General features: G+C 47.3%; 62 protein-coding genes and 1 tRNA gene (2 of these 63 cut by a window edge). 39 read left to right on the top strand and 24 right to left on the bottom strand.

Annotation, left to right across the window (positions count from 1 at the left end):
• From ACI2NF_RS02640 to ACI2NF_RS02630, 3 genes are all read right to left on the bottom strand, one after another.
• A protein-coding gene (locus tag ACI2NF_RS02640) for a V-type ATP synthase subunit I (protein WP_400211035.1) crosses the window boundary here: on the bottom strand, positions 1–1,927 show its 5' portion. 224 nt of this gene lie to the left of the window's left edge; the window shows 1,927 of its 2,151 coding nt (coding positions 1–1,927); its start codon is at positions 1,925–1,927; its stop codon lies off the left edge, out of view.
• Positions 1,914–2,246 (bottom strand): hypothetical protein, encoded by a 333-nt coding sequence (locus ACI2NF_RS02635; protein ID WP_177971992.1) that lies wholly within the window; start codon positions 2,244–2,246, stop codon positions 1,914–1,916. Before ACI2NF_RS02635 ends, ACI2NF_RS02640 begins: the two co-directional genes overlap by 14 nt.
• Before the next feature lie 77 nt (positions 2,247–2,323).
• Entirely contained in the window at positions 2,324–2,785 is a 462-nt protein-coding gene (locus ACI2NF_RS02630) for a deoxycytidylate deaminase (RefSeq protein ID WP_177971993.1), read from the bottom strand.
• Positions 2,786–2,837: 52 nt separating this feature from the next.
• Here ACI2NF_RS02630 and ACI2NF_RS02625 point away from each other — a divergent pair, with 52 nt between their 5' ends.
• A complete protein-coding gene (locus ACI2NF_RS02625) occupies positions 2,838–3,641 on the top strand; it encodes a S26 family signal peptidase (protein WP_400211034.1) in 804 nt (267 codons plus the stop codon).
• A gap of 33 nt (positions 3,642–3,674) precedes the next feature.
• Here the strand turns inward: ACI2NF_RS02625 and ACI2NF_RS02620 are convergent, their stop codons facing one another.
• Positions 3,675–4,931, bottom strand: coding sequence for a Cdc6/Cdc18 family protein (locus tag ACI2NF_RS02620; RefSeq protein WP_400149208.1), 1,257 nt, complete (start codon positions 4,929–4,931; stop codon positions 3,675–3,677).
• A gap of 356 nt (positions 4,932–5,287) precedes the next feature.
• On the opposite strand from ACI2NF_RS02620, the gene ACI2NF_RS02615 reads away from it, so the two are divergent.
• Positions 5,288–5,554, top strand: coding sequence for a hypothetical protein (locus tag ACI2NF_RS02615; RefSeq protein WP_400211033.1), 267 nt, complete (start codon positions 5,288–5,290; stop codon positions 5,552–5,554).
• Positions 5,555–5,584: 30 nt separating this feature from the next.
• Here the strand turns inward: ACI2NF_RS02615 and ACI2NF_RS02610 are convergent, their stop codons facing one another.
• Genes ACI2NF_RS02610 through rpl18a form a run of 5 tightly spaced genes read right to left on the bottom strand, consistent with a single transcriptional unit; the run spans position 5,585 to position 9,972 of the window.
• Positions 5,585–6,763 (bottom strand): thiolase family protein, encoded by a 1,179-nt coding sequence (locus ACI2NF_RS02610; RefSeq protein ID WP_400150387.1) that lies wholly within the window; start codon positions 6,761–6,763, stop codon positions 5,585–5,587.
• A 49-nt stretch (positions 6,764–6,812) separates the two neighbouring features.
• On the bottom strand, positions 6,813–8,135 hold the full coding sequence (locus ACI2NF_RS02605; RefSeq protein WP_400201671.1) for a tRNA(Ile)(2)-agmatinylcytidine synthase: 1,323 nt from the start codon (positions 8,133–8,135) through the stop codon (positions 6,813–6,815).
• 27 nt (positions 8,136–8,162) lie between these two features.
• Complete coding sequence (gene ftsY / locus ACI2NF_RS02600) at positions 8,163–9,314, bottom strand: signal recognition particle-docking protein FtsY (protein ID WP_400211032.1); 1,152 nt, start codon at positions 9,312–9,314, stop codon at positions 8,163–8,165.
• A gap of 8 nt (positions 9,315–9,322) precedes the next feature.
• Positions 9,323–9,739: a prefoldin subunit alpha gene (gene pfdA / locus ACI2NF_RS02595; RefSeq protein WP_177972000.1), complete on the bottom strand. Its 417-nt coding sequence runs from the start codon at positions 9,737–9,739 to the stop codon at positions 9,323–9,325.
• A gap of 2 nt (positions 9,740–9,741) precedes the next feature.
• Positions 9,742–9,972, bottom strand: coding sequence for a 50S ribosomal protein L18Ae (gene rpl18a / locus ACI2NF_RS02590; RefSeq protein ID WP_177972001.1), 231 nt, complete (start codon positions 9,970–9,972; stop codon positions 9,742–9,744).
• A 370-nt stretch (positions 9,973–10,342) separates the two neighbouring features.
• Between rpl18a and ACI2NF_RS02585 the strand changes: the two genes are divergently transcribed.
• Complete coding sequence (locus tag ACI2NF_RS02585; RefSeq protein WP_400211031.1) at positions 10,343–11,692, top strand: ATP-binding protein; 1,350 nt, start codon at positions 10,343–10,345, stop codon at positions 11,690–11,692.
• 20 nt (positions 11,693–11,712) lie between these two features.
• Here ACI2NF_RS02585 and priS read toward each other — a convergent pair whose 3' ends face one another.
• Positions 11,713–12,936: a DNA primase catalytic subunit PriS gene (gene priS / locus ACI2NF_RS02580; RefSeq protein ID WP_400211030.1), complete on the bottom strand. Its 1,224-nt coding sequence runs from the start codon at positions 12,934–12,936 to the stop codon at positions 11,713–11,715.
• Positions 12,937–12,988: 52 nt separating this feature from the next.
• Between priS and ACI2NF_RS02575 the strand changes: the two genes are divergently transcribed.
• The 3 genes from ACI2NF_RS02575 to ACI2NF_RS02565 are packed head-to-tail and all read left to right on the top strand — an operon-like array spanning position 12,989 to position 15,554.
• Positions 12,989–13,825: a TatD family hydrolase gene (locus tag ACI2NF_RS02575; RefSeq protein WP_400150064.1), complete on the top strand. Its 837-nt coding sequence runs from the start codon at positions 12,989–12,991 to the stop codon at positions 13,823–13,825.
• Positions 13,826–13,861: 36 nt separating this feature from the next.
• The gene (locus tag ACI2NF_RS02570) at positions 13,862–14,602 is read left to right on the top strand and encodes an MBL fold metallo-hydrolase (RefSeq protein WP_400150062.1); all 741 of its coding nucleotides are present in this window, start codon (positions 13,862–13,864) and stop codon (positions 14,600–14,602) included.
• A gap of 10 nt (positions 14,603–14,612) precedes the next feature.
• Positions 14,613–15,554 (top strand): M48 family metalloprotease, encoded by a 942-nt coding sequence (locus tag ACI2NF_RS02565; RefSeq protein ID WP_400150060.1) that lies wholly within the window; start codon positions 14,613–14,615, stop codon positions 15,552–15,554.
• A 9-nt stretch (positions 15,555–15,563) separates the two neighbouring features.
• On the opposite strand, the gene hxlA is transcribed toward ACI2NF_RS02565, so the two are convergent.
• Positions 15,564–16,856 (bottom strand): 3-hexulose-6-phosphate synthase, encoded by a 1,293-nt coding sequence (hxlA, locus tag ACI2NF_RS02560; RefSeq protein WP_177972007.1) that lies wholly within the window; start codon positions 16,854–16,856, stop codon positions 15,564–15,566.
• A 198-nt stretch (positions 16,857–17,054) separates the two neighbouring features.
• Between hxlA and ACI2NF_RS02555 the strand changes: the two genes are divergently transcribed.
• The 16 genes from ACI2NF_RS02555 (at position 17,055) to ACI2NF_RS02480 (ending at position 30,960) form a co-directional block, all read left to right on the top strand.
• Entirely contained in the window at positions 17,055–17,525 is a 471-nt protein-coding gene (locus ACI2NF_RS02555) for a low molecular weight phosphatase family protein (RefSeq protein WP_400211029.1), read from the top strand.
• Positions 17,522–18,037, top strand: a complete 516-nt coding sequence (locus ACI2NF_RS02550; protein ID WP_400152847.1) for a DUF367 family protein — start codon at positions 17,522–17,524, stop codon at positions 18,035–18,037. The genes ACI2NF_RS02555 and ACI2NF_RS02550 overlap by 4 nt, the downstream gene beginning before the upstream one ends.
• A gap of 126 nt (positions 18,038–18,163) precedes the next feature.
• Positions 18,164–18,415 carry a hypothetical protein gene (locus tag ACI2NF_RS02545; RefSeq protein ID WP_400150059.1) on the top strand — a complete coding sequence of 84 codons (252 nt, stop codon included), beginning with the start codon at positions 18,164–18,166 and terminating at the stop codon, positions 18,413–18,415.
• Positions 18,412–20,985, top strand: coding sequence for an ATP-binding protein (locus tag ACI2NF_RS02540; protein ID WP_400211028.1), 2,574 nt, complete (start codon positions 18,412–18,414; stop codon positions 20,983–20,985). The genes ACI2NF_RS02545 and ACI2NF_RS02540 overlap by 4 nt, the downstream gene beginning before the upstream one ends.
• Positions 20,982–21,275: a DUF424 domain-containing protein gene (locus ACI2NF_RS02535; protein WP_400150055.1), complete on the top strand. Its 294-nt coding sequence runs from the start codon at positions 20,982–20,984 to the stop codon at positions 21,273–21,275. The genes ACI2NF_RS02540 and ACI2NF_RS02535 overlap by 4 nt, the downstream gene beginning before the upstream one ends.
• Positions 21,272–22,300: a 60S ribosomal export protein NMD3 gene (locus ACI2NF_RS02530; RefSeq protein WP_400151126.1), complete on the top strand. Its 1,029-nt coding sequence runs from the start codon at positions 21,272–21,274 to the stop codon at positions 22,298–22,300. Before ACI2NF_RS02535 ends, ACI2NF_RS02530 begins: the two co-directional genes overlap by 4 nt.
• A gap of 27 nt (positions 22,301–22,327) precedes the next feature.
• Positions 22,328–23,482 (top strand): glycosyltransferase, encoded by a 1,155-nt coding sequence (locus ACI2NF_RS02525; protein ID WP_400211027.1) that lies wholly within the window; start codon positions 22,328–22,330, stop codon positions 23,480–23,482.
• Entirely contained in the window at positions 23,472–24,050 is a 579-nt protein-coding gene (locus ACI2NF_RS02520) for a hypothetical protein (RefSeq protein ID WP_177972013.1), read from the top strand. Before ACI2NF_RS02525 ends, ACI2NF_RS02520 begins: the two co-directional genes overlap by 11 nt.
• The gene (locus tag ACI2NF_RS02515; protein WP_400211026.1) at positions 24,047–25,123 is read left to right on the top strand and encodes a glycosyltransferase family 4 protein; all 1,077 of its coding nucleotides are present in this window, start codon (positions 24,047–24,049) and stop codon (positions 25,121–25,123) included. Before ACI2NF_RS02520 ends, ACI2NF_RS02515 begins: the two co-directional genes overlap by 4 nt.
• A gap of 88 nt (positions 25,124–25,211) precedes the next feature.
• The gene (locus tag ACI2NF_RS02510; RefSeq protein ID WP_400211025.1) at positions 25,212–26,435 is read left to right on the top strand and encodes an ATP-binding protein; all 1,224 of its coding nucleotides are present in this window, start codon (positions 25,212–25,214) and stop codon (positions 26,433–26,435) included.
• 219 nt (positions 26,436–26,654) lie between these two features.
• The gene (gene rpl7ae, locus ACI2NF_RS02505; protein ID WP_177972016.1) at positions 26,655–27,020 is read left to right on the top strand and encodes a 50S ribosomal protein L7Ae; all 366 of its coding nucleotides are present in this window, start codon (positions 26,655–26,657) and stop codon (positions 27,018–27,020) included.
• An 11-nt stretch (positions 27,021–27,031) separates the two neighbouring features.
• Positions 27,032–27,244, top strand: coding sequence for a 30S ribosomal protein S28e (locus ACI2NF_RS02500; protein WP_160686598.1), 213 nt, complete (start codon positions 27,032–27,034; stop codon positions 27,242–27,244).
• Positions 27,245–27,249: 5 nt separating this feature from the next.
• Entirely contained in the window at positions 27,250–27,477 is a 228-nt protein-coding gene (locus ACI2NF_RS02495) for a 50S ribosomal protein L24e (protein ID WP_177972017.1), read from the top strand.
• An 11-nt stretch (positions 27,478–27,488) separates the two neighbouring features.
• Positions 27,489–27,938 (top strand): nucleoside-diphosphate kinase, encoded by a 450-nt coding sequence (gene ndk / locus ACI2NF_RS02490; protein ID WP_400148612.1) that lies wholly within the window; start codon positions 27,489–27,491, stop codon positions 27,936–27,938.
• A 125-nt stretch (positions 27,939–28,063) separates the two neighbouring features.
• Positions 28,064–29,815, top strand: a complete 1,752-nt coding sequence (gene infB / locus ACI2NF_RS02485; RefSeq protein ID WP_400201663.1) for a translation initiation factor IF-2 — start codon at positions 28,064–28,066, stop codon at positions 29,813–29,815.
• A 119-nt stretch (positions 29,816–29,934) separates the two neighbouring features.
• Entirely contained in the window at positions 29,935–30,960 is a 1,026-nt protein-coding gene (locus ACI2NF_RS02480; protein ID WP_400148607.1) for an MtaA/CmuA family methyltransferase, read from the top strand.
• 22 nt (positions 30,961–30,982) lie between these two features.
• On the opposite strand, the gene ACI2NF_RS02475 is transcribed toward ACI2NF_RS02480, so the two are convergent.
• Positions 30,983–31,648 carry a helix-turn-helix domain-containing protein gene (locus tag ACI2NF_RS02475; RefSeq protein WP_400205083.1) on the bottom strand — a complete coding sequence of 222 codons (666 nt, stop codon included), beginning with the start codon at positions 31,646–31,648 and terminating at the stop codon, positions 30,983–30,985.
• A 142-nt stretch (positions 31,649–31,790) separates the two neighbouring features.
• Between ACI2NF_RS02475 and ACI2NF_RS02470 the strand changes: the two genes are divergently transcribed.
• The 4 genes from ACI2NF_RS02470 (at position 31,791) to ACI2NF_RS02455 (ending at position 35,272) form a co-directional block, all read left to right on the top strand.
• Entirely contained in the window at positions 31,791–33,092 is a 1,302-nt protein-coding gene (locus ACI2NF_RS02470; protein WP_400148610.1) for an MFS transporter, read from the top strand.
• A 178-nt stretch (positions 33,093–33,270) separates the two neighbouring features.
• Positions 33,271–33,675, top strand: coding sequence for a 30S ribosomal protein S6e (locus ACI2NF_RS02465; protein WP_177972099.1), 405 nt, complete (start codon positions 33,271–33,273; stop codon positions 33,673–33,675).
• Complete coding sequence (locus tag ACI2NF_RS02460; RefSeq protein WP_400211024.1) at positions 33,675–34,913, top strand: translation initiation factor IF-2 subunit gamma; 1,239 nt, start codon at positions 33,675–33,677, stop codon at positions 34,911–34,913. The genes ACI2NF_RS02465 and ACI2NF_RS02460 overlap by 1 nt, the downstream gene beginning before the upstream one ends.
• A gap of 2 nt (positions 34,914–34,915) precedes the next feature.
• Positions 34,916–35,272 (top strand): PIN domain-containing protein, encoded by a 357-nt coding sequence (locus tag ACI2NF_RS02455; RefSeq protein ID WP_400152836.1) that lies wholly within the window; start codon positions 34,916–34,918, stop codon positions 35,270–35,272.
• Here the strand turns inward: ACI2NF_RS02455 and ACI2NF_RS02450 are convergent.
• The 5 genes from ACI2NF_RS02450 to ACI2NF_RS02430 form a co-directional block, all read right to left on the bottom strand.
• Complete coding sequence (locus ACI2NF_RS02450) at positions 35,269–36,087, bottom strand: methanogenesis marker 8 protein (RefSeq protein WP_400211023.1); 819 nt, start codon at positions 36,085–36,087, stop codon at positions 35,269–35,271. The two genes, ACI2NF_RS02455 and ACI2NF_RS02450, sit on opposite strands and share 4 nt — an antisense overlap.
• 9 nt (positions 36,088–36,096) lie before the next feature.
• On the bottom strand, positions 36,097–36,582 hold the full coding sequence (locus ACI2NF_RS02445) for a peptidylprolyl isomerase (RefSeq protein ID WP_177972133.1): 486 nt from the start codon (positions 36,580–36,582) through the stop codon (positions 36,097–36,099).
• Positions 36,583–36,623: 41 nt separating this feature from the next.
• Complete coding sequence (locus tag ACI2NF_RS02440) at positions 36,624–37,109, bottom strand: hypothetical protein (protein WP_177972134.1); 486 nt, start codon at positions 37,107–37,109, stop codon at positions 36,624–36,626.
• 101 nt (positions 37,110–37,210) lie between these two features.
• Positions 37,211–37,753, bottom strand: a complete 543-nt coding sequence (locus ACI2NF_RS02435; protein ID WP_177972135.1) for an HdeD family acid-resistance protein — start codon at positions 37,751–37,753, stop codon at positions 37,211–37,213.
• Positions 37,754–37,895: 142 nt separating this feature from the next.
• Complete coding sequence (locus tag ACI2NF_RS02430) at positions 37,896–39,038, bottom strand: Fic family protein (protein ID WP_400148836.1); 1,143 nt, start codon at positions 39,036–39,038, stop codon at positions 37,896–37,898.
• 444 nt (positions 39,039–39,482) lie between these two features.
• Here ACI2NF_RS02430 and ACI2NF_RS02425 point away from each other — a divergent pair, with 444 nt between their 5' ends.
• Complete coding sequence (locus ACI2NF_RS02425; protein WP_400211022.1) at positions 39,483–39,605, top strand: hypothetical protein; 123 nt, start codon at positions 39,483–39,485, stop codon at positions 39,603–39,605.
• A gap of 124 nt (positions 39,606–39,729) precedes the next feature.
• Here ACI2NF_RS02425 and ACI2NF_RS02420 read toward each other — a convergent pair whose 3' ends face one another.
• Entirely contained in the window at positions 39,730–41,076 is a 1,347-nt protein-coding gene (locus ACI2NF_RS02420) for an ATP-binding protein (protein WP_400151680.1), read from the bottom strand.
• Between the two features lie 242 nt (positions 41,077–41,318).
• Here ACI2NF_RS02420 and ACI2NF_RS02415 point away from each other — a divergent pair, with 242 nt between their 5' ends.
• Complete coding sequence (locus ACI2NF_RS02415) at positions 41,319–41,456, top strand: hypothetical protein (protein ID WP_400148114.1); 138 nt, start codon at positions 41,319–41,321, stop codon at positions 41,454–41,456.
• A gap of 119 nt (positions 41,457–41,575) precedes the next feature.
• Here ACI2NF_RS02415 and ACI2NF_RS02410 read toward each other — a convergent pair.
• Positions 41,576–41,652: transfer RNA gene (locus tag ACI2NF_RS02410), tRNA-Lys, on the bottom strand.
• A gap of 153 nt (positions 41,653–41,805) precedes the next feature.
• Here ACI2NF_RS02410 and ACI2NF_RS02405 point away from each other — a divergent pair.
• Complete coding sequence (locus ACI2NF_RS02405; RefSeq protein WP_177971524.1) at positions 41,806–42,297, top strand: CBS domain-containing protein; 492 nt, start codon at positions 41,806–41,808, stop codon at positions 42,295–42,297.
• 18 nt (positions 42,298–42,315) lie between these two features.
• Entirely contained in the window at positions 42,316–43,077 is a 762-nt protein-coding gene (locus ACI2NF_RS02400; protein ID WP_177971525.1) for an MBL fold metallo-hydrolase, read from the top strand.
• Here the strand turns inward: ACI2NF_RS02400 and ACI2NF_RS02395 are convergent.
• Complete coding sequence (locus tag ACI2NF_RS02395; RefSeq protein ID WP_400211021.1) at positions 43,064–43,939, bottom strand: hypothetical protein; 876 nt, start codon at positions 43,937–43,939, stop codon at positions 43,064–43,066. The two genes, ACI2NF_RS02400 and ACI2NF_RS02395, sit on opposite strands and share 14 nt — an antisense overlap.
• 132 nt (positions 43,940–44,071) lie before the next feature.
• On the opposite strand from ACI2NF_RS02395, the gene ACI2NF_RS02390 reads away from it, so the two are divergent.
• From ACI2NF_RS02390 to ACI2NF_RS02370, 5 genes are all read left to right on the top strand, one after another.
• Positions 44,072–44,371, top strand: a complete 300-nt coding sequence (locus ACI2NF_RS02390) for a DUF167 family protein (protein WP_400148828.1) — start codon at positions 44,072–44,074, stop codon at positions 44,369–44,371.
• The gene (locus ACI2NF_RS02385) at positions 44,364–44,759 is read left to right on the top strand and encodes a Toprim subdomain protein (RefSeq protein ID WP_400211020.1); all 396 of its coding nucleotides are present in this window, start codon (positions 44,364–44,366) and stop codon (positions 44,757–44,759) included. The genes ACI2NF_RS02390 and ACI2NF_RS02385 overlap by 8 nt, the downstream gene beginning before the upstream one ends.
• 71 nt (positions 44,760–44,830) lie before the next feature.
• Positions 44,831–45,415: a dTMP kinase gene (gene tmk, locus ACI2NF_RS02380; RefSeq protein ID WP_400148825.1), complete on the top strand. Its 585-nt coding sequence runs from the start codon at positions 44,831–44,833 to the stop codon at positions 45,413–45,415.
• A 2-nt stretch (positions 45,416–45,417) separates the two neighbouring features.
• The gene (gene coaBC, locus ACI2NF_RS02375) at positions 45,418–46,602 is read left to right on the top strand and encodes a bifunctional phosphopantothenoylcysteine decarboxylase/phosphopantothenate--cysteine ligase CoaBC (protein ID WP_400211019.1); all 1,185 of its coding nucleotides are present in this window, start codon (positions 45,418–45,420) and stop codon (positions 46,600–46,602) included.
• Positions 46,584–47,435: a pantoate kinase gene (locus ACI2NF_RS02370; RefSeq protein WP_400152832.1), complete on the top strand. Its 852-nt coding sequence runs from the start codon at positions 46,584–46,586 to the stop codon at positions 47,433–47,435. Before coaBC ends, ACI2NF_RS02370 begins: the two co-directional genes overlap by 19 nt.
• Here ACI2NF_RS02370 and ACI2NF_RS02365 read toward each other — a convergent pair.
• Both ACI2NF_RS02365 and ACI2NF_RS02360 read right to left on the bottom strand, forming a co-directional pair.
• On the bottom strand, positions 47,419–47,712 hold the full coding sequence (locus tag ACI2NF_RS02365) for a DUF357 domain-containing protein (protein ID WP_177971532.1): 294 nt from the start codon (positions 47,710–47,712) through the stop codon (positions 47,419–47,421). The two genes, ACI2NF_RS02370 and ACI2NF_RS02365, sit on opposite strands and share 17 nt — an antisense overlap.
• Positions 47,712–49,361 (bottom strand): ATP-binding protein, encoded by a 1,650-nt coding sequence (locus ACI2NF_RS02360; protein WP_400148819.1) that lies wholly within the window; start codon positions 49,359–49,361, stop codon positions 47,712–47,714. Before ACI2NF_RS02360 ends, ACI2NF_RS02365 begins: the two co-directional genes overlap by 1 nt.
• Before the next feature lie 187 nt (positions 49,362–49,548).
• Here ACI2NF_RS02360 and ACI2NF_RS02355 point away from each other — a divergent pair, with 187 nt between their 5' ends.
• Complete coding sequence (locus ACI2NF_RS02355) at positions 49,549–50,409, top strand: ribose-phosphate diphosphokinase (protein WP_400211018.1); 861 nt, start codon at positions 49,549–49,551, stop codon at positions 50,407–50,409.
• A 1-nt stretch (position 50,410) separates the two neighbouring features.
• Positions 50,411–51,829, top strand: a complete 1,419-nt coding sequence (proS, locus tag ACI2NF_RS02350) for a proline--tRNA ligase (RefSeq protein ID WP_400148095.1) — start codon at positions 50,411–50,413, stop codon at positions 51,827–51,829.
• A gap of 21 nt (positions 51,830–51,850) precedes the next feature.
• Here the strand turns inward: proS and ACI2NF_RS02345 are convergent, their stop codons facing one another.
• Positions 51,851–52,666, bottom strand: coding sequence for a DUF1638 domain-containing protein (locus tag ACI2NF_RS02345; protein WP_400211017.1), 816 nt, complete (start codon positions 52,664–52,666; stop codon positions 51,851–51,853).
• Between the two features lie 56 nt (positions 52,667–52,722).
• Positions 52,723–52,986, bottom strand: a complete 264-nt coding sequence (locus ACI2NF_RS02340) for a hypothetical protein (protein ID WP_177971536.1) — start codon at positions 52,984–52,986, stop codon at positions 52,723–52,725.
• A 331-nt stretch (positions 52,987–53,317) separates the two neighbouring features.
• Here ACI2NF_RS02340 and ACI2NF_RS02335 point away from each other — a divergent pair, with 331 nt between their 5' ends.
• The gene (locus ACI2NF_RS02335; protein WP_400211016.1) at positions 53,318–54,202 is read left to right on the top strand and encodes a TRM11 family SAM-dependent methyltransferase; all 885 of its coding nucleotides are present in this window, start codon (positions 53,318–53,320) and stop codon (positions 54,200–54,202) included.
• Positions 54,203–54,222: 20 nt separating this feature from the next.
• Positions 54,223–55,994, top strand: partial view of a DEAD/DEAH box helicase family protein gene (locus tag ACI2NF_RS02330; protein WP_400211015.1) — the 5' portion only. 535 nt of this gene lie beyond the right edge of the window; the window shows 1,772 of its 2,307 coding nt (coding positions 1–1,772); the start codon lies at positions 54,223–54,225; its stop codon lies off the right edge, out of view.

Genomic DNA, 55,994 nt, shown 5'->3' with positions numbered 1-55,994 from the left:
TGAATGCCAACGCCATACCTGCTTTCGACATACCGATAGCGGCAAGACGAGTGTACGAAAGGATGTTTCCAACGATTCCGGGAAGTTCTAGGATCGCCTGCATCTTCTCCTTGGGGAAACATGATGCTACTCCGATCACAAGGATCAGGGCTCCGACTCCAAGGATAGGCAGTGTGGATGAAGGCCATGTTGAAGGCTTCATCATCTCGATTCCATCTCCGCCGAACATGACAGTCGTCAATGCGTAACAGAAGACTGTCATACCGATGAAGGTGAATATCCAACCACCCTTCTCGAGATATCCCTCTTTGAATCCGTGCATCCTTGATGCGTTAAGGAATCCGATAAGATATGCGATGAAGAGGTGCACTATTCCCATGTATACGCTGAGTTTGAGTAAGAACGTTGCTTTGCCGAGTTTACTGATTCCGTGTCCCTCGAAGAAGATATCTGTGAACCACTCTGGCATGAGAACGATGTTACCGCTGTATTTCATAAACAGCTGTTCCCAGGAGACCTCATGTGTGAGCTCCATCAATGCCATGTATTCCGCTGTACCCCAGTTGTGCACATCCGCCATCATAGTACCGGCAAAACCCAATTCAGTGATCTGTTCAGCAGTTGGATGCGGTGTGACAAAGTGCATTCCCAGCATCTCTCCGAAGAAGAAGAATCCGAAGATTGCTGCCCAGATACCTCCATAGAACAGGACAGTTCCGATTGCTTGGAACTCCCTTGTCTTGGAGTGCCTCAATCCCAATGCTCCCAGACAGATGAAGGGTATGGCGTAACCAAGGTCCCCCACCATGAATCCGAAGAAGAATGGGAAGAAGATAGCGATGATCGTTGACGGGTCGATCTCTTGGTACTTAGGTACTGAGATCAACTTCGTCGGGAACTCGAAACGTTTTCCGACGGCTCCGTTCTTCATCTTGGTAGGTGCCTTCTGGAAGCGAGGTTCATTCTCCTCTTCCTCGTGAAGTGACCTTCCTCTGGATCTCTCTTCAACTTCGATATAAACGTTGTTGTCCATTGCATCGTTGATCTTTGCAATGACGTCATCCACATCTTTTGCGGGTACCCATCCGTCGATAACGAACGAATAATCGCTCGTTGCGATCCTCATGGGCAATTCTCCCTTCCTGACCGTCAAGGTCAGTTGTTCATCGGATGCGACGATGAACGATTTGTTCTTCTCTGAGAGTTCTGCCAACCTTGCTTCCACGTTGACCAATTCAGCCTCTGCAGCTGTGATCGCTGCTTGTGTGGTAGCTAGTGCGTCGACGGGTGAACCGGATATATCCGGAACCTGAATCTCAGAGTATCCGTACTCGGATAGGACCGATGTGGCCTTATCCTTCTCGGATTTCTTGATGAATACAGCGACGATACCTCCTTCCTTGCTGTATGAGACGAAACTCTCAGCATCTGGAAGTGCATCCAATGCCTTACTCGGATCGGCTTTGATCGAACCGACCAACACTGCGATGGATTCGTATCCGTTGTACAATTCTAAGTTAATTGGAAGCTTTGAAAGCTTTTGGAGACTGAGTTCCTGAGCCTTCAAATCTGCGACATTCTGAACGATCCTGTTCTTCTCGTCAATGGCCGCCATGACCTCTGACATAACAGATTCGACACCGTTCGATGAGATCTCTGCCTCGATATCCTTCACGGAGATGGGTTCCATCTCGACACCTTTCAATTTGATGCCCAGATCCTTCTCCGTTGTCCTCAACGCCAACAACCTTTCGGATGCCTTCGACGAATACGGACGCGGTTTACCAATTGAGAATCCCTCATCCTGGCCGGTGGTATGATCGATCAGGTGGACTGCATCAATGCTGTACAATACGTCAATCATATCGTCCAGACGTGATTTATTGCCCACAATCACAATCCTACTCATCGACTCAGGAAGTAACATTCAATGTCCTCTCAAATTCTTCGTTCAAGAAGTTCTTGACTTTCTCTAACTTAGCATCGATGTTTTCATCAATGTCTGCTGCTGCTTTCTTACCGCCAGATAGGAGTTCATCACGCTTTCCAACGAGAGCGTCCTTCTCCTTCGCAATTGCGGATTCATAATTGCTGCGAGCTTGTGCTTCAGCATCTTGAATCTTCTGCACGGACTCTTTACGTGCTGCGGCTATTGCAGCTTTCTTGTCTGCCTCGGCCTGTTCGACCTTGGCATTGGCTGCTACCTCCGCATTCTTAATTTCCTCAAGTATGTCAGTACGGCCCATATACCTCCCCGACCTTAATTGTGGTGGGGTATGTGAAGACATTACTTAAAGGATATGGCCCCTTTATAGGGTAAAAATTAGACATCAGCTTTGTCTAGCTTGTACTCCCTCACTTTGATATTGGTCTCAGCGAAGAGCTTCTTCGATAGGTCATCGACATATCCATCGGCGTAGACAACTTCGGTTATGCCGGCATTGATCAATATCTTGGCGCACATGGAACAAGGGAACGTTGTTGTGTAGATCGTTGCGTTAGCAACGGACGTGCCGAAATACGCAGCTTGTGTTATGGCGTTCTGTTCAGCATGGACGCCTCTGCATAATTCATGCCTAGTGCCAGATGGTATATTCATCTGTTGTCTTATACATCCAAGTTCCTCACAGTGTTTGGTCCCCCTGGGAGAACCGTTGTATCCTGTGGATATGACATGCTTATCCCGGACTATGACAGCTCCCACCCTTCTTCTAAGACAAGTGGATCTCTTGGAGACAAGGAAAGCCATCTCCATAAAATATTCATCATTATCCGGTCTATTCATGGAACGAAGAATGCACAATTATGCTATATATCTTTAGTACCATGCACCGACAATGGACGAGGATATCACAGACATCATGAAAATCGTGGTGGCATTATTCATCACATTCATGTTGGTCTTCGGTGCATTGTTCTTGTATTCAGGGATGAACAAACCCTTAACAGTGGTTGAATCCGGAAGTATGCAACATTCTGATAATGAATCGAAGATCGGTGTCATCGATACAGGTGATATCGTCGTAATGGTCAAACCCGATAAGAAAAAGATAACATCATACGTCGAAGGATATCATAATGGATATAGTAAATTCGGAGACTATGGTGACGTCATCATCTATTATCGCGATCAAGGCAATCCTGTGATACATCGTGCGATCCTATGGTTGGATTGGGATCCCATTTCTGAAAGATGGTCCGCACCTTCATTGAAATATTTTGACAATGGAAGATGGAAAGATGATAATGGCATTAATAAGGATTATAACGATCTGAAAGGGACGTTGATCATCGAAGGTCTAGGTTGGAAAGGATATACAGCGTCGATCAATCTCGATGGTTTGGAGAAACATAGCGGATATCTTACAAGCGGAGATAATAATTATTACTTTGATCAAGACAAAGGGATCTCGACTTCTGGATTGATCGATCAATCACATATCAAAGCGATCGCAGGAATAGAAATCCCTTGGTTCGGTTGTATCAAATTATATCTCAATGATAAGAATACCAGCAAGATACCTGATAACAGTCTGCCTTGTCTCATCGTTGCGATAATCGATGTGATATTTTTCTTCTTGATGACGATGACCATAACCAATTGTTATTACATATGGAAGAAAGAAAAGAATAAGGGATGAGTCCCCCACCCCTATATTTCCACTGGAAACGATTTACATCAATTTGGTTTGATTTGGAGGTCTGTAATCATCCAATTTTTTGAATATTGAATCCTTCTTGAAACGTTCTACAACCTCTTTCTGAATATCCAATTTGATCTCTTTAGTCCTTCCAGCCCTACCTAATGATTTGATACTTGCATTGATAAGACCCATCATATCCAATTCTTGGATGAGATCTCCAATCCTTCTTTGAGTCAAAATAGGTACATTGATTATACTCGCGATGTCCCTATATTCATTATAGACATCACCAGTAGTAATAATTTCATTACTCTTTTCACTTATCTTTATGATACTTAGAAGAAGAATCTTCGTTTGAGTAGCTAAGGATTTGATACTTTCTTCAACGACATCGATCTCAATACTGCTCTTTGCTGATTTCACATGAGCTGTTGTGATCTCAGAATCTCCATTTCTTTCAGCGATATCTGTTGCAGTTCTTAAAAGATCGATAGCCATCCTTGCATCACCATCATTCCTTGAAGCAAGTGCGGCACAATATTCAACAACAGAATCGTCAAGAACATTCGGTTCAAAGACATCCTTTATCCTATCGAATAGGATATCTTCCAATTCCTTCTTCGTATATGGAGGGAATATTATACTCTCTCCTCCGAATCTACTCTTTGCCTTAGGTTCAAGCATCTCTTGAAATTTTGAATTATTAGATATTCCTATGATGGATACTTTCGATCTTGAAAGATGTTCATTTATCTTTGCAAGATAATAGAATATATCGTCACCTTTCTTGGAGATCATATGATCTATCTCATCCAAGATGATGATGAACACACGGCTTCTCGATTCAATCTCCTCATAGAATTCTTTGTATAATTTTTCAAAACTCCAACCAGTGAAAGGAATCTTCTGATTAATATCATCAATGAATTGTTTTGCGATATCATACAGGATACCATATGCAGTATCGATTATCTCACAATTCACATAGAGATAGAAACAATGATCTTTGTCCGGATCTATCTTATTCAATTCTTTTCCGATGTAATTGATGACAGCAGTCTTTCCTGTTCCTGTCATTCCATATATCATTATATTCGATGGTTTCTCACCATTCAAAGCAGTTGAGATGATTGATGCTATCTTATCGATCTGATCCTTCCTATGAGGCAATTCATCTGGAAGGTATGTTGTCTGAAGAACCTTTTTATCTTTGATCAATTCTTTTCTTTTCTTAACATATTGAACAAAAATCGATTCTTCTTTGTTAATACTTTTTTCATCATTCATCTTATTCCACCGGAAATTTACCAGTAAAACCTGTATTTCCGATAAAAGGAAATTCAATATATAATGACTATTATGTGACTCATATATTCATTTCTTAGAATCCTGTTTCAATACTTTTTAATTAGAGTAGTATATTATCATTTCATCTCAATGGAGTAATTCAAATGAAACATCCTGGTTGGGCAACAGTCGGATTGAGTCTTGCACTCATCGCAGCATGTGTCGTAGCATTGTATGTTATCGGCCTTAGCTGAAAATCATTTCCAGTGGAAATATAGGGGTGTCCCCCTATCATTTCATGTAGATGATTAATTGTAATGATTTTTATTAATCATCTGGATTTTTTTCATAGATCTATGGATAAATACTCTGTATTGTCGATATCGATCATCGGATTGATCTTGATATTCACATTATTCAATGTAGGTGAGGATGAGGAGGTCGTAACTGGTTTTGCTGATGATATCAAGAATAATGATTCTGGATTCATATTCTTCATAAATGATGGAGATGGTTGTAAGATCAAATCATTCTCATCTGTAAGACCTGATGAGACGTTACATGAATTCATCGGAACATTCTCCGATGATGGGAATATCTTCTTTGTAAGTAAAATAAGATGAAGATTGAGGATGAACCTCAATCCTCTTTGTTTAGCAACGACGGATGATCATCGAAACGGCGTTTCCGCCACCGAGGCACAATGTACCAAGACCAACGTCCTTGTTGCGGTTCTTCAATGCATAGAGGAGTGTTGTGATCACACGTGCACCGGAACATCCGATCGGGTGTCCAAGGGCGATCGCTCCACCATTGACGTTGAAGATCTCATCAGGAACATTCAGTTCTTTCTTTACTGCACATGATGCTGTTGCGAAGGCCTCATTGTGCTCGAAGAGATCGATATCATCGATCGTCATACCTGCTTTCTTGAGAACATGTCTTGTCGTTGGGATCGGTGCTTCCATGATGTACTCAGGAAGGACACCGCGTTCTCCATAGGCCTCTATGGTCGCAAGGGGTTTGATACCATGTTCCTTGGCCCAGGACATCGATGATATAACAAGTGCGGATGCACCATCACTGAGCTGGGATGAGTTTCCTGCTGTGACCCTTCCATTCTCTTTGAATACTGGTCTGAGTTTAGCGAGAGCTTCCACCGTCGTATCATCTCTGATACCTTCATCATTGTCAAAGATGATCTCCTGTTTCTTCTGTTTGACAGTAATTGGGAGAATCTCATTCTTGAATGCACCGGATTTCATCGCGGCTGCAGCTTTCATATGACTCTCATATGAGAGTTGATCTGCATCTTCCCTCGAGACATTGAATCTCTCAGCAACGATCTCTCCTGTCATTCCCATGTGTTGATTATTGAATACATCCCAAAGACCATCGTTGACCATCGAATCTTTGACCACTTGATCGTTCATTGTGTAACCGAATCTTGCACCAGGCATGAGGTAGGGTGCACGTGACATGCTCTCCATTCCTCCGGCAACGATACAGCCATACTCACCTGCTTTTATGGCATCTGCCGCAAGCATGACGGATTTCATTCCTGAACCGCAGACCGCGTTCACTGTGAATGAACCGATTTCAACGGGAAGTCCAGCACCGATAGCGGCCTGTCTTGCAGGGTTCTGTCCAAGTCCTGCGGATATGACATTTCCCATGATGCATTCATCTACATCTTTCGATTCTATGCCTGCTCTTCTCACAGCTTCTTTGACAACGAGTGCACCAAGATCAGTTGCTTTGATTCCAGACAAGGTCTTACCGAATTTACCGATAGGAGTCCTATTCGCACTAAGAATAACGATCTCATCCATGATAATCTGAGATGGTTTTAGGTATGTGAATATATAATATTGTCGATTATCAATTACGACGATTAACGAATTCGACAGGTGTGATCAATCCCATCCTCTTCAAAGGTTTAGAGAGATGTCTGCGGGCACAAGTAGGAGGTTCGTACCAACCCGGAACGATCCATCTGATGTTCTTTCTCATTATAGGATTCTTTTCTTTGGTGTGACATCTCTTGCAACGATATCCACTATCCTTCCCTATGGAATCCATCTTCCTTCCACATGAGGGGCAGATAGGGTTTGATATCTTCTCATAATCGTCTACGACCGATATCACATGTAATTTCTCGACATTCAATGTCCTAGGCGATTCCCTATATTCGCCCATGACCTCTATAACATCTCCTGGGATCAATTGATCGAAAGCGAGTCTGAATTCCTTGGATGGTTCATATGCTCCGCATGTGATCCTTCCGTATTTCGTATCGATATCGATGAACACATGTCCACCCTCGATATGTTCGGCCTTCGTAACGACCGTTCCATCGATGACGTATGATTGATTAGGTATCAATTCATCATATTCTCTTAGGAGATGATCATCCGTTCCTTGATTGGTGAGGAATACGAACCATCTGTAACGTTTCTCCGTTCTCAATGTGTTCGCAGCTGCGATGACATCATCGAGATCATCACCTCTCAGACCGTAGAGTACAGGACATGGTGTCGCGGGAACCATCGCTACTTTCTCCTTCCTATCCTCCCAACTGTTGAATGTAGTTGGGAAATTATGTTCCATATCCCTTATCGAGATGGGATCGAACACTCTAGCTGTGCCCCATCTGTCCCTTTCTCTGTATGCCAAGAGTTCGAATGTCGTATCCTTGGGTATCCATGCCAATCCGCATGTACTGCCGATCAATCCTCTCCCATTACCGATGGTGAATGTCAAAGCACCGATCCTTCTCAACTCATCATCGATCTCTTTGCGATCCATTATGGTGGTCACACCGCGTTCATAGAATGATGGATCCGGTCTAACGGATGATATGAACAACCCTGGGTTGGCATCATCCTCGTGATATCTTTTCACGAGAGGGATAAGTCTGTCCATGATGCTTTGATGATCTGGCTCGTAATCATCACATTCATCATAACAATAGAAATCCTTGCCATCTAACTCACCGATCAATCTCTTCTCACCAATACCATGACCGAATTGCATGACAAGTGATCCATTCCCTCTTGTCTTCCATGGTACTGCAGGATTGAGACGGACCAAACGAGGATGACCAATGAGGTCGAGATCGGATAGTTCTTTGATGATCTCTGTCGCTAAGAATGTTGTACAATTGCCTTTTACAGAATCCGTATCATCAACAGCTACGAACATGATATCCTCTTGACAGGATGATCTGTATCATTCGAAAAGACGGCTGATCATCCATTCTGTGTTGAATTTGACGATATCGTCATATTCTTGTCCGTTACAGACGAACGCGATCGGTTTTCCGATCGTATGAGCGATGGACAATGCCGCTCCGCCCTTAGAATCGGCATCGATCTTTGTGAGTATTATGGCATCCACGCCTATGGCTTGATCGAATGCTTTCGCCTGTTCTACTGCGTCATTACCGGCGAGGGAATCTCCAACGAAGATCTTCAAGGAAGGTTTCGAGACCCTAACGATCTTCTTCATCTCATCGACGAGGTTGTTGTTGGTCTGCATACGTCCCGCTGTATCGATAAGGACAGCATCCTTCTTCTTTGCTTTCGCATGTTCTATGGCATCGAACGCAACAGCAGCTGGATCGGCATCCTGTGAATGTTTCACTATCTTACAACCGAGTTTATCGGCATGGATGGATAACTGTTCGATTGCACCTGCCCTGAAAGTGTCCCCTGCAGCAAGCACTACTGTATATCCGTCCTTCATCAGACGGTTAGCGATCTTCGCGATCGCGGTGGTCTTTCCGGTACCGTTGATACCGACGAACATTATCGAAGTCGGTCTTTCCTGTCCCTTGAACCATGCATCGAAGTCGAACTCATTGAGTTTCAGGACATTTCTTACCGCATCTTTGATCGAGAGTTCGACGATCTCTTCCAATGTATGGTCGCGGGTGAATTTCTTTCCAATGAGGTTCTCTCTGACGCCTTCTTTGATCTCTTCGACCACGGGAAGTGCGACATCCGCCTCAAGGAGTGCGATCTCCAATTCCCAAAGGAAATCGTCCAATGATTCGTCCTTGATCTTCTTACCGAGAAGACTGTCGGTGAGCATCTCATCGACGACACCCTTCTTTTTGGACTCCTTCTCGAGTTTCATCTGCTCTTTTCTCGAAAGAGTCTTTGGAGGTGCCTGTTCTACGACAGGCTTAGAAGCTTTTACGATGGGTTCTTCATCCTTCTTCGTAGGTTGAGGGACCTCGGTCGGTGGGACCGATGGTGTTGTCTCTTCCCTCTTCTCTTCGATAGGTACGGATGAAGGTTCCTCTGTAGGCACATCTGCAATCTCTGCTGGTGCCTTCTTGAAAATACCTTTGAGTTTGCTTTTCAAGGAGTCGAACATGAGAACACTCACTGCTGTCTTCTCTGATATTCCTGTTGGATGCTCATTGAGAGAGATCTAGCTTGAGAATCCATCTGCCTCATGTTCTCATTGAGTTTTTGGATGGCATCTTTGACCTCGTTAGCGCTGTCAGCCATGTATTTGGCTGCTTCATCGAGGTCCATGTCGATGGAGACCTTGTTACCGATCCCGACGACTGCCTTCCTTTTGGATGTGACTGTTGCGATGACGAATGATGACGCTCCTGCAGGTACGAGAACCTCGTCCCCTTCTTTGGCTTTGGCGAAAGCATCCAGTGTATCGTGTGCTCTCATCGTTTCTTCGAGCGATAGCTGGAAGAATCTAGCCTGCTGCGCCATTGCGTCGAGTTGGACTTTCATCGTCTCGAGAGTTGCGAGTGCCTGGCGGAGCTCATCATCATTCATGTTCACTCACCAGTCACTTTGTATTTGACGACGTGGTTGACGATTTCGTCATTCGAGAGTTCTTTGACATCATCGATTCTGATCTGCCATCTCTTCACTTTGTGCTTACTACCGAATGTGGAGACGACTTGCTCTCTTGCTGCAGCTTCATCCTCTGCTGCAATCTCAACACTGTAAGGCTGTTTGCCCTGCCTTACATCATCGAAGGAACCTGTTACGCGGAAACCTTTCATTTTAATTACCTAATTGGGGAACTGCAACTATATAATAAGACTTTTGGTAAGGGGATTCGTCAGAATGCGATATTCCAACAGCGAATATGTCAGGACCTGTGAGCATATCATGGCCTCTTGGATTTTGGTCTTGTTCTGTGATCTTTTCGAATCTGATGAAGTATTCGATCCTCTCTTGAATAGATCGAGGTCCATTCATTGTTACTGGAACTTATGAAAATGCCTTAAGTCTGAGTTTATTCGTACATGTCGTTGACCTGCAAAAGTGGCAAAATAACGAAATTCTATGTTTGCAAAAGTGGCATTTTAGCAGAAAATTATGTTTGCAAAATTGTCATCTTTATATAGTGAAGAGGTATTGTTCATTACGATGGAATTCAGAAGGAAGATCTATGGTGAACTGTTGGATTGGAAGAATATATCCAAAGGTCGTTCCGCTCTTATGTTGCAGGGAGCTAGAAGGGTTGGTAAGAGTACCATAGTCGAGAGGTTCGCTAAGGATCAATACAAGAGTTACATTCTGATAGATTTCGTCGAAACGGATGATGAGATGCGTCGTATATTCACTGAATATAGGACGGATCTGAACATGCTATTCAATCGTCTTCAGCTGAAGACTGGGATAAAACTCTACGAGAGGGAGAGTGTGATCATATTCGATGAGGTCCAAGCATTTCCTCTTGCAAGAGAGATGATCAAAATCCTTGTCAAGGATGGGAGATATGATTACATCGAGACCGGTTCTTTGATAAGTGTGAGATCTAAAGTGGTCGGGATAAGAGTACCGTCAGAGGAACATAAGATCGACATGTATCCCATGGATTTCGAGGAATGGCTTTGGGCCAATGGTGACGATGTCACCGCCAATATGTTAAGATCATTCATGGATAGGTCAGAGCCTTTGGGCGATGATACTCATAGATCGATGTTGAGGAGATATACTGAATATATGATAATCGGCGGGATGCCACAAGTGGTCTCGGCATATTTGGAAAGACATGATCTGACGGAAGCGGAATACATCAAGAGGGACATCCTCGATCTCTATCGTGATGATATCCATAAGATGCCAGGTGCTTCTATGAAGAGGGCATTGAGTCTATTCAATAGAATTCCAGCAATATTGTCATCACCACATAAGGTGCTGTCACCGACAAAGGTCAAAAAAGGATCGAGGAGAAGAGATTATGATGGTGCTGTCGAATGGCTTTGCGATGCGATGATATTCAACAGATGTCGTTGCAGTTCCGATCCTAGTGTTGCTATAGGCTTGAGTGAGGATATAGGAAGGGTCAAATATTATCTTCTGGACACTGGATTGCTTATAAGTCTTGCATTTCAGAACAGTAAAGAAGGTTTGGCAGAGACCTATGGGCTTCTATTGGATGGCAAATTATCAATGAACAAGGGAATGTTCTTCGAGAATATGGTAGCACAAGAGTTGGTATGCAGAGGATATGATCTGTGGTTCACCGAATTCGAGAAGAAAGGGAGTAAGAGGAAGTATGAAGTGGATTTCATCCTCCCTGGGAGATCCGGTATCATCCCTATGGAAGTCAAATCAGGGAAATCGACCCCTCATTCTTCTTTGGACAGATTGATGGAAAGATATGAAGAACGTATCGAGAAGTCTTTCGTAATCCATTCCAAGGATATCAGAATGGACGGGGATGTGACGTACGTACCGATCTACATGATGCCATTCATCACATGGAATTGATTCTGAAGTTTATTTTGAATTCAGAAGAATGAATCGTTTTTCTCACCGTCACCGATGTCCGCGATCCTTCTTCCTACAAGGAATACTGCGGCGTATTCGGGTACCTCGGTAACGCCGATGTCGAGATCGAATCTCTCACCATTGATCTTGATGTCGGTCTTTCTCTTCACATTCACAGTTATGGGGTCGGATGTGTATGATTCGGGTAATGCATCCATGAGAGGATCGAATCCGTTCAACTCATCCCTTGTGATGGGCATGACCTTGAGTCCTGTCTTTCCATGCAACGAGCCAGGAAGACGAATGAGTCTTTTGATATCGGCTGTGACAGGTTCATCGACCTCACCCGAGAGACGGTATGCGACATCCTCCTTCATGATCTTGATGAGCATATCCTGCGTACCTTTCTTCAAGGTAGCCATCCTGTTATTTACGAATATGACATCTCTGGATTTAATGAGGTCATCTCTATAGGACTCTATAGTTTTGGGAGACATCGATTTGATCGACGGATAGGTTCTCTTCAGATCCTTCGTATCTTGGTCACACACATCATTCACGACATCCTTCAGGCCATTCCTCATGCGTAACCACCATCCTCCCGAATCCTCAGGGGGTATCGTACGGAATGTAGAGATGTTGTTCCTCTCCTGTCCTTTGACGTTGACAACGGATCTCACCACATTCTCCTGACGGAACACCCTGTCGATATCCAATCCATTGGATGTGACGAAATCCACGATCTCCCTCCTCTCGTGGGAACCCAATCCTGTCACGTCATTCAATTCGATATGTGCGTGATATCCTCTTCCTCCAGAGAAATAGATGCCAACATCCTTCTCATCGAATCCAAGGTCGTTGTAAAGGAAGGAATCGAGAAGATTGATCATCTCCTTCTTGATCTGATCCATCATCTGACTGTATGACATGTCCTCCGCGCCTTCCAAGTGGTCGGCATCGAGATCGAATATCAGATCCGCACCCATCCATCCCTTCTCTTCCATTGTGGGTGCGTTAGGTCTGCGATAGTATGCGGTGGAATAGTAACTGTGCTTAGGGACCTGTGCGATCATGAATTTGCGCATCTCCGTCGGGTTGGAGAAGGACATGTGTCTTTGCATGAAGTCCCTGTCGAAATACATGAATCCGAACTCTCTTCTGCCGAATCTGCTAGGCATCGGCATCTCGTTCTCCTTGTAGTACCTTCTGAACATCTTCAGGAGGAAACGCGAGTTCTGGTCCATGGGTACCAATCACTACATAGTTATAACTAGATTTTGAACGATGCGGTCCTTGATGATCCCGATATACGATGACCACCTGCATCTGTCCCCATCAGGACTCAATGTGGAGGCTGCAAAGCAATTCCAGAAAGCTGGGGGCAAAGGTATGACCCTCGTGACATTACCGTTCACTGAGTTCGTGGAGATATCCGAGGGTTCCGATTTCCTCAGGACGTATGAGATCACCCTCTCCATGGCGGAGAAGGTGAGGGAATCCACAGATCTGAAGGTCAATGTCGCTGTCGGACCGTATCCCGTATCATTGTTATGGCTGAAGGAACGCTTCGGTCTAGAGAGGGCGGAGGATATGATGATCGAGGGCATAGAACTCGCAGCGAGATTGGTATCCGAAGGGAAGGCCAATGCATTGGGAGAGATCGGGAGGCCTCATTTCCCTGTGGATGATCAGAGCATCATCGAATCATCCAACAGGATATTGCTGAGAGGCATGGAACTCGCCAGGGAATTGGATTGTCCGGTGATGATACATTGCGAATCGGAAGCTGGGACATTCCAGAGTCTGGCTCAGATAGCTGATGAGGCTGGGTTGGATAGAGGGATGGTCATAAAGCACTCATCACCACCGATGGTCACCGACGATGAGAATCTGGGGATAATGCCGTCGATACCCGCATCCAGGACATCGATAAAGGAAGCGATCATGAAGAATGATAGATTCATGTTGGAGACCGATTATATCGATGACCCTCAGAGACCAGGTTCATTCATGTCCATAACCACCGTTCCGAAGAGGATCAATGGATATCTTCAATCCGGAGAACTCACGGAGGAGAATGTGTACAGGATATGTGAGGACATCCCTCGTTCACTCTATGAGAGGCGGCACTAGGGAATATTTAATTCACATGGGGTGATTCACCTCCCCATGAAAGCTAAGATCATCTGCGTTTATGACAACGGTGCTAAGGTGAACACCTCGTTCATCGGAGCTCACGGTCTGTCCATGTTGATCGACGTGGATGGTCAGAAGACCCTTTTCGATACAGGTATGCGTGGTAGGTATCTCCTGCATAATCTCAGTTTCATGAAGGTGAAACCTGATGACATCGATAGAGTGGTGATTTCACACAACCATAGATCGAATGTCGGAGGCCTGAAATCCCTTATCGAAGCCAGGGATGGAACGCTCGACGTCTATGTCAACGGATATTTCGAAGGTATCAAAGGATTCCTCGGAAGGTCCGTCGGTCAGGAGGTGGAGTCGAAGATGAACCTGATCCATATGGATGGCGATATCTCATTGAGCGATCATCTTGATGTCATCGGTCCATTCGGGGATGTACAGGAGTTCTTCCCCATATTGAGGTCGAGGAACGGTCCCGTGATATTATCGTCCTGTTATCATTGCGGGGTCGATGCACCCCTCGATGCCGTGAAGGAGAGATACGGTAGGCAGGCCTATTCCATGGTGGGAGGGGTCCATCTCCCGAAGGCGAAACAGAAGACCGTGGATCCAGTATCCGAAGCGATATCCGCACATGGGGTATCAGAACTCCATATCAATCACTGTGCTACACCTAAGGGCATAGTGTACATGAGGACACACTTCGGACTCAACAACGTTCACGATCTCTTCGTCGGCGATTCCATAAGTTATGATTTATGAGGTATGAAAAATGAAAGCCGTTTGGTGGTTCAGGACAATAATGATGTTCGTTTACCTCTCGCTCCTCCTCATGGCGGTGGGAGCATTGGTAGGGTTCATCTTCAACTCCAATTTCATCTATTGGAGTCTTGCGTTCCTTGCGATATCGCTCTTCATCTGTTTCTTCTCCTATTATAATTCGAAACAGATGGCGTTGAAGGCTAACAAGGTCAGGATAATAAGAAGAGAGGACAACCCTCGTCTCTACGACATGGTGGCGGAGCTCGCACAGAAATCTGGACTACCGATGCCGGAGGTAGGTATATCATACACCCCGGTCGCCAATGCATTCGCTACAGGTAGGAATCCTGAGAATGCCGCGGTCGTGGCAACGAGCGGTATACTCGATCTCCTTCCAGATGATGAGTTGAGAGGCGTACTCGCACACGAGATGTCACACGTGAGGAACAGGGATATCCTTGTCATGGGGATCGCATCAGCCATCTCCATCGTGATATCATACGTCTCGCAGATGGCATGGTATGCTGCGATATTCAGCAGGGACAGCGAGAACCGCGGGATGATAATGTTGGCAGCCTTAGCTGCACAGATAGTCGTTCCCTTCGCTGCGTTGTTGATCCAATTGGGAATCTCAAGGAACCGTGAATTTCTTGCCGATGAATCCGGTGCGAGGTTGATCAATGACCCGATGGCATTGGCAAGGGCACTCCAGCATCTCGAGAGGCAGAACGATGCCACGGTTCAGAGCTATACCCTCGAGGATATGGCTAGGAAGGACAGGAACACGCCTGATGCCACATTGAACATCTGCACCAACCGCAACTATGCGCACATGTGGATATCCAACCCCCTCAAGAAGAAGGGCATATTGGAATCGATGTTCAGCACGCACCCTTCCACTGAGAGCAGGGTAGCAAGGCTCACTGAGCTTGCAAAAAAGATGGGACAGTGAAGTGATATCTCACTTCACAGGTTCCCATTTACATAATTCATTTACTTTAGAGAGGGTGGATCCTCTGCGGATCTCCTCTCTCGTCCTATTCTCATTCTCGTGTACCGCCAATGCTCTGTTGGCGACCTCCACGGCCTTCTCCTTAGGTACGACTATGAGTCCGTTCTCATCACCGATGATCCAATCGCCTGTCCTCACGACCTGACCGCCGATCTTGATCTCGATGCCTATGCCCCCGTATCCTTTGGGTTCACCGGCGTTCGGTACGCATGATCTCGCGAAAGCGGGGAATCCGAGATCCAATATGTCGTCGATATCCCTGATCGCTCCGTCGATGACGATACCGTTCGCTCCCATGATCATCGCGGAATTGGATGCGAGCTCTCCCCATACGGCAACGGGTGCACCGCCTACATCCACTACGATGACATCCCCTTTCTTCACATGGTCGATCGCTTCCACAGGTTTGGCCCAATCGCCGTTCGTAGTTTGTACGGTCAATGCACGACCGATCATCTTCTGCTTGTGCTTGATGTAAGGTGTGAGACCTAACACTATGCCCTGTTTGTGGAATGCATCGGAGATGTTGCATGTGGAGACTCTTGAGAACGCCTCGAAGAGATTATCCTCACTGTATTTCTTCGCGAGATCGGTCTTGACGTCCACACCGTTCATGGCATCCTTCAATGCCTTCGCGGATGCCCTGATGTCCGTGGCTTTGGTTATGCCTCCGCCGACGATGACAATGGATGCACCTGCTTTGACGTAATCGCCTGCATTCTCGGCTGTGATGCCGCCTGCCACTGCTATAGGTATGTTCGTGCTCTCGACCACTTTCTTCAAAGTATCGATCGGGGGTTCATCACCCTTCATCTGCTGATCGATGCCCATGTGGAGACATATGTATGATACGCCGAGTTTCTCGACCTCGATGGATCTCTTCACCTTGTCGGCGACATTGATCATATCGATCTCCACCTCAGCACCATACTTCCTTGCGGCCATGACCGCTTCGGATATGGTGGAATCATCTGCCAATCCAAGGATGGTGATGATGTCCGCACCTGATTTGGCGGCTATCTCAACTTCGAAACCGCCTGTATCCATGGTCTTGGTGTCCGCTATTATCTTCTTCCCAGGGTAGAGCTTCCTGAATGTACGGATCGCTTCAGTACCTTCACTCTTCAGAAGGGGGGTTCCGACCTCTATCCAATCCGCACCGCCTTCGACGGCTTCTTGACAGATGCCTGTGCTCCTCTTCAATTGCATGAAATCCAATGCAACTTGCAATACGGGCCACATGCTGTCGCGATTGAATCGATTATGTAAGTACGTTTGCTACGTCGTATGACGAATCACAAGTGATATCATAATGAGGATCGCCGCTCAGCTCGCCCGTCTCTCATCATCCTCAGCTCGAAAAACGATCATCATCGCGGTATCTCAGAGAGCGGGTCGAACATTTATTAAAGTATCCTGTTCATCGTCCGACTCGATCATATGTTCAAGAGGAAGTCCGCACCGAAGATAAGATTGCTATTCGTAGATGAGAACAACGATCTCCAATCCAATATCGCAGAATATTTCGTCAAGGAGATGTACGGTGATCTTTACGAGGTAAGTAGTGCAGGCCCCAAATCCGATTGTGTGGACTGTGAGCTCATATCCGTCATGTATCAGTTGGGGTATGATATCAGATCCTACACATCGATGGATTTCGGTCATGAGGATCTTCCTAAGGGATTCGATTATGTCATATTCCTGGAGAAGTCGACATATGACAGGGTCAAGGACGATATCCCATTCAAGGCACCTCAGATCCTTCACGATTTCGGCAGGAAGGAGAATTTTGAGAAGGCTACCGACGATGTGGAGCTGTATGAGTGCATAAAGCAACTCGTGGAGGATGTCGGCGAATGGTGTAAGAGTACATTCGCAGACCCTGAAGCACTCAAGACGATGGTCGTATGATACCTGTCTTCGTATACGATAAGAATCAATGCGATCCCAAGAAGTGTACGGCCAAGCGTATGCTGAAGTTCGGACTTGCCAAGGAGGCTAAGACGCTCCATGCGATACCTAAGGGTTCGATAGTGCTTTCACCCTTCGCCGAGAAGGCGTTATCCCCTGATGACATCAAATATGCCAGGCATGGATTGGTCGTCATGGACCTCACATGGACCAATATAGATGAGTTCCCAAGGCCCAAAGGTACGAATGATCGTGCACTTCCCTATATGCTCGCATCCAATCCGATCAATTGGGGCAGACCGATGGAGCTCAATTCGGCAGAGGCGGTCATGGCATCATTGTTCATTCTTGGCGAGAGGGAACAGGCGGAGACCTTCCTTGGGAGATTCAATTGGGCACCCGAGTTCATGAGGCTCAACGGAGAGCTTTTGGAGGAGTACTCATCAGCAAAGGACAGCACAGAGGTGGTCCGCATCCAGAACGAGTACATCGATTCTATAAGGAACGGGTGATGTATCCCACGGAACCGCTTCAGAATCCTGTGATTCACATGCGATCCCCATGTTCGTATACATGTGATCCATGGCAGGGACTGTGCGGTACTTTATTTTATGATAATACGGATAGGAGTTAGGCATATGATGATAGAAGAGGTGGTCCGTTATATCTGGGCGGTCTTCGGAGATGAGAGATTGTCCACAAGAGATGTCGAAACGAGATTGGCGGATATCTTCGATTATCACTGTCCTGATGATTTTGCAAAGACGATGACCAAATTGAAACAATCGGGTCTGGTCAAGGGCGAGGTATCGATGGAGAAAGGGGGATGGATCTGGTGGGTCGATGACGAATGCAGATCCAAGGACCCTATGAAGGTGAATGTAAGATGACGGTTACGACATTCCAAGATGAGGATATACTGAAATTCTGGGACGATATACTGAGCAGTGATACGTATCGTCTCAAATTGGCTGAGATACAGGACAATTACCAGGACAAGAAGAGTCTGTACGTCCCGTATACGGATATCGATTATTACAACTCGGATTTTGCGATATATCTGCTCAACAAACCCGACAGATGCATAAGATTGGGTGAGAAGGCCATAAGGTCCAGGTTACCAGCGACATGGGATCCTGCCAACGATATCAACCTCAGGATAGATACGCTTCCGAAGGATGCGCACGTGGAGGTACGTGAGCTCAGGTCCAAACATCTCAACAGACTCGTTGCCGTCGACGGTCTCGTAAGGAAAGCCACATTGCCCAAGCTCAAGATGACCAATGCCCTCTACAGATGCGCCAAATGTAACGCGGAGATATGGACGCCTCAGAAGGGGATGTATGCAACAGAACCGTTGATGTGTCCGAATGAGGGATGCAACAAGAGCGCATTGAGATTCATATTGGATGAGGAAGCATCCGTGTTCTCCGATACGCAGAAGATCGAGATACAGGAGAATCCGGAGGGATTGAGGGGCGGTGCACAACCCGAGAGGATGTCCGGTTACATCGAGGATGATATCTCCGGCAAGGTCACCCCTGGTAACAGGGTCACATTGAACGGAATCATCAGACCAGTAGAGAAAAGCGACCGTGATAAATCAACGGTCTTCGACACATACATGGAGATAATCTCCGTGGAATTCTCCCAAGAGGAGTATGATGAGATCGAGATCACCGATGAGGATGAGGAGAGGATCCTTGAGATGGCGAGGGATCCGGAGTTCTTCAACAATCTCGTCAAATCCATCGCACCGTCGATCTTCGGATTGGAGGAGGTCAAACAGGCCGTCGCATTGCAACTGTTCGGCGGTACGCACAAGGAGATGGATGACGGGACGACGACAAGAGGGGATATCCACATCCTGATGATGGGTGACCCCGGTGTCGCAAAATCGCAGATCCTATCGTACATGTCACGTTTGGCCCCAAGAGGGATATATGCTTCAGGAAAGTCCGCATCCGCGGCCGGTCTATGCGTCGGAGCGGATACGATATTGATCAATGACAAGGGTGAGAGATCCACCATAGGCGACTATGTGAACGCCAGGATGGATGCCCCCGAGGAATACCGCCCAGGGATATGGAGGCAGGCAGTCGATGATTGGTCGATACAATCCATAGGCGATCTAGGGTCTGTCAGATACCTTCCGATAGAGTACATCTGGAGGATCAAGACCCCTGAGAGGTTGTATAGGATCTCAGCGGGGGGCATGTCCCTCATACTCACGGCGGAGACGAAGATACAGGCCATGAGGGGTCCGACATTCGATTGGGTCGCCGCTTCCGAACTCAATGTCGGGGATATGGCCTCCATGGTCATGGAGAATATGCGCTTCTTCCCAATAACGGAGATAGAGATCCTGACAGATGATCTTCCAGAGTATGTGTACGATCTCACCGTAACACCATCGCACTCATTCGTCGGTAACGGATTCGTCATCCACAACACCGCAGCGGCGGTCAAGGATGATTTCGGGGACGGGAGATGGACACTGGAGGCAGGTGCACTGGTCCTTGCGGATAAAGGATTGGCTTGTATCGATGAGTTGGATAAGATGACGCCTCAAGATAGGTCATCATTGCACGAGGCGATGGAATCGCAGAGGATATCCATCGCGAAGGCAGGTATCACCGCGACACTTCAGAGCAGATGCTCATTGCTCGCAGCGGCCAACCCCAAATACGGAAGATTCGACATGACCGAGAAGATCGTGGGTCAGATCGATCTGCCACCAGCATTGATGTCACGTTTCGATCTCATATTCGTGCTCACCGACAAGCCCAGAGAGGAATACGATAAGAAATTATCCACATTCGTTCTGAAAGGACACAGGAGAGGTCAGGCTAGGGCGATGAAGGAAGAGGAGGTCGGCGGTGTCAACAAGGAAGCCGTGCTCAAGGATACGGAGGACCATAAGCCGATCTATGACATGGAGATAATAAGGAAATACGTCTCATACGCCAAACAGATCTGTTTCCCGATAATGACGGATGAGGCCATGGAACTCATCGAAGGCGAGTACCTGAGCATACGTAAGACGGGAGAGGGAGATAACGCATCCGTCCCAATCACCGCAAGGCAATTGGAGGCCTATGTCCGTCTCTCGGAAGCATCCGCGAAGACAAGATTGAGCCCTATTGTGGATGAGAGGGATGTCACCAGAGCGATCAATCTTGTGAAATACTACATGGACGGAGTCGCAAAGACCGATGACGGTTCATGGGACTTCGACAGGATGGGTTCCAGTTTCAGCAAGCGCGATAGGGATACGAAGCGCGGATTGTACGATCAGATCCTGAAGGCATTGGATGACGCCGGCGATAGCGGTCTATCCAGGGATGACATAATCATCATGTTCAACAAGGAGAGCATGTTCGACATAGATCACGTGATCGAGGAGATGCATGACAACAATTTCATCATCGAGAGTAAAGGAAGGTGGATGAGGGTATGATATACGTACGTATGCACAAAGGCCGTGACGACATCATCCTAGCAGCATGTGATGAAGAGGTCATCGGCAAGACATTCAAGGGCGACGGGATGAGGATCACCGTATCGGAAGATTTCTACAATGGAGAGTTGGTCCCCGAGGAAGTGTTCATCGAGAGAATGAGATCGGTCACCATAATGAATCTCGTCGGAGAGAGGACGATCGCATTGGCAGTAGAGAACGGCCATGTGGATGAGAACTGTGTCCTCCAGATAGGCGAGACAAAACATGCACAGGTAGTGAAGGGATGAGTTTCTGCGTGAAATGCGGTGAGGAGGGCGTGGAGACCGTGGACGGTCTCTGCATCAGATGTTTCCTCGACGGAAGGAAACTGGTCGTCATGCCCCATCACGTCGATCTGATAAGATGCGCGAACTGCAATGAGTTCATGGTAGCCGATCAGTGGGTGAGGAAGAATCAGGATGATGCCATAATCGATATCGCATTGTCTACAGCGAAACTTATCCCAGAAGCGAAACTGATCTCGATCGGACCCATGGTGGAGAGACAGGATGAGAGGACGTTCGTCGTACATGCACAGTTCGATCTCGATGTCGGAGGGATAAGGGTCTCGGATGAGAGCAGTGTCATCGTCCGTCTGAAGAACGGCGTATGCAAGAGATGCTCAAGGCAGTTAGGTAGCTATTATGAATCGATATTGCAGCTGCGCAGCGGTGACAAGAATCTACCAGACGATCTGAGGGACGAGGTGGTGAGATGGGTCAGCAGAACCGTCGATGACTATGCGAAGAACAACCGCGACCTCTTCATAACCAAGATACAGAAAGCTATCGGAGGGATAGACTTCTATCTGTCATCCACATCCATGGGGAAATCCCTTACGAAGGACCTTGCGGATAGATATGGCGCGGAGGTGAAGGAATCGTCCTCCCTGGTTGGTCAGACATCCGACGGACAGGAGATGTACCGTGTGACATTCCTCGTCAGGTTGCCGGCATATCACGTCGGGGATATACTGCATTATAATGATAAACCATACAAATTGATCTCAGTGAACAAATCCGGTGGAAGGATAATGGACCTATCCACATTCCGCGACATGCCTATAAAGAGGTCGGAACTCTCGGACATAAGGATAATGTTCAAAGGATCGGAACTCTCGGATGCTGTGGTCGTCTCGAGGTCAGGCGATGAGATACAGGTACTGCATCCAAGGACCTATTCTACCGTGGATCTCCGTATACCGAAGGGCGCGGAGATAGGCGAATCCGTGAAGGTCATTGAGGTCGAGGAGGAATTGCTCTTCGTTCCTTGAATCGATGTTATGTGAACGGGATCCCAAATGAAGATAGCTATTGTTACCGACAGTTACCATCCGACCCGTGACGGTGTCGTGGCTAGCATAGATACTGTGAACGGGATACTCAGGGATCACGGCGTCGAGACGGATATCGTCGCACCCGATCCCGGGAATGATGACGAACGTATCGAGGGAGTCCATTACTTCAGATCGGTATCGTTCAAGAGCTATCCGGGTTATTTCATCCCGATATATCCATCACATGCTAAACGTGTCCTCAGGGACATATCCCCTGATGTCGTGCACATACAGGGCGTTGCCGTGATGGCCTTGAAGGGCATCGTAGCGGCACATAAGCTTGGGATACCGGTGGTGATGACATTCCATACGATGGTCGGTGATACGGTCAAGTACTATTCGCCGATCAGGATCCCGCCGAGATTGGCAGATAAGTTGGTGTGGAAGTACATCGGTTATCTCACCAGGTGGGTGGATGCCATCGTAGCGCCATCCGAATCCACCAAGAGGGAATTGATCGAGAGGGGCGTGAAGGTATCCGATATCAGGGTGATACCAACGCCTATCGACGGTAATAGATTCAGGCCGGATGTTGACGGTTCTGTGATAAGGGAGAGGTTCGGTCTTCAGGATAAGAGGATAGTATTGAGTCTCTGTCGCGTATCATTCGAGAAGAACATCGACATGTTGGTCCGTGCGATGAAGGGATTGGATGACGATGTCGTCCTTCTGATCGTCGGCAAGGGTCCTGCGACCGATTCGCTGAGGGCATTATCCGAGGAATTGAACATCTCTGACAGGGTGATATTCGCCGGATTCGCTCCTGATGAGGAGGTCGTGATGTACTATACGGCATCGGACGTCTTCGCCGTGGCCTCGAGATTCGAGACACAGTGTCTATCGGCAATCGAAGCGATGTCCTGCGGCCTTCCTGTCGTATGCGCAAGGGCAAGGGCGTTGGAGGATTATGTCGTCGATGGTCAGAATGGTTACCTTTTCGATGACGATGTCGATGATTGCATCGAGAAATTGAGATTGGGATTGAAGGCTGATGATGTCATGAGATCCAAGGCCATGGAGACCGCTTCGGATTTCTCGGTCCCGAGATTCATGGAGAGGATGTCATCGCTCTATGATGATGTAATAGCAGCGAAGAAGGGGGAGAAGGATGATAGGTGACTGGTTGTATGGTGTGTTCGGACCATACGGATACATCGGCATCCTGGTGTTCATCTTCCTATTGTTCTACATAGATTCGCTCATATTCCCCACTCTGCCAGAGGTATTCTTCATCCTGAGTTTCATGTACGATCCTACCCCGTACTGGGGGATGATACTGTTATTGGTGGGTGCTGTGGCGGAATTCGCCGGTGTGACATCTCTATACCTGGTGGTGGAACGCATACGTGTGCCTGAGAGGATAAGGTCCGTCGCAGATAAATATTCCAAATTCCTGATATTGAACGATGAACGGATGATATTGGTCAATCGTGTAGCACCTGTGATGCCATTCACAGGGGCATTCATAAGCCTGATAGAATCATGGGAGATCAAGAGGGCATGGTTCTATCTCATCTTGGGATATGTGTTGAAGTATGGTGCGATCCTGTTGTTCGCCAACTTCTTCTTCGCATTCTTCTCGGGTCCGCAGGCTGAAGTATTATCCATAGTGATGATAATAATCGTCATGGCGGTGAGCCTTTTCATGGCCTACCGCAAGAAGAAAAGAGAGGGTCTGTCGCAATGAAAGTAGTGGACGTCAATCCGTTCTTCTATCCTTTCGTCGGAGGGATAGAGCACAGGATGCATCTGATAGCTAAGGAGATGGTCTCCAGAGGACACGATGTCACCATAGTGACGGGTCAGCTGGAAGGCACGGAATTGAATGAGGTGTCGGAATATGGATACAAGATAGTCAGATTACCATCCAAATTCATCAATCTGTACAATCCTCCGTACATATCGTCCACAGGTCTCCTCGAGACCCTGAACGAGATAGATGCCGACATAGTCAATTTCAATTACAGATGGGCTCCGTCATACAGTAAGGATATGAGGAGATACGCTGGAAAGAAGGTGTTCACCTTCCACAACATGTGGGGCGAGGGTGTAGGATTGCAACATTACGCATCGGTGATATCTGATAGGCTGTTCAAGAGGACGTTGGATACATTCGATCACATAATCTCCGTGAGCGACTATGTGCGCAGTGACCTCATCGGAAGGGGGTTCCCCAGTGATAAGGTCACAACCGCGACACCATGTCTGGATAGATATCCAGAGATCACAGGCGAGGAGGATGATTTCATCCTGTACGTGGGGAGATTGGTCCGTACCAAAGGATTGGACTATCTTGTCAAGGCCATGCAGGATGTGGATACGAAACTGATCATCTGCGGAAAAGGACCGGATATGGAACGTTTGAAGAAGAAAATAGAACGTTACGGCGTGTCCGACAAGGTGGAGTTGAAAGGATGGGTCAGCGAAGAGGAGAAGGATCATTACATGAGTCGTTGCAAACTCTTCGTGATGCCTTCATTGTATGAATCCTATGGTCTTGCGGCGTTGGAGATCCTGTCGTACGGTAAACCGGTCATATGTACGAATGTCGACGGTCTTCCGATGACTGTGCAGGATGGAGGATTGTATGTCAAGCCAAAGGATTCCTTCGATCTTGCGGATGCGATTAACAGTGCACTGTCGAATGACCCTCTTCGTCACAAACTGGGCAGGAACGCGCGTGCCATCGCCATGAAACAGAATGTCACTGCAACTGTTGATGTCATCGAGGAAGTCTACAGGAAAGTCCTGGACCAATGATCTGAAGTATGTGTCCATTCAACTTTGACATTTCAGGAATTTTTCCTGTTTTGTCAAAGTATATTTAGTAGCAATCCGATTTGAATTCATGAGATCGGACAACACGATCCCGAGGGAGAGATATCTCGAGAGGATACGCCCGTTGTATGATGTGGACATAATCAAGGTGATAATGGGGCCAAGGCGTTCTGGTAAATCGGTCATACTCTCGATGATATGCGATGAGATCGATGCAGACGATGACCACAAGATTCAGATCAATTTCGAGGACCTGAGGTTCGATTTCATAAAAGATGCCAAGGATCTCGATGAGTATGTACGCAAACAGATGGCGATGGATGGAAAGTACTACCTCTTCCTCGATGAGATACAATACGTGAAGGATTTCGCCAAGGCCCTTGCCTCGATCAAGGCGACTACAGATTGTTCCATATTCGTCACCGGAAGTAACAGCAGGATGCTCTCTGGAGAATTGGCGTCAATGATCACAGGGAGGACAATGCAGTTCGAGGTCCTTCCATTCTCATACTCCGAATCGAAGGAATATGTTACAATGATCGATGGTTCCATCCCAGACGATTTCATCACAGATTACATTAAATTAGGCGGATATCCGCAAAGATTCCAGATGGGCAACGAATCCACGGCACATAGATTCCTAGATGAGCTCTATCAGTCGGTCGTTGAGAAGGACATAAGGGGACGTCATCCAGATATTGATATTGACAAGTTCAAGAGGATAGCTTCCTTCGTCCTTGCGAACTGCGGTAACGATTTCTCCGCAAGGACCATCTCATCATACCTGAAGAAGAATGAGGGGATCGAGATATCGATACAATCCATCCACAATTATCTGAACTATATGGAGGAAGCATATCTTCTGAAAAGGGTCAGCATCTACGACATCTCGGGAAAGGCGGTCCTGTCATCGAAACCTAAGAATTACGCTCTTGATAACGGTCTGAGATACATCATGACCAATACCGTCGACATCCAGAATGGATATTTCCTTGAGAATCTGGTCTATCTGGAATTGATCGGCAGAGGATACGATGTGTACGTTGGCAAGAAGTACAATGGTGAGATCGATTTCGTTGTTGTTTCAGGAGGTAGGAAATGTTTCATCCAGGTCGCATATCTGATAGTGGATGAAGCGACCTCCAAGAGAGAGTTCGGAGCATTCGATTCGGTCCGTGACGCATCTCCGAAATATGTCATCTCCCTGGATAGATTGGACATGTCCCGCGATGGGATCACGCACATCAACCTGATCGATTTCCTCGAAGGGAGGAAGGATATCTTTTTGACGTAGACATACTTTGACATTTCAGGAATTTTTCCTGTTTTGTCAAAGTCATTCATCAAAGTAGGATGATGATCTTGTTTAGGAATACCGCAGAATAGGAAGAATAGTAACTTCGTTGCAAATGTTCGACACCTCTATCTTTAAATAAGGTAAGAGAATAGTCCGTCTGCTCTTTAGAGCCGATGAATAATGAGGGCGTCACGGCGCCTGAAAGAGGTAATTGAAATGTCTGTATTTGTTAAGTTTGAGACACCGAAAGAGCTGTCGGACAAAGCCTACAACCTCGCCGAGATGGCAAGGGATGGCGGAAAGATCAAGAAGGGAACCAACGAGGTCACCAAAGCAGTCGAGAGAGGAGAGGCCGCTGTTGTCATCATGGCAGTCGATGTCGAGCCCCCAGAGATTCTCGCACACATGCCCGCACTCTGTGAAGAGAGGGGCGTACCTTACGTCTACGTTCCTGCAAAAGTCGAGCTCGGAAACGCAATCGGACTCGAGAAACCCACGGCATCAATCGCAATCGTCGATGTCGGAAAGGGAAAAGCACTTTGTGATGAGATCGCAGAAGCAGTCAAAGCACTGAAGAACTGATGGTGATTTGAATGGTCGACACAGACAGCATCCCGTCAGAGGTCGTCGAGATAATCGGACGTACCGGAATGACAGGTGAGGCAACCCAGGTCAAGGTCCGTGTACTTGATGGACGTGACAAGGGAAGGATCATCACCAGGAACATCATGGGCCCCGTAAGGATGGGCGACATCTTGATGCTCAGAGAGACATCGAGAGAGGCAAGAAAGCTCGGAATGAGGTGATTTGAATGGCAGAGATCAGAAAATGTTCATTCTGTTACAGAGAGATCGAGCCTGGAACGGGTAAGATGTTCGTGAAGAAGGACGGAACCGTTCTCAACTTCTGCACAAACAAGTGCTACAAGAACATGATCGAACTCAAGAGAGTGCCCAGGACCACACAGTGGACTGACAAGGCCATCTCAGAGAAGAAGATCCGTTTGAAATCAGCCGAGAAGGCCGAGAACAAGGAGTGAATCCCATGGCAATGGAACAGACCTACCTTATGATCAAACCCGACGCGGTCCAGAGAGGACTCTGCGGAGAGATCGTGACACGTTTCGAGAAGAAAGGTCTCAAGCTCATCGCCATGAAGCTCATGGTGATCCCCAAGGAGACAGCCGAGACACACTACGGTGAGCACAAGGGAAAGAAATTCTACGATTCCCTCATCACATACATCACGTCCGGACCTGTCCTCGCTATGGTCTGGGAAGGCGACAACGCAGTCCAGGTCTGCAGGAACATCATGGGTAAGACGAACCCTCAGGAGTCCGCACCCGGAACCATCCGTGGAGACTACGGAATGGTCACAGGCGTGAACATCATCCACGGTTCAGATTCACCCGAGTCTGCAAAGAGGGAGATCGGTATCTTCTTCAAACCCGAGGAACTCTGTTCCTACGACAGGACACTTGATAAGTGGACCTACGAATAAACGCATTGTGTATCGGGGGACATCCCCCGTACATCATTTTCTTTTACATCTTCCATATCATCCAGGATACATTCCCAAACGCCTATATCATGTGACCACATAACCCTCGGATGCTAGGTGATTCTATGGCAATCAGGCAACCTGTTGTGAGTGTATTGGGACATGTCGATCATGGTAAGACGAAACTATTGGATGCGATAAGAGGGACTACCGTTCAGTCCAGGGAGGCAGGTGCGATCACACAGCACATCGGCGCTACCGAGGTACCCATCGATCACATCTACAAGGTCTGCGGTCCGCTCATCGGGAAGAAGAAATTCGATGTTCCCGGATTGTTGTTCATCGATACGCCAGGACACCATTCGTTCATCACACTCAGGGCGAGGGGTGGCTCTTTGGCCGATATCGCCGTTCTTGTCATAGACATAAGGGAAGGGATAATGCCTCAGACGATAGAATCGATAAAGATCCTGAGGCAGTACAAGACGCCATTCATCATAGCACTCAACAAGGTCGATACAATCCAAGGATGGATCGTCGAGAAGGATGCACCATTCGTCCTCAGTGAGAAGAAACAACAGGCACACACCATAGCAGCATTCGAGGAGAGGCTCTATTCGATCATGGGGGATCTCTCCATCCACGGGATAAGCGCGGACAGGTACGACAGGATTGACGATTTCACGAAGACGGTGGCATTGGTGCCGATCAGTGCTAAGGAGGGTGTCGGTGTACCCGATCTCCTTCTGATGTTGATAGGTCTCGCACAGCGTTTCCTGGAATCACAGCTCGCTAAGGCGGAAGGACCCGGAAGGGGGACTATCCTGGAGATAAAGGAAGAGAAGGGGCTCGGTAAGACCTTGGATATGATCCTCTATGATGGTGTACTCAAGAAGGGAGACACTGTTGCTCTCGGTACGAGGGGCGCACCAGTGGTCACCAGAGTCAAAGCGATCCTCAAACCGAAACCATTGGATGAGATAAGGGATCCGAGGGACCGTTTCGATTCCGTCAACGAACTGCATGCGGCAGCCGGTGTGAAATTATCATGTCAGAACATGGATGGCGTCATCGCAGGTGCTCCGATCAGGGTCGTCAAGAACGACAGGGATCCATCCATAAAAGAGATGACTGAGGAGGCTTCGGTCAAGATCGAGATACAAGATCAGGGAATAACGATCAAGGCCGATGCGATAGGTTCATTGGAGGCACTCGCTTTCGAAGCGAAGGCCGCAGGTATCCCTATAAGGAAGTACGGTGTCGGTGAGGTATCGAGGAGGGATGTGGTGGAGACTGCTGCATTCACAGACCCTATTAACAGGGTGATGTTGGTCTTCAACGCCAATGTGTCTAAGGAAGCCGAATCCGAGATATTGAACACTGGAGTGAAGCTCTTCTCCAATCAGGTCGTATATCGTCTTATAGAAGAATATCAAGAATGGGTGGATGAGGCCAAGAGGGCCAAGGATGCGGATCAAAGATTGGAGATGCCGTTCCCTGCCAAGTTCATGGTCATGCCCAACTGCGTATTCCATGCAACGAAACCCGCAATAGTCGGTGTACGTGTGCTCGCCGGCAAGGTGAGAGCGAATCTCAGGCTGATCAAGAAGGATGGTTCCGATGCAGGTAAGGTCAGGAGTCTCCGTGACGGCGAGGAGGTCCTGAAGGACGCATCACAGGGTGACGAGGTCGCTATGGCGATCGATGGTGTCACCGTCGGAAGGCAGATCGATGTCGAGGATGTCATTTACGTAGAATTGATGGAGTCTACGATCAAGGAATTGCAGACCAAGGCCGATCTCAACGAGGATGAGAAGATGACTCTCGAGGAATACCTGGAGATCAAGAGGAAGTCCGATCCATTCTGGGGTATGTGATATCTCAAAAACCCCTTCAAACGGTTCATTCCGAACATGTTCGTACATTGCATTATAATTGCTTCAATCGTATTGTTCTACGGGCAAAAACTTTAGAACAGTTGATTGAGGTGAGTTAGTTGGGAATAACGCCAAGAGAGAGATTCTTCAAAGCAATGAACTGCGAAGAGACTGACAGGCCCCCGGTCTGCGGTATGACGACCACAGCAACTGTCGAACTTATGGATCACGTCGGTGCATGGTGGCCTGAGGCACACCACGACGGGAAACAGATGGCAAAGATCGCACTAGGTGCGTACGAGTTCCTCGGTTTGGAGTCAGTGAGAGTACCTTATTGTCTCACATATGAGGCTGAGGCACTTGGATGCAGGATCGATTTCGGTAAGAGGAATTCGACGCCGATGGTCAAGACAAATCCGTACAAAGAGAATTTCGATGTGGACCTTGAATTGATGAGCCCCGAGGAGATGCTGAAGATCCCGAGGAACCAGGCCATCATCGAGGCAACGGAGACGATAATCAAGGACAGGAAAGAGGATCTGCCCACATTGCTCGGTGTAACCGGTCCATTCACGATCGCGGGACACCTTGTAGGAACAGAGAACCTCGTCCTTTGGACGATAACCGAACCGGATATGGCAAAGAAATTCTCGAACTATGCGGGCGACTATGAGAAGATGTGGCTCGAGTTCGTGGAGGGTCTTGGAGTGGACAGTATCCAGATGTCCGAACCTACCGCGTCATGGGATATGATCCCTCCAGAGATGTTCGATGAGTTCGCACTTCCGAATCTCAAGAAGGTATATGCACCACTGAAGAAGACCATGAAGGTCCTTCACATCTGCGGTAACATGTTGCCTATGTTGAACAACATGATAGCTTCTGGTGCTACAGCATGTTCGCTTGAGGAGAAGACGGATCCAGTCGAGGCTGTCAAGCTTGCTGACAAGAGAGCGGCACTCGTCGGAAACGTCGGTGTCGTCAAACCATTGCTCATGGGAACACCAGAGGAAGTGAAGGCATCGGCGATCAGGAGTGCGAATGCTGGATTCAACATCATATCCGCCGGATGCGGAATGTCCGCGTTGATCAAGCAGGAGAACGTACGCGCGATGGTGGATGCCATCGTAAACTACAAGAAATGAAACCGATGGGGGAATTCCCCCATCATTCCTTTTTTATCCTTCCCTGACCCAGGTCGAGGAAGTACTTTATCACATTCTTCTCAGCATCACGGATTATAACGGACATCGTGGATTTGGAGCAATTGAACTTCTCACACAATCCTTCGGTGGTGAGTTTCTTCGGGATATCATAATATCCGTTCTCGAATGCATATCTCAACACCTCCTCCTGTTTCGGGGTCAGGGTGTAATCGAGATTGATCTCGACCGAGGAGATGATCTGTACGCCATATCCTTCATCCAACATCCTCTTCACTAATGCCTTCACGAGCATCTTGTTGGGAGCGAGGACCACCCATTTTATCACATGATCATTCAATGGGACTGCCGATGTGATGAAACAACCGGATTCCGAACCGATCTTTGCCAATCTGCAATTCACATTCATTATCGTAGCGAGATATTGGCAGTTGCCTGTTTTTATTATAGAATACTCTCCCATCAGATCCAAGGTATGTGTCGAACCACAGTATTTGTCCAATTCCCTGGTAGGATCATAGATTTTGATCATGGAATGGCCTGCACCATCATTCAAGAACGAACATTGGATTATCTCCACAGTTCTGTCGTTGTTAAAACATGATATGGGCAACAGCATATGACATGGATTTCCATCAGGGTTTATCCCACCGATTCTTCTGTCGACCAATAATTTGGCCTGATGCATATATTAGAATACGTTTGTGCAGTAAATAAAATTATTCGAACATGTTCGTACAACCCATTATAAAACGTCTTCCCAATTCTATTACGTATTGTTCCAAAGTTTTTTGCCCCAACAGAGGAATAACATGGCAATTGATGCAGAGAAAAAAGCAAAGGTCCTGAAGTACCGCTGGGTGGTGTTCGTTACACTGGCAATAGCGTACTTCTTCGTGTATTTCCACAGGACCACAGGAGGTGCCATCTCCGGTGAGATGCAGGATTGGTTCAGCATAACCAAGTCTGAGGTCGGGATGTTGGCATCTGCCTACCTATGGGCGTACACGCTGATGCAGATCCCGAGCGGAATTCTTACCGATAAGATGGGACCGAGGAAGGCTGCTACTATATTCATCCTTCTCCTCGCAGCTGGTTCAGTGTTGTGCGCAGTATCGTCATTGGAATCAATCAAGAGTTACCCGTTGATGTGGGTCGGTAAATTCGTCATCGGTATCGGTGCAGCTGTCATCTATATCCCGATCATGAAGGTGTTGGCTGTTTGGTTCAGGAAGAATGAATTCGCTTCTATGAGCGGTATCCTTCTTCTCGTAGGTAACGTCGGAGGTATCGCAGCAGCGACGCCGATGGTCATGCTCATCCAGAACCTTGGATTCGCTGACACATACTTCATCCTTACAGGAATCACCGTTGTTATCGGTATCCTTACATGGTTGTTCGTAAGGAACCACCCGAACGAGATGGATCTGCCCGGAATCGAGGAGATCGTCTCCGAGGAGACGGGAGAGCCTATCAAAGAGTCCACATCTGCGAAGATGGGAACGAAAGAGGCACTCAAGCTCACATTCACAAGCGGAAGGAAGTTCTGGCCGCTGGCCATATGGTTCTTCTTCATGTATGGAACCATCATGCTCTGGCAGGCCTCTCAGGCAGGTTCGTTCTACAAGGATATCGGTGGCCTTCCCAGCGACACATATGCGATGTTCATCACAATGGTCGGTGTCGGTATGGTCGTCGGATGTCCGTTGGCAGGAAGGCTGTCCGATAAGGTACTCAAGTCCAGGAAGAAGGTCATCATCATCGGTACGATCGTGTACACGCTCGTATGGGCGGTCATCTGGCTCACAGGAGACAATGCCGACTTCGTCAGCAACACGACGTATCAGTACATCCTCAACTTCTGCTTTGGATTCTTCGGAGGATTTTTCGTTGTATCGTATGCTCAGATCAAGGAGTTGTACCCCATCGCCATGGCAGGTACATCCACTGCAGCATTGAACCTCTTCCCGTTCGCGGGAGGTGCACTGCTCGCATTAATCTCCGGTCCGATCGTCGAGGCAACGTCGTTCAAGACATTATGGATGGCCGCATTCATCATGATGGTCGTCGCTTCTGTCTGTGCGATTCTCAGTGTCGAGAAACAGAGAGATTGAAAACCATAACAAGGCCGGCGCATCGCCGGCCACCTTTACCACTCATTTTGATAGTCGGATATCGGTTCCGAATCTTTTGAAAGGACCAGAATATCCACATTCGTTGTTCTATCTGATGCGTTCCTTCTAGATACCTTTATAAATAATATAATAATAGACGCCATCTACAGGTGTTCAAATGGTAGATTTTAAAACAATCATCAATGACGCAAAGACAGGCAAATCATACAACGTTGCCGTGTCAGGCCACCACGCGAACTCTCTGATTGGTAAGAACATCGGAGAGATCGTAGACGGAATTTTCGTGGGTCTCCCCGGTTACAAACTCAAGATCACCGGTGGAAGCGACAACACAGGCGTTCCCATGAGGAGCGACATGCCCGGTAACAAGAGGAGAATGCTCCTTATGGCAGACGGACAGTCATTCCACGAGAAATACCCTGGACAGAGGAAGAGAGTCGCAGTACGTGGTGCTACGATCTCACAGTCGATCGTCCAGATCAACATGGTAGTCGCAGAGTACGGACCCAAGTCCATCGAGGATTGTCTCGCAGAGCCTGCTGAGGCATCCGCGGAGAACTGATGAAAGTGCAAAAGCAGCCCGAGATCAACATCGGAATGATCGGGCATGTCGACCACGGTAAGACAACACTTACCAAAGCTCTCAGCGGAGAGTGGGCCGACCGTCACTCTGAGGAGGTCAAAAGAGGTATCTCCATCAGGCTCGGGTATGCGGACGTAGCTTTCTACAAGTGTCCTAAATGTGAAGGACCATCAGCATATGGAACGAAACCCAAGTGCCCCAACTGTGGTTCCGATACAGAATATCTGCAGTCGGTATCATTCGTCGATGCACCGGGACACGAGACCCTCATGGCGACGATGCTCTCCGGAGCAGCCTTGATGGATGGTGCGATATTACTCGTCGCAGCCAATGAGAAGTGCCCTCAACCTCAGACGAAGGAGCACTTGATGGCATTGTCCATCATGGGTATCGAGAGGATCATCATCGTTCAGAACAAGATCGATATCGTCACACGTGAACAGGCAGTCGAGAACTTCAAGCAGATCAAGGAGTTCGTGAAGGGAACGATAGCTGAGAACGCACCCGTCATCCCTATCTCTGCCAACAGAGGCGTCAACATCGATATGCTCGTCGAGGCCATCGAAGAGCACATCGTGGCGCATGTCGAGAGGGATCTCGATTCGACACCGTTGATGCACGTCGCACGTTCATTCGATATCAACTCACCGGGTACTACTCCTGATAACCTCAAGGGCGGTGTGCTCGGAGGTTCATTGATCCAAGGTACCATCAAGATAGGTGACGAGATCGAGATAGTTCCCGGAATAAAGACGGAAGTCAGCGGAAAGGATGTGTACCAAAGGATAACCACGAAGGTCACATCACTCGTAGCCGGCGGAAAGTCCGTCAAATCCGTGAATCCTGGTGGATTGATCTCTATAGGTACTTCGCTCGATCCCTCGATCACCAAATCGGATGGTCTCACGGGAAGGATGATCGGTGTCCCCGGTCACTTGCCTGCCGTCGTACACGACTTCAACATGAAGACGACATTGCTCGACCGTGTGGTAGGATTCGCTTCGGACCTCAAGGTCGACGAGATCAAGAGCAACGAGCCGTTGATGCTCTCGATCGGTACAGCGACCACCGTCGGAATCGTCAAGAGCGGTAAGGGCGGAGCGATACAGGTCGTTCTGAAGATCCCTGTATGCGTATCCGAGGGTCAGAGGGTAGCAATATCGAGAAGGATCTCCAACAAATGGAGACTCATCGGTTACGGTATCGTCGAGCTGTGATCATGCAGACCGTCGTATTGGACACAAACGCTTTACTCATGCCTTTTGAAATGAGGATGAATCTCGACCTCTCCGTGCAGAATCTGCTCGGAGACGTCAGATTCGTCGTGCCTGGTCCTTTGATCGGGGAATTGAAGCATCTTGATAACAAGTATGCAAGCGCCGCATTGACCCTTGCGAGGAAGTATGAGATCATACCGACCGAGGCGACAGGGGATAATTCTGTTATAGAACTCGCACTTAGAACAGGCGGATATGTTCTTACGAATGATAAGATACTGAGGGGAAGGCTTAGAAAAGTAGGCGTGCCCCTGATATATCTTCGTTCAGGGACACATCTGGTAGTTGAAAGGGTTTAGAGCATCGGTTCCGGGCTCTCATCCAATCCAGTATCAGGTTCCCTTCCCAATTGGTCGAGTTTGGCCTTTATGATCTTGGCACCCACCTCGGATGCCGCATAAACAGGGACCTTCGTTCCTGCTTGGAGTAACGCCCTTCCTTTAGCGATCTCTCTGATGTGTTTCGATGCACAGGATGTGATTATATCACACGTATCGAACAGTATCTCCGCATCCTTCTCGGATATGCCTGTCGTATGTACCGCGATGATGACCGTCGTCATGCCGAAACAATCCCTGATCTCCTGCGCATCCTTCGCATTGGCGACCGTCACAGCGATGGTATGGTAATGCATATGGTATGCCTTGGCGACCCCTTCGAACTGATCTATCTTCGCAGTCTTAGGATCAAGGAGCCTCTCTGCGCCGATATCGTCCACTACCTTCTGGATGAGTTCTGTCTCGATTATGCCTGATATGCGTCCTCCCATGCCCTGTACGATCTCCGGATCCTCCAGGACCACCGTGCCGCAGCCATCTGCTGCTATGACAGCAGCATCGATAAGGTGTTCAGTCAATGCAAGACTCAACATCTCGGATACACCGAAACTGAGGAAATCCTTCATCCTGGTGTCCCTGTTGTCATTGCACATTCCGAATCTCTCTATGCGGAATTCCGCATTCTTCCTCACGGATTCACAGTTGAGTTCGTCTATACCGCGGTGTTTCTTGAACAGAGGACAATACTTCACTTTGGGTTCGGTCACATCGATGACCTTGCCATCCTCTATCGTCACCTTGGACATACCAAGCATCTCCATGACGTGTCTGGTCATGATATCACATCATTCGATGACTTCGACGGAGATGATCTTCTTCTCTTCCAACGGTCTGTCGTTGTGATCCGTCTCGGACCTCTCGATCTTCAGGACCACTTCGTAGCTCTCCTTGTCCGCACATTCTCCAAATACGGGGTGTTTGGACGGTGTTCTCATGTCGTCCCAATCGAGGTATTTATTGTCGTTGGTGTTGATGAAGAATTGACTGCCACCTGTGTTCGGACGTCCTGTGTTGGCCATTGAGATGGTCCCTCTGACGTTGGAGTGTCCTTTGACGAACTCATCCTCTATGTTGTAGCCCGGTCCGCCCATGCCTGTTCCTGTCGGGTCTCCGCCTTGGATCATGAATCCCTCGATGACCCTGTGGAAGATCACGCCATCATAGAATCCTTCTTTGGCAAGTTTAACGAAGTTCCCAGCTGTTACCGGCATGTCCTTGTACATATCGAGTTTGATGTCCCCGACATTAGTGTGCAGAATGACTGTTGTCATGTTCACAGGTTATGGGATGTAAGATAATAAATTGTTGATGTTCACCCATACATGCTGTCGGCAGCGCCGAATTCATGTTCCTCGCTGGTCTCTTTCAATATCCTGAGGTATTCCTGTTTGTACACGGATCTGTAGAATCTTCCGTATATTATCGTGAGAATGGATATGATATCGGCGATTATGATCGGTATCTGCAATGACTTCTCATATCCTGGGCAGAACCAGAGCACTATGGAAATCAAGATGGCCAACGTACACTGGGATGTGATGTTCTTGAGACCGTTGAGTTTCTCCAATTCCTCGGTTATGATCGAGATGTACACGATCGGGGTCTTCACAGCACTCCACTCGTTGATCAATTGAGTCGGTATCTGTCCATCGGCCTTGTCCACGGATCTTAGCAACATGTACCTCTTAATCGTTTTGGCAGAGCTCCTGACAGTGATGAATATCGTCGGTACCGATACGATCATCAGGATAATCATCACTGTGAACATGGCTGATGCGAATGTGTCTATGTTGATCATCGACAGATTATCATCTCGTTGAGAATAATATGCATGTTATTGATTAAAGGGATAGCGGTTTGAAGGTGTTCGCCCTTCCCTTTCGGGAAGGGCTGGATGTATCATTCGAACAGTTTCACAGCGTTTCTGATGCCCATCGCACCTACGACGGCGGATGCACCGCATATGATGAAGAATACGCCTGAGAGGATCATGATTATGTCCTCTGCGGTCCCTGCGAATATGGCGATCAGGACACCAAGAATGATCATGACGATCCCCATGACCTTGGCGATATTGCCTATCGGCGTATGAGGGATGCTCATACCGAAGAAGGAGCATATGCCGAAGATTATCAGATATGCCGCTACGATATACATCAGGATATCAAGATTGATCAACGCTATCGCGATCATCGCGACACCTAACAGTACTTCCAGGACGGTCTGCAGAAGTTTTAATTTCTTATCTCCAAGATCATTCATCGCTTCGAATGTGTTGGTGAGGCCAACGATTATCGTGAACACTCCTGAAATGATCACTATGATGCTCAGGCTGCTCTTTGGCGAGACTATGAACAGTATGCCGAGGATGATCGTCAGGATACCGAACACAAGGACGGATCCCCATCCTCTATTCGCTATCGGCTCTACTTTGTATTGCATATGGGACGGACACATTTCGGCGATAATAATCATTTCCATCTTCAGATAGGTAAGAGAATGATCGTTCCCGTTAATTGCGTTCACGCAATTATAGAATTTGTTAATTGCGTAAAACGGGTTTTTCGCAATTAACAACTCCATATCAATATGAATTCAAGATATCCATTATCTCTTTGCAAACGAACAATTGATTCCTCTTCCTGCCTGTGGTCTCAGACAGTATCCCTTTTTCGACAAGATCGTTGACCATCTTCCCCGCAGTCGATAGGTGTACATTACAGATCTTCGCGACATCCATCTTTCTCACGAAGGGGTTGATGAACAGAGAGTCGATGAGATGCGATGTCTTGAGATCGTTATCCATCTCATGGAACCTCTGTCTGACTTGATACAGGGAATCGATCAAACGTATGGAGCTATTGGATTGTTCGATCAGAGCATCAAGGAAGAGATCAATCCAGCCCTGGAAATCATCACACTCTCTCACTCTATTCAAACTGCGGATGTATTCATCGCGTTTATCGTTGAAATATCCGCTAAGATATAACACTGGATACTCCAACACCTTACTTCTATTGAGTATTAGCATGATCAAGAGTCTACCCATCCTCCCATTGCCATCGGTGAACGGATGTATCGTTTCGAATTGATAGTGTGATAGAGCTGCAGATAACAGTATATTCTCATCAGGGGCATTGATGTATTCGATGAGATTTTTCATCTTCCAATAGATGTTCTCGGGAGGCATCGGGACGAATGCGGCCGTGTCAAGGTTGTCGCCTCTATTACCGACTAGGACTTGCACCTCACGATAGTTACCAGGGGATTTGTTCTCTCCACGAACGCCTTTCAGCAGTATCTCATGCAGTTCCAAGATAAGATCCTCACCTATCTCGTTGCCATCGATGTTGCTTGCATGACTCAACGCATCCCTGTAGTTCAGCACTTCCATATTGTCCAACAGTTTGTGAGGGTCCTTTTCCTCCACCCTCTCCGATCTGTAGATGTCCTCCATGGTCGTGCCTGTGCCTTCGATCGCTGAGGATTTGGTCGATTCCATAAGGACGAGAGGTACGAGAAGGATATTCCTCTCTTGTTCTGACATCTGTGAGACTTTCCCATCCAATTTCGACAGAACGATGATCGCAGTCTCTGCCTTCTTGTATGTCTTCTTATCCAATTCGATATCGAATGGGAGGTCGTATGGCCAAAAATAACTGAATCCTCCGTTATTGGAATATCTGACCTCTCCCGATTTTATCGGATGGTAATCGTCCTCTTTCATCAGTTGTTAATTGCGTTCATGCAATTATAGAAGTTGTTAATTGCGGAAAATGGATTTTCCGCAATTAACAACATCATGTCTCTACAATGGGAAGATTTGTTCTACAGGTCGTAGATCCTTTGTTTAGAGCACGTTCTTTGCCCAATTAAGCCAAGGACAACGGTAAATGATCGATTCATTTTCTTGCACCCTATAGTCTATGCTGTGCAAAATTCATGAATAAGTCGAATCAGGCATACTAAGGGAGAACGCTGTTCTTGTCATCTCAATGAGAGATGTGAACAGGACATTCCGAAAGTACATCGCCGTACATATAACTCAGGTGATTGGCCTTTTGACGCTGATGAAGTTCGTCAACCTCGAGACGGGAGAGATCGTCTACGCCCAATCAGCCAAAAGGGAAATGTTGTATATGCTACGAAGAAGACCAAAAACAGGGACAGAGTGAAGGATGCCATCGGTGGCAAGATCTTCGATCATCCCGTACTCAGATTCCGCAACAGAAGGGTGACTAGGTTGCTGTTGGCGACAGTCAACTTCAACAGGTCCAAATTTACAGCCAGGTAAACATGAGCTGTATGATGATAGAGAGGCATCCCGAGTCGTAGTCAGAGGAAGTGGCATCCGCTGTGAACCGTGGTCCGCGAGGATCCGGAAGAGTGGCTGCGGACCTTGGATAGGTCGATGCCCATCAGATCAATCCAGTCATGTATATCGGGACTATGATTATATCGTCCATCTCACTCATATTCTTGGTGCAGATGATGTACTTGCGATCGATCCTATCCTTATATTTCCTTATGAAGCGATCGAGGGATCTGTGGGGATTCACACGGCTGGATTTTACCTCCATCACATTGACCCTCCTGCCGTCAGCAACAAGGAAATCCACTTCTTGGGTGCGATCTGATTCATCGGATACGAAGCGGCAGTAATTGAGATTCCTCCCAGAGGCAGTCAGTGCCTGCGAGACCATGTTCTCGAATATCATCCCTTGATTCATGGACAGGTCCCCTGATAGAAGGGATTGGTATAGTTCATTGCGATCGGCGATGTTAGCTTCCAGCATCATCGTAATGAGCAGACCTGTGTCAACGAAGTACATTTTCAGATCGCTCCTGTCCTCATACTGCGCAATGGCAGGGTCTGGATTCGTACAGTTGTAGCAAGGATTGACCATTTTTGAACTGCACAGCCACGATATGCGCTTGGTGTAGCGCATTTTCCTGGCACCTTTCTTCACAACGCTGGGAGAGAAGACCTTACTGGTCCTGTTGAGCATCGAGGGTATGCTGTTGAACAATTCCGCCAGTATCCCGTCGTCTTCCCTCCAGACGTCTCTGCGATAGATATCCAGGATCATGGTCTTGGCCTTCTCCACTTCTAAGAAGTTGTTCGTCTCTATCAATGCCGATACGGCCTGTGGCATCCCTCCAACTATCATGTAGGTGCGGTACGTGTCCATCAATTCCTTGTGCATCCCATCGGTCAGAGGTTCCATGGAATCGAACGAATCTTTGATGATCCCATACTGAATACCCTTCCCGATGGCCCACATGAATTCTTCCAGATCCATAGGGTTCATGGATTTGGTGATGACTTCCGAAGGCTGTGTCATCCTGGATCTCATTTTCAGTGTGATCAGCGATCCCGTCTCCAGAATCGGATATTTTCCGTACTTCACAAGATATTTGACGATCTGATGGGCACGTGGGAATTCCTGGACCTCATCGAATATTATCAGGCTCTCATGTTCGTACAACATCACGTTATAGTAACCAGAGAGCATTAGGAACAGTTTATCCAGATCGTCAGAGTATCTGTTGAACATCTCTTTGACGGTATCGCTCGCATTCATGAAATCGATCAGGATGTACGATTTATACTCGTTCTTAGCGAATTGCTCCGCTATGGTGCTCTTTCCGACCCTTCTGACCCCTTCGATCATCAATGCATATCTGTGTGAATCGTTCTCTTTCCAATCGAGGAGTACATCATAGAACTTCCTCCTGAATACCGGAGGATTATTTTTTTTCATTATAATCGAATATATTTAAATCATATTTAAAGACATGTAGTTTGCAAATATTGAAATCATTGATTTTATGCAGTTTGCAAATTATTAAAATGCAGTTTTTATGCAGTTTGCAATTTTAGGATGAATAGAACACGTAGGTACATCATCGCATATCCGATCATGATCGGACCGCACATAGCGTGTCCATTCCCTTTTCGAATCCGTCCTCTGATTCACCATCGTCTTTCGGCAGGATAAATGCGATGACCGTTTGCTATTGTCTTAACAGTCTTCGTCAACAGGGCATCATGGATGGTATCGGCAGCGACAGAGACCAGCATAACGCGGCCCGCGATATGCAGAGATTCTGGTCCGGCGAAGGGGCAATAGAGGAGCAGTGATGAATCCGCTTGCGTTCGAACCTACCCTTAGATTCGAGCGCACTTTTTGATATCGGAGGCGCTAAAGGCCTCGAAACGCCGAAACAATAGAATTTTTTCAGAAGATCTGGATGAGTAAGTGGCGGGCCTGAAGGGATTCGAACCCTTGGCCGCTCGATTAAGAGTCGAGCGCTCTACCTAGCTGAGCTACAGGCCCCGTCGAAACCACAAATAAACTTCTTCCATATAAATGTTCGTTCATCCGAACAGTCATCCATTCCTACGCTGGATGTATCCTCGGCAGTTGATGGAAACATCGGCCGAAGGCTCACAATAAATAATATATCGACAGCCGAACATTAGGAATGTCATGGGTCACTTCAAAGTCAGGGATATCATGACGACGGATGTCGTAACGCTTTCGCCGAACAACACCATCAGGGAGGCCGTAAGGAAATTGGCCGTGGAGAATCTGAAGGGTGCACCGGTAGTCGATGAGAACAATCACATGGTCGGGATTGTTAGTCAGAATGACATCCTAGAATTGATCCTGGATTATAGCAAGGTATTGCAGAAGAAGGGTATAGCTTTGAAATCCCTTCTCGCGTCATACATTGACAGTGTCGATGACAGTGATCCGGAGGTCGTGAAGACCACCGAAGCCATCGCTAACACGAAGATCGGCGACATAATGTCCCGCACGGTTCTCATGACAAGCCCTGATGATCTTGTGCTGTCCTTGTTGCAGGCCATGGTGGATATGGATGTCAGTCGCGTACCTGTCGTTGACAGAGGGGTCCTGCTAGGTATCGTTACCAGAGGGGACATCCTGTTCTCGATATACAAGAAGAAACTCATCTGATTCGTAAGGCGTTTTAGGATGAGTGTAGAGGTACACATACTTGCAAGCGGTAGCGATGGTAATTGTACCGTGGTGAAGCATGATGATAGGGCTGTCGTCATCGATGCAGGATTGAGCTGTAAGAGGCTCTTCTCATTGATGGATGTCAACGGTCTTGACAAGGAATGTATCGATGCAATATTGATAACTCATGAGCACACGGACCATACTTCCGGTGCGGGAGTGATGGCGAGGAAACTGAACGTACCGATAATGTGCAATGAGAGGACGTTCAATGCATGCGATTTCGGCAATGTCATGTACTCTCCGATATCGATGATGAACAGATTCCGCGTGGCGAACATGGATGTGATCTCATTGCCGACATCCCATGATGCCGTCGAGCCATCCGCATATCTCATGGATGCGGATGGTTTCAAGGTCCTGGTGGCCACCGATACCGGAAGGATACTCTATCCTGTCGAGCATGCCCTCGAGGAATCGGATATAGCTGTCATAGAATCCAACTATGACAAGAGGATGTTACGCGAAGGTCCATATCCTCCTAGTCTGAAACGTCATATCGACAGTGATATGGGCCATATGTGCAACGTCGATACAGGTGAGATCCTGAAGAGGACGATGAAGAATCCGAACAGAAGGATATTCTTAGCTCATCTGAGCAGACATAACAACACTCCCGATATAGCTAGGGAAACCGTCTCGGAGATAACGGGGATAAAGAGGTATCAGATAGATTGTCTGGAATGCAAAGGGGATACCCGCATCATGCATGATTGACGATCTTAGCTAGATTCCTGTTGACAAGCACCTTGGCGAGCATCCTGGGGATGCGTACAACATCCTCTTTTTTGAGCGAATATGTACGATCGATACCTGAGATCTTCTCATCCAGGTCTTGGAGGATACGGACGACGACCAATTTCATAGGGTCGCATTCCAGCAGATCATCGGTCTTTGGAAGTGTAGTCGTCTCTTCCTTGTCCGGTATCATGGACGGTGTCTCTGCAAAGGGTTCCTCGGGGATATCTATGGTTATATTACGTGGATCCTCATCCTCGTCCTCAGGTATCTCTGGGAAACCATCATCGATAGGGACAGCATCGGACTCGGGAGGTTCGATCACCTCTACTTGCGGGATATCCCCTCCATTATCCGTGATGTTCTCCACTGTCATCCCGATGACCGTGGGAGTCTCCTTCACAGGTTCGGGAGGGACGTCAGGTTGAGTGATGTCCGGAATCGTCACTCTCTTCTTCCTGTCAAGAAGTGCCCAATGGGCCTTCGCTGCTTCGACGAGTGTCTCGTAGAGCACCATCTCCTCCGGTGTCAATGTATCCGTGACGTTGTTCGCGCCCATCCCTGCCCTCATGGCAAGATCGAAGATCTTCCTCATACGCTGTTCGACAACATCCTTCATTGCGATGAGTGTCTTTCTCTTCTTATCGGATGCACCATCGAACAATATGGAGTCCGCATTGGAGTGGATTATCCTCTCGCATTCGATGGTCTTCTTCTCGTACAGTATGACCATGGCATGGTACAGGTCCTTCCTTACGGCTGATAGGTTACCGCTGTTCTTCTCGGTCCTGCTCAGTGAAGTTAGGTCGCTGTATTCCAAGTCATACGTTCCGATGGGCATATGTGCTTCAATGGGATGTCCGTATTTTACCTTTGGTATGATGCCTCCTTATAGCATCCATCTGTGCGATATGAGTAAAATAACGATATATTCGATGTATCAATCTTATATCGGGGACATGCATGGTATGGCATGGACATATCCGAGGCCGTACGCAGTGTGAGCAAAGGCGTGGAAGTGGAGATCTCCGTATCTCCAAGATCCGACAGGCCAGGTGCTGACGGTGTCGACGAATGGAGGAAGAGATTGAATGTCCGGGTCAGGGCACCTCCATTGGATGGCAGAGCGAACAAGGATGTGGAGGAATTGTTCAAGGAGCTGACGGGATTCAAGTCAGAGGTCATCCATGGTCAGACCAGTAGGCAGAAGACGGTTCTTATCATCGGGGATATGGACACTGTGATCGAACGTCTGAGGGATGCCTTTGAATGATGATGAGAGATTGAGAAGATTGGATGAGATCCTTGATAGGATACAATCTATGTCATCCGATCACGTGATATTGGTAGAAGGCAAGAATGATCGCAGATCGTTGTTGGATCTGAATCTATCGTTGGATGCCATCGAGGTACAGAGGGATGGAGGGCCTTTAAGAGCAGCGGAGATGGTGTATGAGTCGGGGAAGAAAGCGATAATCCTTACGGATTGGGATGACAGAGGGGATAGGTTGGCCAAGGACCTTTCCGAACAGCTTTCCGCATTATGCATACCATATGATATGAATATCCGCAAGGATCTCAGAGACATCTGCATCAAGGACATTAAGGATGTCGAAAGTCTGCATTCGCTGTACGTCAGATTGGAGCGCAATGTGATATGACATATTGTCACATGATATCATCATCTTAACACTGCACGTCCATTTTATAAGTGAACAGACCTTAGCGAAGGATGATGAGCAGTCCAATCTTCATAGTGCTCGAGGGCATAGATGGTTCAGGTAAGACGACCGCCATATCCAAGATAGGTGAGTATCTGGAATCCTTGGGTCGCAAGGTCATGATAACGATGGAACCCACCAAAGGTGCCATAGGCAAGCTGGTGGCGGAGACCGATGATCTCACACCAGAATCCGAAGCGCTCCTCTTCACCGCTGATAGAGCATGTCATACGAAGGAGATATCGGAATGCCTGGAGGCAGGATACGATGTCATATGCGACAGATACTTCGCTTCCACATTGGCCTATCAATCCGCATCCGGTCTTGATCGCGATTGGCTGTATTCCATCAATTCCAAGGTCATCAGGGAACCTGACGTACACATACTCCTGGACGTGGATCCAGAGATCTCATTGACGCGTGTCGGTAAGAGAGGGGAGAAGGTCAGTAGGTTCGAGAAGTTGGATTATCTGAGGAAGGTGAGGGATTCGTATCTGGGGATAGCTAAGGCGTATGGCCTCGCCGTATTGGACGCTTCAAGGAATGAGGGCGATGTCCTAATGGACATCATCGGGATGATCGATAGGAGGATATGAATATGCACCCGGCTGAGGAGATCTATTGTGAGAGCAGCAGTAAGCTCAAAGGAAGGACGATCGTGATGGGCATAACCGGAAGCGTTGCCGCTGTGGAATGCTTCGGTGCGATACGTGAGCTGATAAGGCATGGTGCGAAGGTGATCCCGGTATTGACGGAGTCTGCACGTGATTTCGTCACACCCCTCTCGATGGAGTATGCCTCAGGCAACATACCCGTCACGGAGTTGACGGGAGCTACTGAACATGTGAGCATAATCGGTTCCGATGCCGATGTACTTCTGATATATCCAGCGACAGCGAATACGATCTCGAAGATCGCGAACGGCATCGATGACACTCCAGTGACATCCATGGCAACGGTAGCATTGGGTTCGGGATTGCCGATAGCGATCGCACCCGCTATGCACGATGCCATGTTCAAGAACCCTGCTGTGCAGAAGAACATCGAACTCCTGAGGTCATGGGGGGTCACGTTCATCGGACCCAAGAAGGTCGGACCTAGGGCGAAGGTAGCCTCCAAGGAAGAGGTGATAGCATCCGTGTTCAGATTGTTGTCGAAGGATGATCTCGCAGGCAAGAGGATATTGGTCATAGGCGGAAGATCCGAGGAACCCATCGATTCCATGAGGATCATAACAAACCGTTCGACCGGTTTGATGGCTGTGAGGATAGCCGATAGGGCGATGGAACGCGGAGCGGATGTCGAATTATGGATGGGCGGATGCAGTGTCACAATACCGGATTACATGAACGTGAGAAGGTTCGATTCTGTTTCAGACCTCATATCGATGATAGATTCCATCGATAGGGACATAGTGATCGTCCCTGCCGCCTTATCGGATTTCACACCGGCGGAGAGGAGGAACGGGAAGATATCGAGCAAAGAGGGATTCGATCTCGAGTTGGAGCCTGTGCCGAAAGTGCTCCCGTTGCTCTCAAAGAGATGTAAATATGTCATAGGATTCAAAGCGGAATCCGGATTGTCGGAGGACGAGCTCGTCAAGAAGGCCAAATCCCGCATGGATGAGTATGGTCTGTACGCTATCGTGGCGAATGACATCGATTCTGCAGGAAAGACCTCCTCGTCCGCGATAATAATAACGTCTGACGGCAACAGCAACATAACCGGACCGAAGGATAACATCGCGGATTCGATACTCGACCAATGTTCGAGGATAGCATGACATCCGTCTTCTGTCCTGGACACATAACATGTTTCTTCGAACCTGTGAGATCCAATGCGATCATGGAGACAGGTTCCAGGGGAGTAGGGATCAAACTATCGAAAGGAACGACCGTCACATTGGAGGAGCGTTCCGACGATAGGTTGGAAGTGATGATGGACGGGAAGGAATGCCGTTGCGACATAACGAGGGCGGCGATACTCATGACATCATCGAGGGGATTCGATGTGACGATAGAGAACGACCTCCCTGTCGGGCAGGGATTCGGTATGTCCGCATCGGGCGCTATAGCAGCAGCATATTGTGCATGCACCTTCGAGGATAAGCCGTTGGATACGGCATTCCTGAACGCTCATATCGCAGAAGTGGTCGGAGGCGGAGGTCTAGGCGATGTCTCCGCATTGATGTGCGAATCACATGTCCCCATAAGAGTGGAGCCCGGTCTTCCGCCGGAGGGTGAGATCAAGGATTCCGGTCTGAGATTCGAGAAACTATCTTTGGCAGTACTTGGCGGACCGCTCGATACAGGTTCTACATTGAGGGACAAGGCTACATCGAAGAGGATAGGGGATGCAGGTTCCAAATGTGTCAAGGAATTCATCGCGAATCCGAACATTGATTCGCTCTTCAGACTCTCAAGGTCGTTCTCGAAGGATGTAGGGTTGGAGACTCCCGCGTTGAGGAAGGTGTTGTCGAAGATTCCGAATTCAGGGATGTGCATGTTGGGCCACAGCGTATTCTCCGACTGTCCGAAGGATGTGTTGGAGGATATGGGATTGGAGGTCTACGAATGTTCATCCGTGGACAGTATGCCCATCATCTGTAGAGAGTGAACAATCTCTCATCACAGTCGACGTCCCATAGACCTATCCTAGCACCGCAGTCCAACCATCCATGAGCATAGTTCACTGCGGCGAATGCTGTGACGAAATCACCGTTCGCACGGAATGTGAGTGCGTCATTGTAGTAACATTGGGCCATCTCCAGGAAACTGTCGGAGAGATCCCTTGCGAATGAACGGTCAGGTGTGACCACCTTCAGTTTATCGAGGGCCTCCTTGGTTATGCTGAGGTATCTGTCGATCTTCTCTTCCGTGATAGTGTCGTTCATCAGTCATCACCCAATATCTTCACGCCGGCACCGCCGTGTCTGCTCTCCCTCGGTCTGACCTCTACTAGCAATGGGGATTCTATCCCTGCACCGACAACCATCGCCATACCGATAGGCATCGATTGTATGTCATCGCTCATTCCTGTGGTCAATCCTTCGATGGATGCTGTGATCGCTTTGAGATCATTGGGGTTAGTGACTTTGAGGATTATCTGTGTTCCGCATTGACTCAGGACGTTCTTGTCTATCTTGGCGGGCCTTTGGCTTATAACCATCAATCCCAACCCGAACTTCCTTCCTTCTGATGCAATCGTCGCCAATGGTTTGGATGACATCACATGTTCAGCTTGCGGACAATAGTTGTGTGCCTCTTCCACAACGAACATCATCGGAGGGATGGAACCTTTCTTCCTGAGTTCGAACATGAAAGTAGCAAGACGTTTCACGATCAATTGCTGTATATCTGGCGGTACGCCCTTCAGATTGATGATGGTCGTCTTACCGTTCTCGACCAACTCATCGATACGGTTGCCTCTCTTAGCGAAGATGCCCATGCTGTCTATGTATTCCAATTCGGTGATCAGGACAGCGTTCTTCGCACCCCCGTCCTCCTTCAGGACGTTGATGAGGTCCGTGACGGAGTACAGTTCTCCCTCCTCTCTCAGAGTTTCTATCGCTTTCTTCGTGGGCGGGAGGAAGGACCTCATGTCTGTTTTCCTCATGAGCTCCAATATCTCCCTCGGTTCGAGGGATTTGAATGTGAATTTCAACGGTTTGATGAGGCCGTTGGTGTCATCGGTGACACCGAATTCCTTTATGCGGTCGGCATAGCCGTGTGGTTTCACATTGAACTTGGCATCGCCCTTGGTGCCTGCGTCACGCATGGCACCATACTCGCCATGGGGGTCGATGATCATGCAGGTGACGTTATGTTTCATCAGTTCCTCGATGATGTCTCCCGACATGTAGCTCTTCCCGCCACCTGTCTTTGCCAGGATGCAAGCATGTCTCTGTATCAATTCGTTGATGTTCAATGCTACAGGGATACCATGGCCGTGCAACAATCCGATGTATCCATCAGTTTTTGGATTGATCTTCAATCCCAATATGGATTTCACAAGGTCTTGGTCTGCGCGTGTGACCTTGGAACCGGCTCTGAATGTTGTTCTTGGGGACATCAACAATCCTCTGTTGTCCCTGTATCCGATGACGTCGACGTGTGCACTGACGACATCATCTATCTTGTTGATATCCGCATCATTGGCATCCTCCAACGTGAGATTGGATTTCCTTACCAATGTTCCGACCTGACATAGCACTGGACCGTAGTCATCGTGTACAACGGATACGTATTCGGAGCGTTCGAGATGTTCGGCGGATACGCGACAGTCGAAATACGTGGTTCCGGCTTTTCCATAGATTGTACCGACGACCTCTCCGGATGATGTGTGTGGCGTCTCCTCGATCACCACATTCTCTTCATAGCCCTCGATCCCGGAGTTCTCTTCCACGACATCCTCCTCATTATCGACATTGGATAATGGTTCACAGGTGGTCGGTGTGCATTCCAGGTCCATGAATTCCGTATCATCATGCATGTATTGCATCATGATCTGCCTTTTCCTCTCGATGTTCCTCCTGTCGAACATATGCGCATCCCGTAGGTGCATCTTTGACATGCGTTATATTTCTAATGTTCGCCGAATCGGTTCGTAATCGAGGTAACGATGAACCCAAAACATCCATGACGATGCATCTTAGTCCGTCCGTATACTCACATCCTTCCCGACCAGCTTACCAATTAAGTATAATATAGGGCACGGGTTACGGACAGGCATGATAGTCGTAGGCGGTTCGACATCCAGAGACCTTGCGAAAGATATCGCATCGATCATTGGCTGCAAATACATCGAAGCTGCCACCGTCAGGTTCCCTGACGGTGAGTGTTACACAAGGATCGAAGAAGAGACACTGGATGACGATGTCGCAATCGTCCAGAACACATATCCTGATGAGAATCTCGTGGAGATGTTCCTTATCCAGGATGCGGTGAGGAGGGCAGGCGCCAAGAGCGTCACGCTCGTGATACCTTATTTCGGATACGCGAGACAGGACCGCGTGTTCAAGAATGGTGAACCGGAATCCGCTAAGGTCATGTGCGAACTTCTCTCAAGGGTATGCGACTACGTCATAACTGTCGACATACACAAGGAGGCTGTGTTGGAGGCATTCAAACGTCCGTACAAGGATGTCAAGGCCGCCAATGCCATGGGCGATTACTTCAAGGACAAGGATATCGACATGGTGTTCTCTCCTGACATCGGCGCGGCAGGCCGTGCCAAGATGGTAGGGGAAAGGATGGGTGTACCGTACGACCATCTGGAGAAGAAGAGATTATCCGGTACCGAGGTCGTCATACAGCCCGCCAAATCCGATGTCAAAGGAAAGAGCGTCCTCATCGTTGATGATATGATATCCACAGGCGGGACCATAATGACCGCTACCACACAGCTCAAGGCAGCAGGAGCGAGGAAGGTAACGGTCGCATGTACGCACGGTGTGTACGTCAACAACGCATTGGAGAGATTGAAGGCATCGGATATCGATGATCTGCTCTCATGCAACACACTGATATCCGAGACATCACGCATATCCGTCGCAGGGATGATTGCTGACGCGATCAAGGGGAGGTGCTGATATGGAGAAGACAGCTGAGAATTACAATGAATGGTATCTCGATATCGTCGAGAAAGCGGGACTTTCCGATAAGAGATACCCGATCAAGGGAATGAATGTCTGGACCCCCTATGGTTGGAAGATCATGAGGAACATCGACACTTACATACGCGAGGAGTTCGACAAGGATCATGATGAGGTATCATTCCCGCTTTTGATCCCTGAGACCGAGTTCAAGAAGGAGAAGGATCACATCAAAGGGTTCGATTCCGAGGTCTATTGGGTCACACACGCAGGATTGGATGAGTTGGATGTAAGATTGGTGGTAAGGCCTACTAGCGAGACCGCGATGTACCCGATGTTCTCGTTGTGGGTGAGATCTCATCAGGACCTTCCGCTGAGGATCTATCAGATAGTCAACACGTTCCGTTACGAGACCAAGCAGACACGTCCGTTCATAAGGGTCAGGGAGATCCACTTCTTCGAGTCACACACATGTCACGACACGGAAGAGGATGCTCAGGATCAGATCGAAGCGGATATCGAGATACTCAAGAGCTTCATGAAGAAGCTCTGTCTTCCATACTATCTTCTCAAGCGTACAGATTGGGATAAGTTCCCTGGTGCGCACTACACAGTGGGTATCGATACCGTCGTACCCAACCTCAGGACATTGCAGTTGGGTTCCATCCACCATTACAGGACGAACTTCTCTGTTCCTTATGATATAACATACGAGGATGAGAACGGTGAGCACAAACATGTGCATCAGACGACCTTCGGGATGTCCGAGAGGTTGTTAGGAGCGGTCATCTCCGTACACGGAGATGAGAAAGGACTGTGTCTCCCTCCGGCAATAGCTCCTTTCCAGATGGTCATAATCCCGATCCTCGGAAAGAACAACACCGTAGATGTATCTGCGGAAGCGAAGAAATTGGAATCACAGCTCAAGCAAGCAGGATTCCGTGTGAAGCTCGATGACCGTGACGTACGTCCCGGAAGCAAGTACTATGATTGGGAGATCAAAGGTGTCCCGCTCAGATTGGAATTGGGAGCGAGGGACATCGAGAACGGTGTGGTATCGTTCGCTAGGCGCGATACCGGAGAGAAGGGCGCGATCGATATGAAGTCGCTCGTACCTGGTATACAGTTGGTGTTGGACGACATAATCAAGAATCTGACCGAGAAGGCATGGAGATTCCAGATGGATGCCATCACCGATCTGAAGTCCATGGATGATGTACCGAAGGATACGGATGATGCAAAACTCCATGTGTATAGGTTCGGATGGTGCGGATGCCCCGAATGCGGACACAAGTTCGAGGATGAGCATAACATCAAGATCCTCGGTACGCCTTACATCCCCGAGGAATACGACGGAGAATGCATCGTGTGCGGTGAGAAGGTCACAACGCCTGCTTACGCAGCGCGTACGATGTGATCGCGGGGAGTATTCCCCGCATCAATCCTTTAAGAACGATTTAGCTTCCGAATAGATTCTATCTGCGGTCTCGGTGGAGATCCATTCAGGTTCTAGTTTCTTCAATTGGAGATCGAACCTTTTCACGAATCTCTCGCATTCCTCTTGGAAGTGTTCTTGATCGCCCATGCCGGTGTCGATCTTCAGTGCATATTTGTAATCAGCGAGATCCAGCATGAACTTCATGTACTCGTCCCTGGTCATACCTGTCATCTCTATGCCTTGGAACATCTCCTGTGAGGAAAGGAAATCATCCTGACTGCAGGCCATGGCGGGTGTGAGGTACATCACGCCAGGATATCTCCTGACGAGTTTCAGATAATTGTCGGAACCTCCGAGCGGTACGCATATGCAATCGTCGCATATCCTTCCGTCAGATCCCTTGAATATCGTCACAGGGGTCTTCAGGGATTCCTTGCACCAATCGATTATGCCTAGAAGTCCGTTACCGCATAATCCGTAGTACAGGGCTACGCCATCCACTATACCATCTATGCGTGTGAGCTCATCCCTGATGGCATCGCCGAGATGTTTTGGGTCTGAATGCAGACCGAGATCCATCATCCATATGACTATGGAGTATCCGTCATCGGCAATCCTCACGGTACCTTTGAAGAAATCCTTCTCATCTATATTGATGTAATCTATGTTGTGATGTTCGAGTTTGGGTACGAGCGTGGACGTGTTCTTGTTCCTGAGGAGATAGATCCTCTTATCCTCAGGGTCATTGAGGATGCTGTAGATCATCTCATCCTCAAGGATGGGACACGCGATCATCGCTAGTGTTCCGTCGGTCATGTGAATGCGATGGTGTTCGGGATTTATATCGATGAAGTATCATCGATGATACTTGTTCACCACGTATCTATCTTGAAATCCATGTCGCCGTCCGTTTCCTTCTTGATCCTCTCGGATATGGAGTCGACGGTGTTCTTCAACAGTTCGTGCGCCCTTTGGATGTTGCCGATATCCTGTTTCACCATAAGGTCGCCGTGCATGGCGACGGAATCGTTGATGATGTTCATGGCTATGCAGAGGTTTTCGACGAATGATGCGCTGCGTGCGATCCTGTCGATATCCTCCTTGGTGTATTTGGCTGGTGATGCGGTCTGTTCCATAATCGGGAGTATGAGGGAGATGGGATAAAGGGTTGTTTGTGGGGATTGATGGATTATTGATGATCTATGTGATGTTCTGTATGGAAGATTTCTTTCAACGTAAGTTCCCTGCCTTATACAAATCAAAGGCGAAGGAATCGTAAATGAATCGAGTCATGGAGATCACAAACAGCATTATGTGAAGGCATATACAGATTCAAACAGTAAACAAAATTGAGGTATCCAAGTCAAATGGCGACAAACGTGTCGTATACACATCCAAGAGACATGGCGTTATGATTGCTACATGTAATGTTCGGGGTATATTAGGTGTGAGTTAGAGTAGCTGAATGTGATAGAGGTAACAGAAAACTCTTCTGAAAGAGTCATCATTGAGAACAAGATAGTGGTGCCTTGGAGGCAATATAAGAAATCAAAACCATTTGTACTTCAACCCCCGGAGTACAAGTTGCAGAGAACTACTGTGTGGAGTTTCCCAGAACGTGGTGATTGGGCATCACATACTCCCCAATACAGAGGCAATTGGTCGCCATGGGTTGTAAGAAATATCATTGAACGTTTCTCAAAACCAGGAGATCTAGTACTTGATCCTATGGTTGGTGGCGGTACAACACCAGTAGAATGCAAATTGCTTGGAAGAAATTCAATATCATCTGACATTAACCCAGGTGCAATTTCAATAACAAGAGATAGGTTAGATTTTCCAGACGGTTGCTTAAAAGAAATACCATCAACAGAACATAGGACTTTTATCGGTGATGTAAGAAACCTAGACATCATTGAGGACGGGTCAATAGATCTTATTGCAACACACCCGCCCTATGCTAATATCATTAGATATGCACAACATGTTAATGGTGATCTATCCCAGATTAATGAATATGAGCTGTTTTTCAAGGAATATAGGAAGGCAATTAGAGAGATGTACAGGGTTTTAAAACCTGGTGCTTGTTGTGCGATATTGGTTGGAGACACTCATAATAAATGTCATTACGTCCCAATTTCTACAAAAATGATGATAGATTACTTGAGAGAAGGGTTCATTCTTAGAGAGGACATAATAAAAAGAGAATGGAACTGCGAAAGCGAGTATTGTTTTACAAAATACTCTGATGTCAACTTCTTGTTGACAATGCATGAGCACCTCTTCATATTTGAAAAACCGAAAGATGATGTAAAGGCATTGAGAAATAGCATGATTGATTTTTTTGACTAAAGACCACACTGTTTGTATGCATGCTTTTGGTCATTGAAGACCCGAATCTTCGGTTTGTATGGCCACGTGACAGAGCGATCCTCCCTGCTATGGGATCTTCAAGCCTGAAGAGGGAGAATAGTTCTATCTTGATGCAATCTTACAATCCCGAAGTTTTAGGTTGTCGACAATCTTTCAACAGATCGCAATTATTATTTTTGATCATTTGTATTGAAGATCGAATGCTGAGAGATCTACAATTCGATTATTCGTACGATACGAATTTTGATGAGGACGTTGTTGGAAAGTTTTACGAACCAGCTCTTTCGGAATCCACATCATACAAACGAATGGCTGGTTTCTTCAGATCATCGTCTTTAGCAGTAGCCGCTGAAGGGATTTCCAATTTTATTGAAAATGGTGGGGTGATGGAAGTTGTTACCTGTCCATATTTTTCTGATGAAGACATAAAAATGATCAATTCAGTTACTTCTGAAAGTGAAGTTGATCATATACTTGGTAATGTTTTGTCTAGAGAATTAACCCCAGAGAATATTGCAGAAGAGCATGTTGAGGCTATGGGGTGGATGCTCGCTCATGGAAATTTAAAGATCAGAGTAGTTCTGGTAAAAAGAGAATCTGGAGAGTTCTTTATTGAAGATTTGTTTCATAATAAAGTAGGAATATTGTCTGATGGAGAAAACATAGTTGTTTTTTCAGGTTCAATCAATGAATCTTCTTCTGGTTGGGAAACTAACATTGAAGAATTCGATGTATTTTGTGATTGGAGGGATTCGCCTGAGCGTATTGATAAAAAAGTTGCCTATTTTGATAAATATTGGGAATTAGGTGAATCTAAGAGGAAAGTAACAAAAGAATTGCCTGATGCCGTTAAAGAAAAATGGATAAAATCTGTACCTCGCGACAAAGAATCACTAAAAATATTTAAAAAGAGAAATTCTGGAAGTGTTCGGTTGCGCGGTTATCAAATTGTTGCTATTGATAATTGGTTTGCCAATCACTGTCATGGTATTTTTAACATGGCAACAGGTACTGGAAAAACACTTACTGCCATACACGCAGTGAAAAAATTGTTGGAACAAATACGTGAGAAATTTATTCTGATTGTTGCCGTCCCTCTTCAACATCTAATTGATGATCCTTGGATTAAAACACTTGATTCTGAGGTATCAAAAGAACGCAAGTTGACCATTATTAGGGCATTTAATAATTCAAAAACATGGCTAAGGGAAGCAAAAGACGCGTTAGTGAATTACACGTACGGGATTACCGACAACATCACGTTAGTGACAACATATGATACTTTGTCATCAGACAATTTCATTAATTTTGTAAAACCAATTAAGGGCAAGAAAATCATAGTTGCAGACGAAGTCCATAATTCTGGTTCGAATAAATATCGCGACGGTTTGTTGGAAGATTATGATTATCGTTTAGGGTTGAGTGCCACCCCAGCAAGATATTTGGATGATGACGGCACCAATTTTATTCAAACTTACTTCGATAAAGAAGTATATACTTTTACACTCCAAAGGGCAATTAGCGAAATCAACCCAGATACAGGGAAAACGTATCTAACTCCCTATAACTACTATCCAATTTTTGTTCAGATCAATGATGATGAATTGAAAAAATATCAACAGTACAATAGTAAATTGGCAAAATATCAAGACAAGGAAGAGTTAACTTCTTTCGAAAAATCTTGTATCGAAGGCCTTTTGATTAACCGTTCAAGAATTATTAAAAACGCTGCATCTAAATTGACATCTTTGACTGATTTGTTGCCAAACTA

The sequence above is a fragment of the Candidatus Methanarcanum hacksteinii genome (assembly GCF_964305265.1).
In the GTDB taxonomy this organism is placed as follows: Archaea; Thermoplasmatota; Thermoplasmata; order Methanomassiliicoccales; family Methanomethylophilaceae; genus Methanarcanum; species Methanarcanum hacksteinii.
This window is presented reverse-complemented; position numbering and strand designations above follow the sequence as displayed.

Bases quoted from the DNA above. Each gene is read 5' to 3' on its own strand.
- ACI2NF_RS02635 (WP_177971992.1), bottom strand. From the start codon at position 2,246: ATGGGCCGTACTGACATACTTGAGGAAATTAAGAATGCGGAGGTAGCA.
- ACI2NF_RS02630 (WP_177971993.1), bottom strand. From the start codon at position 2,785: ATGAATAGACCGGATAATGATGAATATTTTATGGAGATGGCTTTCCTT.
- ACI2NF_RS02625 (WP_400211034.1), top strand. From the start codon at position 2,838: ATGGACGAGGATATCACAGACATCATGAAAATCGTGGTGGCATTATTC.
- ACI2NF_RS02620 (WP_400149208.1), bottom strand. From the start codon at position 4,931: ATGAATGATGAAAAAAGTATTAACAAAGAAGAATCGATTTTTGTTCAA.
- ACI2NF_RS02615 (WP_400211033.1), top strand. From the start codon at position 5,288: ATGGATAAATACTCTGTATTGTCGATATCGATCATCGGATTGATCTTG.
- ACI2NF_RS02610 (WP_400150387.1), bottom strand. From the start codon at position 6,763: ATGGATGAGATCGTTATTCTTAGTGCGAATAGGACTCCTATCGGTAAA.
- ACI2NF_RS02605 (WP_400201671.1), bottom strand. From the start codon at position 8,135: ATGTTCGTAGCTGTTGATGATACGGATTCTGTAAAAGGCAATTGTACA.
- ftsY (WP_400211032.1), bottom strand. From the start codon at position 9,314: ATGTTCGACTCCTTGAAAAGCAAACTCAAAGGTATTTTCAAGAAGGCA.
- pfdA (WP_177972000.1), bottom strand. From the start codon at position 9,739: ATGAATGATGATGAGCTCCGCCAGGCACTCGCAACTCTCGAGACGATG.
- rpl18a (WP_177972001.1), bottom strand. From the start codon at position 9,972: ATGAAAGGTTTCCGCGTAACAGGTTCCTTCGATGATGTAAGGCAGGGC.
- ACI2NF_RS02585 (WP_400211031.1), top strand. From the start codon at position 10,343: ATGGAATTCAGAAGGAAGATCTATGGTGAACTGTTGGATTGGAAGAAT.
- priS (WP_400211030.1), bottom strand. From the start codon at position 12,936: ATGGACCAGAACTCGCGTTTCCTCCTGAAGATGTTCAGAAGGTACTAC.
- ACI2NF_RS02575 (WP_400150064.1), top strand. From the start codon at position 12,989: ATGATCCCGATATACGATGACCACCTGCATCTGTCCCCATCAGGACTC.
- ACI2NF_RS02570 (WP_400150062.1), top strand. From the start codon at position 13,862: ATGAAAGCTAAGATCATCTGCGTTTATGACAACGGTGCTAAGGTGAAC.
- ACI2NF_RS02565 (WP_400150060.1), top strand. From the start codon at position 14,613: ATGAAAGCCGTTTGGTGGTTCAGGACAATAATGATGTTCGTTTACCTC.
- hxlA (WP_177972007.1), bottom strand. From the start codon at position 16,856: ATGTGGCCCGTATTGCAAGTTGCATTGGATTTCATGCAATTGAAGAGG.
- ACI2NF_RS02555 (WP_400211029.1), top strand. From the start codon at position 17,055: ATGTTCAAGAGGAAGTCCGCACCGAAGATAAGATTGCTATTCGTAGAT.
- ACI2NF_RS02550 (WP_400152847.1), top strand. From the start codon at position 17,522: ATGATACCTGTCTTCGTATACGATAAGAATCAATGCGATCCCAAGAAG.
- ACI2NF_RS02545 (WP_400150059.1), top strand. From the start codon at position 18,164: ATGATGATAGAAGAGGTGGTCCGTTATATCTGGGCGGTCTTCGGAGAT.
- ACI2NF_RS02540 (WP_400211028.1), top strand. From the start codon at position 18,412: ATGACGGTTACGACATTCCAAGATGAGGATATACTGAAATTCTGGGAC.
- ACI2NF_RS02535 (WP_400150055.1), top strand. From the start codon at position 20,982: ATGATATACGTACGTATGCACAAAGGCCGTGACGACATCATCCTAGCA.
- ACI2NF_RS02530 (WP_400151126.1), top strand. From the start codon at position 21,272: ATGAGTTTCTGCGTGAAATGCGGTGAGGAGGGCGTGGAGACCGTGGAC.
- ACI2NF_RS02525 (WP_400211027.1), top strand. From the start codon at position 22,328: ATGAAGATAGCTATTGTTACCGACAGTTACCATCCGACCCGTGACGGT.
- ACI2NF_RS02520 (WP_177972013.1), top strand. From the start codon at position 23,472: ATGATAGGTGACTGGTTGTATGGTGTGTTCGGACCATACGGATACATC.
- ACI2NF_RS02515 (WP_400211026.1), top strand. From the start codon at position 24,047: ATGAAAGTAGTGGACGTCAATCCGTTCTTCTATCCTTTCGTCGGAGGG.
- ACI2NF_RS02510 (WP_400211025.1), top strand. From the start codon at position 25,212: ATGAGATCGGACAACACGATCCCGAGGGAGAGATATCTCGAGAGGATA.
- rpl7ae (WP_177972016.1), top strand. From the start codon at position 26,655: ATGTCTGTATTTGTTAAGTTTGAGACACCGAAAGAGCTGTCGGACAAA.
- ACI2NF_RS02500 (WP_160686598.1), top strand. From the start codon at position 27,032: ATGGTCGACACAGACAGCATCCCGTCAGAGGTCGTCGAGATAATCGGA.
- ACI2NF_RS02495 (WP_177972017.1), top strand. From the start codon at position 27,250: ATGGCAGAGATCAGAAAATGTTCATTCTGTTACAGAGAGATCGAGCCT.
- ndk (WP_400148612.1), top strand. From the start codon at position 27,489: ATGGAACAGACCTACCTTATGATCAAACCCGACGCGGTCCAGAGAGGA.
- infB (WP_400201663.1), top strand. From the start codon at position 28,064: ATGGCAATCAGGCAACCTGTTGTGAGTGTATTGGGACATGTCGATCAT.
- ACI2NF_RS02470 (WP_400148610.1), top strand. From the start codon at position 31,791: ATGGCAATTGATGCAGAGAAAAAAGCAAAGGTCCTGAAGTACCGCTGG.
- ACI2NF_RS02465 (WP_177972099.1), top strand. From the start codon at position 33,271: ATGGTAGATTTTAAAACAATCATCAATGACGCAAAGACAGGCAAATCA.
- ACI2NF_RS02460 (WP_400211024.1), top strand. From the start codon at position 33,675: ATGAAAGTGCAAAAGCAGCCCGAGATCAACATCGGAATGATCGGGCAT.
- ACI2NF_RS02455 (WP_400152836.1), top strand. From the start codon at position 34,916: ATGCAGACCGTCGTATTGGACACAAACGCTTTACTCATGCCTTTTGAA.
- ACI2NF_RS02450 (WP_400211023.1), bottom strand. From the start codon at position 36,087: ATGACCAGACACGTCATGGAGATGCTTGGTATGTCCAAGGTGACGATA.
- ACI2NF_RS02445 (WP_177972133.1), bottom strand. From the start codon at position 36,582: ATGACAACAGTCATTCTGCACACTAATGTCGGGGACATCAAACTCGAT.
- ACI2NF_RS02440 (WP_177972134.1), bottom strand. From the start codon at position 37,109: ATGATCAACATAGACACATTCGCATCAGCCATGTTCACAGTGATGATT.
- ACI2NF_RS02435 (WP_177972135.1), bottom strand. From the start codon at position 37,753: ATGCAATACAAAGTAGAGCCGATAGCGAATAGAGGATGGGGATCCGTC.
- ACI2NF_RS02430 (WP_400148836.1), bottom strand. From the start codon at position 39,038: ATGAAAGAGGACGATTACCATCCGATAAAATCGGGAGAGGTCAGATAT.
- ACI2NF_RS02420 (WP_400151680.1), bottom strand. From the start codon at position 41,076: ATGAAAAAAAATAATCCTCCGGTATTCAGGAGGAAGTTCTATGATGTA.
- ACI2NF_RS02415 (WP_400148114.1), top strand. From the start codon at position 41,319: ATGACCGTTTGCTATTGTCTTAACAGTCTTCGTCAACAGGGCATCATG.
- ACI2NF_RS02405 (WP_177971524.1), top strand. From the start codon at position 41,806: ATGGGTCACTTCAAAGTCAGGGATATCATGACGACGGATGTCGTAACG.
- ACI2NF_RS02400 (WP_177971525.1), top strand. From the start codon at position 42,316: ATGAGTGTAGAGGTACACATACTTGCAAGCGGTAGCGATGGTAATTGT.
- ACI2NF_RS02395 (WP_400211021.1), bottom strand. From the start codon at position 43,939: ATGCCCATCGGAACGTATGACTTGGAATACAGCGACCTAACTTCACTG.
- ACI2NF_RS02390 (WP_400148828.1), top strand. From the start codon at position 44,072: ATGGACATATCCGAGGCCGTACGCAGTGTGAGCAAAGGCGTGGAAGTG.
- tmk (WP_400148825.1), top strand. From the start codon at position 44,831: ATGATGAGCAGTCCAATCTTCATAGTGCTCGAGGGCATAGATGGTTCA.
- coaBC (WP_400211019.1), top strand. From the start codon at position 45,418: ATGCACCCGGCTGAGGAGATCTATTGTGAGAGCAGCAGTAAGCTCAAA.
- ACI2NF_RS02370 (WP_400152832.1), top strand. From the start codon at position 46,584: ATGTTCGAGGATAGCATGACATCCGTCTTCTGTCCTGGACACATAACA.
- ACI2NF_RS02365 (WP_177971532.1), bottom strand. From the start codon at position 47,712: ATGAACGACACTATCACGGAAGAGAAGATCGACAGATACCTCAGCATA.
- ACI2NF_RS02360 (WP_400148819.1), bottom strand. From the start codon at position 49,361: ATGTTCGACAGGAGGAACATCGAGAGGAAAAGGCAGATCATGATGCAA.
- ACI2NF_RS02355 (WP_400211018.1), top strand. From the start codon at position 49,549: ATGATAGTCGTAGGCGGTTCGACATCCAGAGACCTTGCGAAAGATATC.
- proS (WP_400148095.1), top strand. From the start codon at position 50,411: ATGGAGAAGACAGCTGAGAATTACAATGAATGGTATCTCGATATCGTC.
- ACI2NF_RS02345 (WP_400211017.1), bottom strand. From the start codon at position 52,666: ATGACCGACGGAACACTAGCGATGATCGCGTGTCCCATCCTTGAGGAT.
- ACI2NF_RS02340 (WP_177971536.1), bottom strand. From the start codon at position 52,986: ATGGAACAGACCGCATCACCAGCCAAATACACCAAGGAGGATATCGAC.